This is a genomic window from Buttiauxella sp. JUb87 (assembly GCF_004361975.1).
Taxonomy (GTDB): domain Bacteria; phylum Pseudomonadota; class Gammaproteobacteria; order Enterobacterales; family Enterobacteriaceae; genus Buttiauxella; species Buttiauxella ferragutiae.
Window position 1 is genome coordinate 57,672 of sequence record NZ_SNVY01000011.1, and the last position, 57,671, is coordinate 115,342.

Sequence of the window (57,671 nt, forward strand, 5' to 3'; positions counted from 1 at the left end):
CTGCAATTGATATTAATGGCTGCAATACTTCGTGAAGCAGACGTGCAGAGTTATAAGTCAGTAAACAAACTGATATTTTAAACATAGCCATTATGCCATAACAAAAAATCAATTATATCATGGTGAATAATTGTAGCTGCGAATTCGAAATCCGGATTCGAATTTTTATATTATTAATTCCTCCCGTAAAAGAGTCATCAAAAGCGTTAGTTATCACTCAATACTGCCTTTATAATGCCGCGTTGAATAATGCTACAGGAGCTGGTCGACGATGACGCAACAGCGGCATAAGATTCTCTTACTGGATAACGGTAAAGAGTGGGGAGGCGGTACCAATAGTATGTTGGAACTGCTCAAACGTATTGACCGCCAACGGTTTGATATCACGTGCTGCTTTTACTACAACTATGCGCGTGGTGAAGGTGAAACCATTGAGAGCGTGCTGAGCAGCATTCAGATTCCTGTCATTTTCATTCCTCAACGCAAACAACCTGGCTGGGCAAAAATCAGCAAAGAAGTCGCGCGAGCATTTTTGTTTTTCAGCAAGTCTGGGCGTAAAAAGATCACGGCATATATTGATAAACAATGGCGAATCAAACCGAATGCCACGGCTTTGCGCCAGCGATTGCAAAAAGATGGCTACGAAATTCTGTACATGAATAACCAGCCTGGTTCCAATTTGGAAGGTTATTTGGCAGCGGAGCCTCTTGATGTTGCAGTCGTTCAACACTGTCGCATTGAGCCGGTGATGAGTCAGTCGATAACCAGAGTGGTAAACCGTGTCAGCGATGCCGTGATTGCTGTTTCTCATGGCGTGGAGAGTGTGCTGCTCAATCATGGCGTGAAGAAATCACTCTGTGTTACGGTCCCAAACGCCATTGATATTCACCAGCCACTCCCATCAGGTATAGCAATACGTCGGTCACTAGGCATTGAAGATGGCACATTTTTATTTGGTAGTATTGGGTCGTTGATTCCAAGAAAATCCTGCCACCATACGCTTGAAGCATTGCATCGTTTTCAACTGCAACATCCCGAAGCAAAATGGAAATTTGTCCTGGTGGGTGAAGGGAGCGATCGCGAAAAGTTAAAGCGCCAGGCCGCTGACTACGGATTTGCCGATCGCATCATCTTTACTGGCTTTCGTAATAACCCGCTGGATTATTTGGCCGCATTTGATGCCTTTATTCTTGCATCAAAAAGCGAAGGGTTACCGCGCGTTATTCTCGAATCCATGTTGCTTAAAACGGTAGTTATCGGTTCAAATGTGACGGGGACTGCGGAGTTAATCGACTCAGGCCGCACTGGCCTGCTCTACCCTTATGGCGATACCATTAAGCTCGCTTCACAACTTCAGCAAGTGTGGCAAGATAGCGCGTTACGTGATGCCTTAACTCAGCAGGCCTGGCGGCGCGTGATTAATAATTATGCGATCGAGCACTATGTTGCCGGTGTCGAAGCCGTACTTGGCGCAGTAAAACCAACCCGGAATGAAAATGTTTAAATTTCTGAATCCAAAATATCGCCATATTACGGCGCGACATAATATTCCTTTGGCTCAGGCGGTTAGCGGGGCTAAAACCGTCCCAGTAACCTCCGTTGTGATCCCATGCGTTGGCAAAGATTATATTGAAGAAGGTACGCTTTCTGCGGTTTTTGCTGACCGTTTCGCGCCGCAACTTGAAGAAATTGTCATCGTCTCCGATCAACCAGCCAGTGCCTTTACCGATTTGCCAGGTAAAGCCCGGGTTGTTACGTTGAACGTTCCAGAAAGAGATGACAGCTATCGCTTCAAACAAATTTATCGTAGCCGCCTGATAAAGATTCAGGCTCCGCTATATGCCAGCACAGAAGGCTCGTTGATCATTGATTCCGATCTTAATCTTTTGCAGATGCCGAAGCTTGAAGTCGAAGAAAACACGCTGTATTCCAGTTTTCGCCAGGGGAAAATGATCGCTAAACTGGCAAATGCTCCAGCAGGAAAAGCACCAGCCTATTATCAAGGAACGATTCGCCCCACTCTCCAGGATCACGTAAATAGCGCCTTTCTTGCTGCAACACACAGCACCTGGCACCGGTTATGCCCACTTTGGTTGGCTCTGTTCCAGGATACCTGGGAACTGATGGATGATTCGCAACCCCCAACAGATCAGTTGCCTTTAGCTGCACTTCTCGACTTGCTGGATTTCAAAACCGTAAATTTAGGTGACTGGGTGAACTGGCCTGTCTCAAAACGCATCGGTGGTACCCCGGCGGTGATCCCAAAAGAAGTCATCGGTGCACATGGCGGCTTCCCACTTTCAGAATGGCAAAAGTATCTTGTCTCACCAGAGAGTGAATTGCTGTTTAAAGGGCAAGATTACACGCGAAAAGTGCGTTACCTGACGGATGCTGAAAAGCAGACCGCAAGCGAATAAAGATGTGAAAAAGGCCGGTTTCCCGGCCTTTTCTAACTTATCGTCGCGCGATTAATCCCAGCTAAGAATGACTTTGCCAGACTGCCCGGAACGCATGGCATCAAACCCTTTCTGGAAATCATCGATTCCAAAACGATGAGTGATGATCGGTGACAAATCCAGGCCAGACTGGATCAGTGCCGCCATTTTGTACCAGGTTTCGAACATCTCACGCCCGTAAATACCTTTGATGAACAAACCTTTGAAGATGACTTTCGTCCAGTCGATAGACATATCTGATGGCGGAATACCCAGCATCGCAATACGGCCACCGTGGTTCATAGTATCGAGCATGGTACGGAACGCCGGTGGAGCACCGGACATCTCAAGACCAACATCAAAACCTTCGGTCATGCCCAACTCTTTCATTACGTCGGTCAGATTTTCTTTGCTGACGTTGACCGCACGGGTCACGCCCATTTCACGCGCCAACTCCAGACGGTATTCGTTCACATCGGTGATCACGACATTACGCGCACCAACATGTTTAGCGACAGCCGCCGCCATAATACCAATCGGGCCGGCACCAGAAACCAGAACATCTTCACCAACCAGATCGAATGACAGCGCGGTGTGAACAGCGTTACCGAACGGGTCAAAGATAGAAGCCAGATCGTCAGAAATGTTGTCCGGGATTTTGAAAGCATTAAAAGCAGGCAGCACTAAATATTCTGCAAAACATCCAGGGCGGTTTACACCGATGCCAGTCGTATTACGGCACAGGTGCGTACGGCCCGCACGGCAATTACGACAGTGACCACAGGTAATATGGCCTTCACCGGAAACACGATCGCCAATTTTAAAACCTTTAACTTCCTGGCCGATGCCGACCACTTCACCAACATATTCATGACCGACAACCATTGGAACCGGAATAGTCTTTTGTGACCATTCATCCCAGTTATAGATATGCACATCGGTGCCGCAAATCGCAGTTTTACGGATTTTGATCAGCAGATCGTTATGACCCATTTCTGGCTTAGGCGCATCTGTCATCCAGATGCCTTCTTCTGCTTTCAGTTTCGCTAATGCTTTCATGACCGCTCCCTCAGGCGATAACGCCCAACTGTTTACCGATACGCGTAAATGCGTCAACCGCACGTTCAATTTGCTCTGTGGTATGAGCCGCAGACATCTGAGTACGGATACGCGCCTGACCTTTTGGTACTACCGGGTAGAAGAACCCAGTGACATAAATGCCTTCTTTTTGCAGCTCACGAGCAAAATTCTGTGCCACAACCGCTTCGCCTAACATCACCGGGATGATGGCGTGATCGGCACCGGCCAAAATAAAACCAGCCGCGGACATTTTCTCGCGGAACAGGCTGGCATTCGCCCATAAGCGATTGCGCATCTCAGCACCAGTATCCAGCATTTCCAACACTTTGATGGATGCAGAAACAATAGCTGGAGCCAGAGAGTTGGAGAAAAGATAAGGACGAGAACGCTGACGCAGCCACTCAATCACTTCTTTACGACCCGCAGTGTAACCACCGGAAGCGCCGCCCAGAGCCTTGCCCAACGTGCCGGTGATAATGTCTACACGATCCATCACATCGCAATATTCATGCGTACCACGACCGTTTTCACCCACGAAACCGACCGCATGAGAATCATCAACCATGACCAGCGCGTCATATTTATCGGCTAAATCGCAAACCCCATTCAGGTTAGCAATCACACCATCCATAGAGAACACACCATCGGTGGCGATCATGATATGGCGAGCACCTGCCGCACGCGCTTCTTTCAGGCGAGTTTCAAGTTCCTGCATGTCGTTGTTGGCATAACGATAACGCTGAGCCTTACACAGACGCACACCATCAATAATAGAAGCGTGGTTCAGCGCATCAGAAATAATCGCATCTTCTGGGCCGAGGAGAGTTTCAAACAGACCGCCGTTGGCATCAAAGCAGGAAGAATAAAGAATCGCATCTTCCATTCCCAGGAAGCTGGCAAGCTTGCCTTCTAGCTCTTTGTGGCTGTCTTGTGTTCCACAAATGAAACGAACGGAAGCCATCCCAAAACCATGTTTATCCATGCCCTGCTTCGCGGCATCAATCAGTTGCGGGTGGTTAGCAAGCCCCAGGTAGTTATTGGCGCAGAAGTTAATAACGTGGCTGCCATCAGCAACAGTGATATCAGCCTGCTGGGCTGAAGTAATGATACGTTCTTCTTTAAACAACCCTTCCGCGCGTGCGGTTTCAAGTTGGGATGTTAACTGTTGGTAAAAATCTCCGCGCATTGTGATTCTCCAGGCATGGCTAATTTCGGAACATATTACCCAAACCTATACCAGGAGACGAGATGACGTTTCAATGAAATTGGAATTTTCAGCATAAATCACGAGGTGCTTTCCAGATTCGGGTTATTAGGAAAGACAATTCGGGTGATGGTATGATAGGAGTCATTAACGCGTGAGGTATTGGGCCTCATTGCCCCCTAATTTGTTAAGGTTACGCTTATGATCATTGTCACCGGTGGTGCCGGATTTATCGGCAGCAACATCATCAAATCACTGAATGATATCGGTCTTACGGATATCCTGGTTGTAGACAATCTGAAGGATGGCACTAAGTTCGCTAACCTTGTGGATTTAAATATTGCCGATTACATGGATAAAGAAGACTTCTTAATCCAGATTATGGCCGGCGAAGAATTAGGCGAGATTGAAGCCATCTTCCATGAAGGTGCATGCTCTTCCACCACCGAGTGGGACGGTAAGTACATGATGGATAATAACTATCAGTACTCAAAAGAAGTTCTGCATTACTGCCTGGAGCGCGAAATTCCGTTCCTGTATGCCTCATCCGCTGCAACCTACGGTGGCCGCAACAGCGATTTTATCGAGTCACGTGAATTCGAGCAGCCTCTGAATGTTTACGGTTATTCAAAATTCCTGTTCGATGAATATGTACGTCAAATCTTGCCTGAAGCAAGCTCACAGATTACTGGTTTCCGTTACTTCAACGTCTACGGGCCGCGCGAAGGGCACAAAGGCAGTATGGCAAGCGTTGCGTTCCATCTGAATACCCAGTTGAACAACGGCGAAAATCCAAAACTGTTCGAAGGTAGCGATAGCTTTAAACGCGACTTCATCTATGTAGGCGATGTCGCCGCAGTGAACCTGTGGTTCTGGCAAAACGGCGTATCCGGTATTTATAACTGCGGTACAGGTCGTGCAGAATCATTCCAGGCTATTGCTGATGCCGCTCTCGCTTTCCATAAAAAAGGCAGCATTGAGTACATTCCGTTCCCGGAAAAACTCAAAGGCCGCTATCAGGCGTTTACTCAGGCCGACTTAACCAATCTGCGTGCCGCAGGTTACGACAAGCCATTCAAAACTGTTGCCGAAGGCGTAACAGAATATATGGCCTGGCTGAACCGTGACGCATAAGCAGGTAGCCTGACGCATGAAAATACTGGTGATTGGCCCGTCATGGGTGGGCGACATGATGATGTCGCAAAGTCTCTATCGCACGCTCAAAGCGCGCTATCCCCAGGCAATCATTGATGTGATGGCACCGGCATGGTGCCGTCCATTACTATCACGTATGCCGGAAATTAACGAAGCACTATCAATGCCATTGGGGCATGGTGCTTTGGAAATTGGAGAACGTCGTCGTCTTGGGCACTCCCTGCGTGCTAAACGTTACGATCAGGCGTATGTGCTGCCAAATTCATTTAAGTCAGCACTTGTTCCATTCTTTGCCAACATCCCACACCGCACGGGCTGGCGTGGGGAAATGCGCTATGGGCTACTCAACGACGCCCGCGTTTTGGACAAACAAGCCTGGCCATTAATGGTCGAGCGCTACATTGCGCTGGCTTATGACAAAGGCAAAATGCAGTCCGCGAAAGATCTTCCCCAACCGTTACTGTGGCCTCAACTACAGGTTAACGATGGGGAAAAAATGCAGACTTGTCAGGCCTTTAATCTCGATGCACTTCGGCCGATTATCGGCTTTTGCCCTGGCGCCGAATTTGGCCCAGCTAAACGCTGGCCGCACTATCACTACGCAACCCTGGCAGCCAAACTCATTGATGACGGTTATCAGGTGGTGTTGTTTGGTTCAGCAAAAGATAAAGAAGCCGGAAATGATATCGTCGCCGCGTTAACCACACAGCAGCAGGCTCATTGCCGCAATCTGGCGGGTGACACGGCGCTTGAGCAAGCCGTTATTTTAATTGCGGCTTGTCAGGCTGTGGTGTCCAATGATTCAGGTCTGATGCACGTTGCAGCCGCGCTCAATCGCCCGCTTGTGGCATTATATGGCCCAAGTAGCCCCGACTTTACTCCACCGTTGTCGCATAAAGCGCGAGTTATTCGTCTTATTAGTGGCTATCACAAAGTCCGTAAAGGCGACGCCGCAGAAGGCTATCATCAGAGCTTGATTGATATTACGCCCGAACGCGTGATGGATGAGCTAACCGCACTGTTACTGGCGGAGAAGGAAGCGTAATGCGGGTATTGATCGTCAAAACATCATCAATGGGTGATGTCCTGCATACGTTGCCTGCACTTACGGATGCCATGCAGGCCATTCCCGGCATCCGCTTCGACTGGGTTGTAGAAGAAGGTTTCGCACAAATCCCAGGCTGGCACCCTGCTGTCGATAAAGTTCTCCCAGTCGCAGTTCGTCGCTGGCGTAAAAGCTGGTTTTCGGCCCCAGTAAAAACTGAGCGAGCAGCGTTCTACCAGGCACTGCGAACTGAAAACTACGACGCTGTCATTGATGCTCAGGGGCTGATAAAGAGTGCCGCTCTGGTTACCAGAAAAGCCAGAGGGGAAAAACACGGCATGGACTGGAACAGCGCCCGTGAACCGCTGGCCAGCTTGTTCTACAATCGTCGTCACGCCATCGCGAAGCAACAACATGCGGTTGAACGCACACGTGAGTTGTTCGCCAAAAGTCTGGGTTACCAGAAACCAGCTGCTCAGGGCGATTACGCCATCGCGAAGCACTTTCAGGCGACAGCCTCCTCCGATGTGGGGGAATATTTCATTTTCCTTCACGCAACGACTCGCGATGAAAAGCACTGGCCGGAATCACACTGGCGAAATCTTATTCAATTAATGCACAAAAAGGGCTTACGTATTAAACTCCCGTGGGGTGCGGAGCACGAGCACAAACGAGCAATCCGTTTAGCTGACGGATTTGATAATGTTGAGGTGTTGCCGCGCTTATCGCTTGAGCAAGTCGCCAAACAACTTGCCGGAGCCAGAGCTGTTGTTTCAGTTGATACAGGGCTTAGCCACCTGACAGCAGCACTAAATCGGCCGAACATAACGTTGTATGGCCCTACCGATCCGGGTTTGATTGGTGGTTACGGTGAAAATCAGAACGAAATACGAGGCGCAGACAAAAACATGGCTAACATTACCGCTGCAGATACGTTTACCGCACTCCAGAAAATTAGCCACATAGCAGCAGAATAACCATTAATGAGCTATCTATTCCTCTTCATACTCTTTCTCCCGTTCAAGTTGTTCGGGAAACTGTTTTATAAAAAAACAGGCCGAAACTTGCTGATTCAAACGGCAAAAATAGGTGACTTCGTCAATGTCACCCCTGTACTCGCCCACCTGAAACATAGCGATGTTTTAATCAGCAAAACTGTTCTTCCGTTGGCCAAATATGATGAAACTATTAATACTATTTTTCTGATCGAAGAGCATAAAAAGAGTCTGTGGCGCAAATTTCGCCTCGCTGTTAAGTTGTTAAATCGATATGAAAATATCTACTTGCTACAACCTAACAGCACTAATCTTTTCTTCGCTTCAGTCTGTAATGCCGCCAATAAGCAGTTTTTATCTACCTATACCCGCCGTTGGTATCATGCGTTGTTTTATCTGACGGCAAATGGCGTTGTAGAACATCGCAAAGACCAATTAACCGTAGATGATTACCTTAAACTTGCGGATCGTAACCTGACCTGGCGAGACTCTCCGAAGCATGCGACTTTGCCATTAAGAAAACCGCAGACCTACCCTGCATCACTTGATAAACAAAACGTGATCAAAATAGGTCTGAGCATTTCTGCAGGAAACAAATCAAAAACTATCCCTTCAGAAGTCTGGAAGAAAATTTTTGATGCATTACAGGGGCTAAATTGTATTTATTATGTTTTTGGCCCTCAAAGCGAACAAGTCTGGTTAGATGATCTACATCGTGAAGTCGGGATGCGAGAGGATATTGTTAGCCTGGTTGGCGAACTTCCTTTAGAAGATGTCCCTTTCGCTATCAGTAAAATGGATTTCTATATCGCGTCAGACTCGGGAAATGTTTACATAGCCGATGCAGTAGGAGTCCCAATTGTTCTTATTTATGGGCCATGCTGTATTGCGGAGCAACGTCCGCTGGGGAATGTGTTACTGATTGGTAGCAAAGTGTATGAAAAGTCATACATCTTCGAAGCGCCTTATTATTTCGACCGTACAAGAGAAGAGATGTTTGCATTAACTGAGGATAATTTATCTGCCATTTATCAATTTATTGCTAATCATGAAAACAATGGATAATAGGATAAGATGAGCGTCTTATGAGTACTTTGACGAAACAAATATATCGCTATACGCACCCGAGAAGTATGCGTCATAATGAAAATTTATGGCCCTATGTCAAAATCCAACGAGATAAATTTGGTTCCATATCAAAGCTAAACTATAAGAACAACGAAATTCCATTACAAAACTTATCTATACTTAAAGATAGTTTTGATGGCAGCGTACTATTAACCGCAACTGGCCCATCGATAAAAAAAATAGATTTTTCAACCATTCCAAATATAACAGCAATTGGTGTTAATGGAGCATGGCATCTTAATGAACATGTTGATTTCGGTATTTACATTATAGTCGATATGTTATTTATTGATAGCAGAATAGACCTAATTAAAAAAATTGTAAGCAAAGAAGATTTAATCTTATTTACCACCATGCATGGTGTAGTGAAGTTAATTGATAAGCTTGCATTGATAAATATAAAGTGCAAGTTAGCTATAATAGAAGATAAATGCTTCCAGGTTTACAAACCAAAAGTCTCATCCAATGCTATTCATTCAACTTTCAAGTCTCAAACTAAAATAATTTTTTCGCAAGAAAAACAAAATATTGCATTTAATTATGACATTAGGAATGGGGTTTTTGATGCCGGGACTGTAGTCTATTGGTCACTTCAAATCCTTGCTTATTTAGGATTCAATATAATTTATATTGCTGGTTTAGATATGAATAATTTTTCTAGTCCGCGATTTTATGAGAGTCCAGACGATATGTTACCATCATTTCTTGATGATAAGTTACACGACACCATCATCCCAGCATTCCAACTTGCCAGACATGCGCTGGATAATAAAAATGTTGGGGTGATCAACTTATCATTAGACAGTGCAATCCCTTCTAATATTTTCCCCAAAATGGATTACCGTGATGCTTTTAACTAATCACTTACGCATTGAAAAGACATACTCTCTTTTTTTTGTAGCGTTTATGTTCTTCAGTGCTATATTCTGTAATGTATCAAAAGTAAATCTTCTTTTTCATACATCACTAATTATTTTTATTTCTACACTTGTGTTATCCCAGGCATCTCGAGAAAAATTCCTACAAGATAAGGCATTCTTGAAGAGTTTGATTCTCCCGCTGCTATTTTTATTTTATTTCTCTCTATCTAACTTATGGTCACAAAACCCTGTAAACATCAGCTCAACCTTAAAGCAAATGCTATACTTATTAATATTCATTTGCCTTTTCCGCCAGGTGGAAATATTAGGTTATAAAAAATATGTTATGGGTGCAGTGTTTCTTGGCATGAGTTTATTGTCTGTACTAACATTAATAATGGTCGATAAAACAATTATTCTACAAAACAGGCTGGACAATAGCTTCCCATGGGCACCAGATAATGTCATTGATCTGGGTGGTTATATGGCCATTGGAATGTTTTGTGGCATAATATTTATTCGAGAAACAGGGAAGAATTGGCTCTATTTACTTTTCCCTATTTTACTTGCATCACTTCTTTTGACACAAAGTCGTGGCCCGCTAATTGCCTTTACAGCAGCATTTGTGTTGTTATTCATAGTAAATCCTAGCTATAAGATAAAGCATATCCTTTATGGGGTGGCGATTATTGTTACTATTCTGGCGCTGGTATTTCTTACCAGTTTCCATCATATTTTTATCGATCGCTTAGAAAGTACGTATCAACAAAGCTTCATTCGTTTCGGCATATGGGAAAATACTTTAGAAATAGCGAAGGAAAAGCCAATTTTTGGATGGGGCTATGATAAAAGCCTGGTCTTCGTAAACAGCATTGGCCAAAACATTTCCACAACCCATACTATTTACCTGTCTTCTTTTTTAAAAGGCGGTATCGTTGGCTTTATATTACTTATGAGTGTCATTGGCTATGGATTGTTGCAACTGCGCAAACACATACGTGTACAGCAAAAAACAGAAGCATCCATCTTTATCTTTGCTTTGATTTACTATATGACTCAAGGAATGTTTATCATAGGGAACCCTCAGGAGTTTTGGTTCCTGTTTTGGTTCCCATTGGCTGTAATTCTAAGTACACCAATAAAATCGACAACTTCATGATAATGTAAAAACAAGAGCAGTTTACTGCTCTTGTTTTTCTTTCAGCTCATAATACTCAGCCAATGTCATTCCCCTGGTTCGCTCTGCGAGCCAGGAAAATAACGTATTCAAATCCTGATATAGCCTTTCAATATCAGCTTCATCTTTGAACGTTGGACTACCACCGGGCATAAATTCTGATGAATGAAGCATAAACTCTACGTAATCGTTGCCTTGGGATAAGGTTTTTTCTGCAACAGCTATCATTTGTGCAGCATTGCCACCTGATGGGCGCAACCAATTTACTGAAGGACTACGATATTTCCCGCGCATCTGGTCATAGCCTTGCTTAAAGCTATTCATCAGATTGCTATGCTTATATTGAATACTCATCGGGACTTCGAGTAATGCGGAGTTACCAGACTGGTCAATATTTTCCAGATCCATAAAATAAGCCTGGGTCGGGAAATGTTGATAATCCGTTCCGCCATTACCAGTAGGAGCCCCCTTCGCATTTCGCCAGTTAACTCTCGGCGTCACAGAGCAATCCACCTTATAACCCAACTCCACCAGTAATTTGGCATAGCGACTATCAAATGACCAACGCCCGGCACGATGACTAATCATTTTTGTGCCAAATGTTTCTTCCAGCAACGTGGTCATATAAACCACTTTCTCCCGCATGATCTCATCACTGTACTCAATGAGATAGGGCTGCCAGCGCCAGTCATCGCCCGTTAAATCGTGATCGGGTGGGCTATTCCATGCGTGTAAGTGCATGCCAACTTCGCCCTGACCACGAGCAATGACATCTTTGGCAAACTCGATAAAAACCGGATCTACAGCCATCTCATAGTTCGTAAGCCAAACCGGCTTAAAACCATATTTTTCACATAAAGACTGAAAACGAGGTAAGAACCGAGCATTCTCAGTTTTGATTTGTCGATGGTTTTGCCAGAGATTATCGCCTTCGGTATCAATGGTGATAATGAATGCAGGTTTGGTCATTTCCGTCTCTGAAATAAAGATGTTCACATCATGTTACGCAGCCTGCCAGATAAGGGCAAACCGCATACGATCAAATTTCTAACTCCTGAGCACAAATGTAGCAACCACACTCAAGGTCTATTAGAATCACCCTTTGGTTAATCTTCTAAAGATGATAATGAGTAACGCTTTGAATGCTCTTGCAGCCATGCCACCTACCCGTATTTTACTGATAAAGTTGCGCCATCATGGTGACATGTTGCTCACCACTCCGGTGATCAATGCATTACATCAAGCCTGGCCACACGCAAAAATCGATGTTCTGCTCTATGAAGAAACGAGAGACATGCTGGCGGCCCATCCATTCATTCATCGTATTTATGGAATTGACCGTAAATGGCGCAAACTCGGTACCCGCCAGCATTTATGCAAAGAGTGGCAATTACTTAAAACATTGCGCGAGCAAAAATATAGTCTGGTTATCAATCTGGCCGATCAGTGGCGTAGCGCCGTGGTCACTCGCTTCACTGGTGCTCCTTCGCGTATCGGTTTTGATTTCAATAAGCGCCGCGGCTGGATCTGGCAACATTGTCATACTCAACTTGCTTCAGTGTCAGGTCATCAGACCCTGCACACTGTGGAGCAAAACCTCTCCATTATTGCCCCGTTGAATATTGCTCCAGTCAGGGATGTTACGATGAGCTATCAGCCTGGCGACTGGCAATCCGTGCAAAGTAAGCTGCAAAGCAATGGGGTTGAAGGTTCCTATATTGTGGTGCAGCCCACCTCCCGCTGGTTTTTCAAATGCTGGGATGAGGGCAAAATGGCTGAAACCATCACTGCTTTGCAAAAAGATGGGCATTCCCTGGTATTGACCTCCGGGCCGGATAAAAACGAAAAAGCGATGATTGAAAAAATCCGTGCGTTATGCCCATCAGAGCGAATCCATTCCCTGGCGGGTGAGCTAACTCTGCGCCAATTAGCGGCACTGATCGACCACGCCCAACTGTTTATCGGTGTGGATTCAGTACCGATGCACATGGCTGCCGCATTGAAAACACCATGCATCGCGCTATTTGGCCCTTCAAAGCTGACATTCTGGAGCCCGTGGGACGTCGTCGGTGAAGTCATTTGGGCAGGAAACTATGGTGATTTGCCAGACCCTGACAAAATTGATACCAATACGAAAGAACGTTATCTCGATGCCATCCCAGTCGACATTGTTGTCGCCGCTGCAAGGAAACAGTTGTTATGAAGCGCTGCCGTCTGGCTATTGTCCGCCAAAAATACCGCCCGGATGGAGGCGCTGAACGTTTCGTTTCACGCGCACTTGAGGCGTTAAGCGCCCACGATATGGAACTCAACGTTATCACTCGGCAATGGCAGGGTGAGCGCCAGGATAACTGGCATATTCATATTTGCGATCCGATGAAACTAGGTCGAATCAGCCGTGAAAAAGGTTTTGCCGATGCGGCAAGAACGCTATGGCAACGTGAGAATTTCGATATTGTTCAAAGTCATGAACGTATAGCGGGTTGCGATATTTATCGCGCAGGTGATGGTGTTCACCGCCGTTGGCTGATGCAGCGTGCAAGAATTTTACCCGCCTGGCGCGGAAAGTGGCTATTTCTCGATAGATACCATCGTTATGTGATGCAGGCTGAGAAGGCGATGTATCAGGCTCCCGAACTAAAAGCCGTCATCTGCAATGCCGAAATGGTTAAAAGAGAGATTATCGAAGATTTCTCTATACCTGCTAATAAGATACATGTCATCTATAATGCTATTGACTCTTACCGCTTCGTTCCGGCAAATGATGAGCTACGCACGAAACTACGAGATGAATTATCTATCCCGCAAAGCGCAGTAACATTGGTCTTTGTCGGTTCCGGATTCGAGCGTAAAGGGTTAGCCAGTGCAATTAAGGCCATTGCTAATACCGACCGCTATCTGGTGATCGTTGGGCAAGATAAAGTCGAGAAAAGTTATCGAGAACTGGCACAATCTCTGGGGTGCCTGAATCGCATACGCTTTATGGGAATGCAGAAAAATACGCTGCCTTTCTATCAGGTAGCTGATGGACTATTACTGCCAACACTATATGATCCATTTCCAAATGTGATTCTTGAAGCAATGGCATGTGGTTTACCGGTTATTACCTCGGCTACCTGTGGGGGAGCTGAATTTATAACAATCGGACAAAACGGATACGTTTGTGATGCACTCAATATCCCACAACTTTCAGAAGCGGTAATGGCAATATCTTCACGCTTTGTGGATGAGAAAATGGGGGAATATGCTCGCGAGCGAGTCAGGGATGCGACACCGGAAAAACTTTCACAGCAACTTATTTCGCTGTATCAAAATATACTGGATTAGACGATGCGTATCCTAATGATTATTGATGGTTTACCTGGCGGCGGTGCTGAAAAAACCGTGCTTACCTTATCGAAAGGTTTGGTCGCAATGGGTCATCAGGTTTCCGTTTTCTCACTGCGTCGCGTCTGTGATTATGAGATTCCGGAAGGCGTTGATTATCAAGTGATTCTGGATACTTGTAAAAAACCGTGGCGTAAGCTGACGGAATTGTCCCGCCGTGCCGCTCTGCTGGATAGCGCAGTAGAACAAGCGCAGAAAAAAGGGAATTTCGACCTCGTTTTATCTCACCTGCATAAAACCGATCGCATTGTTGCCCACACTAAATCCATTGCGCGTGAAAAGCTCTGGTACTGTGTCCACGGCATGTATTCTTATTCATATCTTCAGCATCGTCAGGGTTTCTCACGCTGGATAAAACGTAAGAAAATTCAAAGCGTTTATCAAAATAGTAATGTCGTCGCTGTTTCTCAGGCAGTTTTGCACGATATTACGACAAATTTCGATATTACGCTGTCCGGGGGCACCGTCATTCATAACCCATTCGATATCGACGGAATACATTTAAAAGCAAAAGAGTCGTGTGAAATGGCCGGGCAGGATTATTTAATCCATGTGGGTCGCTTCCATGAACATAAACGCCATGACCGGCTGATCAGCGCTTATGCTCTCAGTGAAATTCAAGCTCCGTTGGTTCTGATGGGTAACGGCAGCAATGAGCGTATTGCCGAGTTAAAAGCGATGGCCACAGCCGCTGGTGTTGCCGAGCGTGTGATTATAAAATCATTCGCACCAAACCCTTATCCATGGATTGCCAATGCACGTATGCTGCTGCTTAGCTCAGATTGTGAAGGATTTGGCAACGTTCTGGTCGAAGCACTAATTTGCCAGACACCAGCCGTCAGTACAAATTGCCCTGGCGGGCCTGCGGAAATTTTGACCGGAGAACTGTCTCGCGGTCTTTCCGGCATGAGCGCTCAGGAACTTGCTGACACTATGCTGGATATTTACAACACCCCACCGGTTATTGATATCGCAACGATTGAGTCATATAGCATTGGTGCCATCTGCCAGCAGTATTTGTCTCTGGCGACAGAAGAAAGATAACAATATTTTCGGGTAATTTTATGCCACAGAGCCTACGTCCACTCCTTAGCGTTGTTGCTGCTGTTTATAACGGCGAGCTTTTTTTAGCTAAATTCTTTGCCTGTCTTGAAGCTCAGAACATCGACAGCATGGAAGTCATTATGGTTAACGATGGTTCAACCGATGGCTCCATGGCGATTATTAACGCCTGGCGCAGCAAGTTTCCTGGTATGAAAATAATCGAACAGGAAAATCAGGGCGTTTCGATTGCGCGTAATACCGGGCTTGCTGTAGCCACAGGTCAGTACCTCTCCTTCCCGGACATTGATGATGACTTTAAGTCCGGCATGTACCAGCATCTTCTTGATTTAGCCTTAAAAAATGACCTTGATGTAGTGACGTGCAATGGTAATTACGTTTACGAAAACAACAAAAAACCTTCACGGCCAATTTTTCCGCAAGACAAGCTTCAGTCTACCGACGTACTGAGTGGTCCCCAGTGGCTTAAACGTGCGCTCAATTCGCGTAAGTTTCTGCACGTGACCTGGCTAAACCTTTATCGCCACGATTTTATTCGCGAACATGGCTTTACCTTCGAACCCGGCTTACGTCACCAGGATATTCCGTGGACAACGGAGGTGTTACTCGCCGCGCAGCGCGTTCAGTACACTGACGCTCAATACTACGATTACTACATCCATTCGGCCTCGGTATCCCATAAACCAGACACGGATGACACCCTGATCCGCTCAGCACGTCATTATATGAAAATACTGGAAATGTTAGATGCCATTAACCAGCGTTATCCGGAAGCGGTAAAGAATATTCCAGCCTGTAACTGGCAAATCGCGAAAGAAGGTCTGGGGATATTGCACACTTTCAATAACATGAAAGATCCGCACAAGAAGAAGATGATCATTCAGGAATTTTTTGATCGCGGTATCTGGCGTCTGATTTGGAAAAATGCCCGTGGATTCCGCCTGCGCTGGCGTCTGGGTCGTCGTTATCTAAAATTGAAGAAAGCGACCCGAGTTCCGGGCTGAGGTACTGCCTCTAAGCGGGTGGATGCATGCCGCCCGCGACTTCTGTCCCTCAAGCACTAACCCATCTGAATACTAAGCAATGCCTTCGTGAAGTTACCAAAACAATAGCTTTAAGCTTCCCGAATGCTTAGAATTTGCCCGCCGATAATGAAAATACGGAAAATTCGCTTGGAATCGTTGTATACCGCTCTGTTCTATCTTATTCAGCCTTTTGTGTGGCTGCGACTGTTACTCCGTAGCCGTAAAGCTCCCGCGTATCGCAAACGCTGGGCGGAACGCTACGGCTATTGCCGTGGAAAAGTGGTGCCCGATGGTATTCTTCTGCATTCAGTTTCCGTAGGTGAAACCCTGGCGGCAATTCCGTTAGTTCGCGCCCTGCGCCATCGCTACCCAACGATTCCGATTACCGTCACCACCATGACTCCAACAGGTTCGGAACGTGCGCTGTCGGCTTTTGGGCAAAATGTGCATCATGTTTATTTGCCTTACGATCTCCCTTGCGCCATGAAGCGCTTTTTCAATACCGTGCGTCCCAAACTGGTTATCGTGATGGAAACCGAGTTGTGGCCAAACATGATCAACGAATTACACCAACGCAAAATCCCTTTGGTCATTGCCAATGCCCGTCTTTCTGCCCGCTCGGCAAAAGGGTATAAAAAGCTGGGTAATTTCACGCGCCGCCTGATGAGCAAAATCACCCTGATCGCCGCACAGAATGAAGAAGATGGTGGTCGTTTCATCGAGCTTGGTCTGAAACGCTCTCAATTAACCGTTACCGGTAGCCTGAAATTTGATATTTCAGTGACTCCAGAACTTGCCGCACGCGCAATTACGCTACGCCGCCAATGGGCTCCACATCGTAAAGTGTGGATTGCCACCAGCACCCATGATGGCGAAGAAAGTATTATTCTGGATGCACACCGCCAGTTACTGGCCAAATTCCCTGATTTACTGTTAATTCTTGTCCCGCGCCACCCGGAACGCTTCAAAGATGCGCGTGATATGGCTCAGAAGGCTGGTTTCAGCTACATCATGCGCAGCAGTGGTGAAAAGCCATCCAACAGCACCCAGGTGGTGATTGGCGATACTATGGGCGAGTTGATGATGCTGTACGGAATTGCCGATCTGGCCTTTGTGGGCGGCAGCCTTGTTGAACGAGGAGGCCATAACCCGCTGGAACCTTCCGCTCATGCGATTCCGGTACTGATGGGCCCACACACCTTCAATTTCAAAGATATTTGCGCCAAATTGCAGAGTGCCGACGGGCTGATTACCGTTACGGACGCGGCTTCACTAGTTAACGAAATCACCACCCTGCTAACCGACGAAGACTATCGCCTTTATTACGGTCGCCATGCCGTGGAAGTCCTTCATCAGAATCAGGGCGCATTGCAACGCTTGCTACAATTACTGCAACCGTACCTGCCGCAACGGAGCCATTAATGCCCAATCGCTTGTCTGTGGTGATGATCGCTAAAAATGCAGCGGACGTATTGCCAGAATGTCTGGCTTCAGTGGCCTGGGCTGATGAAATTGTTTTGCTGGATTCAGGCAGTACCGATTCTACTGTCGAGATAGCTCTTCAGACTGGTGCGAAAGTTTTCATTAATGAAGAGTGGCAAGGCTTTGGCAAACAACGCCAGCTCGCACAGAGCTACGCCAGCCACGATTATGTTTTGATGATCGATACCGATGAGCGTGTCACGCCAGAACTGGCCAGTACGCTAAAAGCGGTTTTAGAAAATCCGCAGACAGATGCTGTTTACAGTATCGCGCGCCGCAATCTGTTCCTTGGGCGTTTTATGCGCCACAGCGGTTGGTATCCGGACCGCGTCACACGCCTCTACGCTCGAGCGTTCTACCATTATAATGATAATCAGGTTCATGAGTCTCTCGAAGCTCCAGGGGCGAAAGTTATCCCACTCAAAGGGGATTTGCTCCATCTTACCTGCCGTGATTTCGCCAGCTTCCAGCGTAAACAGTTAAATTATGCGACCGCCTGGGCGCAGGAGCGTCATCAACGTGGCAAGCGAGTCTCTATTGCGGGTATTTTAGGTCACACATTTGGGGCATTCTGTAAAACGCTGCTGCTACGAGCTGGTTTTCTTGATGGGAAACAAGGTTGGCTACTTGCTGTCGTCAACGCACAGTACACATTTAACAAATACGCTGAACTCTGGGCGCTGAATCAAGGCTATACGGAAAACAAAACTCTATGACCACCCGAGCGATTTATCCTGGCACGTTTGATCCCATTACCAACGGTCATCTGGACATCGTGACGCGTGCTGCGATGATGTTTGATACCCTGATACTGGCGATTGCGAATAGCCCGCACAAGAAGACCTTGTTCACGCTGGAAGAAAGAGTCCAGCTCGCGAAAGGTGTTACTGCACATTTGCCTAATGTTGAGGTTGTCGGTTTTAGTGATTTGATGGCGAATTTTGCTAAAACTCAACAAGCTAACGTTTTGGTCAGAGGACTACGCACGGCGGCAGATTTTGAGTATGAGATGCAGCTGGCTCATATGAACCGCCACTTAATGCCAGAGCTAGAAAGCGTGTTCCTGATGCCATCAAAAGAGTGGTCTTTTGTCTCTTCATCGCTAGTTAAAGAAGTCGCGCGTCATCATGGCGATGTTGCGCACTTCCTGCCTGAGCCGGTATGCAAAGCGTTACTGGAAAGACTCAAGCAGGAGACAGCTGAATAAAGAGCTAGTGCTGGCAATGGCGGCAATAAAACGTGCTGCGTTGCCCATGCTTGCTGATGAGAATAGGCGCTCCACATACCCGACACGGTTCTCCTGCACGCCCATAAACTTGTAACTCCTGAGCGAAATACCCCGGTTTACCATCCGATTGCAGGAAATCTTTTAGCGTCGTCCCACCTTGTTCAATAGAACGCAGTAGTACCGCTTTAATGGTTTTGACCAGTAATTCACACTCAGTTTGTGATAACGACTGCGCAGTACGATCCGGATGGATGCCCGCAGCAAACAGCGATTCACTGGCATAAATATTACCCACGCCCACCACCAGCTTGTTATCCATCAGCCAGGGTTTAATCGCGAGTTTCTTTTTCGCAGATTTTTCACGCAAATAGTCTGCCGAAAATGCGTCGCTCAATGGTTCCGGCCCCAGATGAGCCAGCACATTGCTGCCCTCCAACTCTTTAGCCCATAACCAGGCACCAAAACGGCGCGGATCGGTATAACGCAACACTTTACCGTTACTCATCACCAGGTCGACATGGTCATGCTTTTGGGCAGGATAATCTTCAGGAAGGATACGCAGGCTACCTGACATGCCAAGATGGATAATAATCCAGCCATCAGGGAGTTCGAGCAGCAGATACTTAGCGCGGCGTTGCACGCTTAAAACAGGTTTGTCGCTTAGAGCATGGATTTCATCGGAGACAGGCCAACGCAAGCGACCATTACGCACCACGGCGTGAAGAATAGTTTCCCCGACCAGATGTGGTTCAATACCACGGCGACTGGTTTCTACTTCCGGCAATTCAGGCATCTCTCCTCCAGACTCAAAAGCCTAAAACGAAAAAACCCCGCCGAAGCGAGGTTTTCATCAAAGACACTAAAATTATTTAATTTTAGCTTCTTTGTACAGTACGTGTTGACGGACAACTGGATCGAATTTTTTCAGTTCCAGTTTTTCCGGCTTAGTACGCTTGTTCTTCGTGGTGGTATAGAAGTGACCAGTACCAGCAGAAGAAACCAGCTTGATCTTCTCGCGAACACCTTTAGCCATGACTTAATTCCTCTTAGTACTTCTCGCCACGGGTACGCATATCGGCCAAGACCGTTTCGATACCCTTCTTATCAATTACACGCATACCTTTAGCAGATACGCGCAGTGTGACAAAACGCTTCTCGCTCTCAACCCAAAAACGGTGAGAGTGCAGGTTCGGCAGGAAACGGCGTTTGGTCGCGTTCATTGCGTGGGAACGGTTATTACCGGTCACCGGACGCTTGCCAGTAACTTGGCAGACTCGGGACATGTCTATTCTCCAAAAATCAAATTAGCTCGAGCTTCGTATAGGGTTATGGCGCCTCGTCAGGCCGCAAGCCTGGTCCCTGGCGGTTCCATGTGAACCACAGTTCCAGGCGCATAATGCCAAAACCCGAGATTCTCAAAGGTGGCGTAGTATACGCTGCCTAACGCATGTGCTCAAGTCCCGAACAGACAAAGATCCCCAAGGATCGCGCAATTCGGCCTAAATCCACCCACGTTCTGCAAAAGAAACGTACTCTCCACGGCCGATAACAAGATGATCGAGCACTCGAATTTCCATAAACAGGCAAGCTTTTACGATGCGTTCGGTAATAACGCGATCGGCTTTACTCGGTTCTGCTCGACCAGACGGGTGATTATGCGCGAGTATTAACGCCGCTGCATTTGATTTCATCGCTTCACGCACAATTTCTCTCGGATGGACCTCTACATGGTTCAATGTTCCAGAAAACATCGGACAATGTTTAATCACCCGATGCTGATTATCCAGAAAAATAACCATGAAAACCTCGCGTTCTTCAGTCGTTAGCTGGCTTTGGATAAATTCCCTGACTGAATCAGGCCCTTTTAAAGTCAATTCTTCAACGCCTCGAGAATAGTAATAACGCCGCGCTAGTTCAGCTATGGCGTTTAACTGCGTGTATTTAGCCTCACCAATACCCTTAACATCGTTGAACTGCGAATAGTCCGCTGACAACAGCCGGCTTAACGAGCCAAACTGATGCAGTAAGGTTTGCGCAAATGTCAGGACATTCATGTTTCTGCTGCCAGTGCGTAAAAAAAGCGCCAGTAACTCCACATCAGATAAAGAACTGGCCCCAAATTTCAGCAGTTTTTCGCGCGGCATACTCGCTTTATCCTGCCCCATGATCACATCCATCAGAACCTCCTTGCCCTTCATTTCCGCTATTGTGCACAACTCGAGAAGCACAAACGACAGGCAGATATTCCGCATGCGGGATGTCTCGCAAACTGCAAAAAAGTCGATACCTAATGAGTGTGGTAAAATAGCCAGATGACTGTGACTTGTGGTGGAAAAATCATGATGGGGCTTTCTGGCAAAAAAATTGTTCTGGGTGTGAGCGGTGGTATCGCTGCCTATAAAACACCAGAACTGGTGCGCCGTCTGCGTGAACGCGGGGCAGAAGTAAGAGTGGTAATGACTGAGGCCGCCAAAGCCTTTATTACGCCACTGAGTTTACAAGCCGTATCAGGTTATCCGGTTTCAGACAGCTTGTTAGATCCCGCAGCAGAAGCCGCAATGGGCCATATAGAATTAGGCAAATGGGCTGATTTAGTTATCCTTGCCCCCGCCACGGCCGACTTAATTGCCCGCATTACTGCAGGCATGGCAAATGACCTTGTGAGCACAATTTGTCTCGCCACACCGGCACCGGTTGCCGTTGTCCCTGCCATGAACCAACAGATGTACCGAGCCACTGCAACTCAACACAACCTTGAAGTTCTCTCTTCACGCGGCTTGTTGATGTGGGGGCCGGATAGCGGCAGCCAGGCCTGTGGCGATGTTGGCCCAGGTCGAATGCTTGACCCGCTAACCATAGTCGAAATGGCGGCACAGCATTTTACTGTCACCAAAGATCTGCAACATCTTAATATCATGATTACTGCTGGCCCAACCCGCGAGCGTCTGGACCCGGTGCGCTATATCACTAACGATAGTTCAGGGAAAATGGGTTATGCCATCGCGGCGGCGGCGGCATCGCGTGGCGCGAATGTGACGTTAATTTCTGGCCCTGTATCTTTGCCAACACCACCATGGGTGAAGCGTATTGATGTCACCACAGCGTTGGAAATGGAAGCTGCTGTTCAGCAACATGTTCAGGAACAGCAAATTTTTGTGGGCTGTGCCGCAGTTGCGGATTATCGTGCAGCCGCTGTAGCTGATGAGAAAATCAAAAAGCAAGGCGATGAAATTACAATAAAAATGATAAAAAACCCGGACATCGTCGCCGGTGTCGCAGCACTTTTGGCGCACCGACCTTATGTTGTTGGGTTTGCCGCCGAAACAAATAATGTGGAAGAATACGCCCGGCAAAAACGTATGAGTAAAAATCTCGATCTGATTTGTGCGAATGATGTCTCACAAGCAGGCCAGGGATTTAATAGCGACAACAATGCACTGCACCTTTTCTGGCAGGAAGGAGATAAAGTCTTACCTCTTGAGCGTAAAGAACTCCTTGGCCATCTTTTACTGAACGAGATAGTTACCCGTTATGATGAAAAAAATCGACGTTAAGATTCTGGACCCACGCGTTGGCCAACAGTTCCCCCTGCCGACTTATGCTACTTCCGGCTCTGCGGGTCTTGACCTGCGCGCCTGTCTGGATGAAGCCGTAGAGCTTGCTCCTGGTATCACCAAACTGATTCCAACCGGGCTGGCTATCCATATCGCCGACCCAACTCTTGCAGCTGTCATTCTGCCTCGTTCAGGTCTTGGTCATAAGCATGGCGTTGTTTTAGGCAACCTTGTTGGGCTGATAGACTCCGATTACCAGGGTCAGTTAATGGTTTCCGTCTGGAACCGTGGACAAGATCACTTCACTATCGAACCGGGTGAGCGCATTGCTCAAATGGTGTTTGTGCCAGTCGTTCAGGCCGAATTCAATCTGGTTGAGGATTTCGATTCTAGTGACCGTGGCGAAGGTGGTTTCGGCCATTCAGGACGCCAGTAACTTCATTTAAAAACGTAACCCCACAGCGTAAAAAATGTGAAAAAAACGCAAACTTCAAGTTTGCGAGCGCGGTGTGGTTACCTGCCTGACAAGTGCGTTATTTCAGGGGTATTTTAGAACATGGCAGAAAAGCAAGTTGCGAAACGGAATCGTCGCGAAGAAATACTTCAGTCTTTGGCCCAAATGCTTGAGTCCAGCGATGGCAGCCAACGCATTACGACTGCCAAACTCGCCGCGACTGTTGGTGTTTCCGAAGCTGCACTTTATCGACATTTTCCCAGCAAAACGAAGATGTTCGATAGCCTTATCGAGTTTATTGAAGATAGTCTGATTACCCGTATCAATCTCATCCTGAAAGATGAGAAAGACACCCACGCCCGGTTACGCTTGATTGTTTTACTGATTCTTGGGTTTGGCGAGCGCAACCCTGGCCTAACACGAATTCTCACCGGCCACGCGCTGATGTTTGAACAAGACCGTCTGCAAGGCCGTATCAATCAGCTTTTTGAGCGCATAGAAGTGCAATTGCGCCAGGTCATGCGTGAAAAGAAGATGCGTGAAGGTGAAGGCTACATTACTGATGAATCGTTACTGGCAAGCTTGCTGCTGGCATTTTGTGAAGGGACACTATCGCGTTTTGTGCGTAGCGAATTCCGCTATCTGCCTACCGGTGATTTTGATACCCGTTGGCCGCTGATTGCCGCACAACTTCGTTAAATAGAAAGGGCCTTCAAAAGGCCCTTTTTCTTACACGCCGTACTGAGTACGGTATTCCTGTACAGCCGCTAGATGCACGGCCATTTCAGGTTTTTCTTCCAGGTATTCAACCAGGTCTTTCAGCGTGATGATCGAAATCACCTGGCACTGGTAATCGCGCTCAACTTCCTGAATTGCAGAGATTTCACCACGACCACGCTCCTGGCGGTCCAGAGAAATTAACACGCCAGCCAGTGATGCATTGTTGGCAGCAATAATTTCCATTGATTCACGGATTGCGGTACCCGCAGTAATAACGTCATCCACCAACATCACTCGCCCTTGAAGGGCACTACCGACCAGGTTGCCACCTTCACCGTGATCTTTTGCTTCTTTGCGGTTGAAGCAATATGGCACATCACGTTCATGATGCTCTGCCAACGCAACCGCTGTAGTAGTCGCGATAGGAATCCCTTTGTAAGCCGGCCCAAACAGCAAATCAAACTCAATCCCGGAATCCACTAACGCGGCGGCATAAAAACGGCCTAACAGTGCCAGATCACGCCCGGTATTAAACAACCCTGCGTTGAAGAAATAAGGGCTGGTACGCCCGGATTTCAGCGTGAATTCGCCAAACTTAAGTACCTGCTTGTTAAGCGCAAACTCAATAAACTGGCGCTGATACGGTTTCATGGATTTGCTCCTCGATTATTGCGACAAAAAAAAGGCGACTCTCAGAGTCGCCTAAAATTAATTCTCTAACGCCGCCTTCTGCGCCGTTACGATAGATTCAATTCCCCCTCGTGCCAGCGCCAGTAGCGCCAACAACTCTTCATGGGTGAACGGCTCGCCTTCCGCGGTGCCCTGGACCTCAATCATGCGGCCATCTTCCATCATCACGACGTTCATGTCAGTTTCTGCGGCAGAATCTTCAACATATTCAAGATCGCACAGAGCCTCGCCTTTAACGATACCGACAGATACCGCCGCAACCATCCCTTTCATTGGATTGGTTTTCATCTTACCGGCTGCGACCAGTTTGTTCAGCGCATCCGCCAGCGCAACACATGCGCCAGTAATAGATGCGGTACGAGTGCCGCCGTCTGCCTGCAGAACATCGCAGTCCAGTGTAATGGTGTATTCGCCAAGGACTTTCAAATCAACGGCTGCACGCAGAGAACGCGCAATCAGGCGCTGAATCTCAAGAGTACGGCCACCCTGCTTACCTTTTGCTGCTTCACGAGCATTACGGCTATGGGTCGCACGCGGCAACATACCATATTCAGCGGTGATCCAACCCTGGCCCTGGCCTTTCAGAAAGCGCGGAACACCTTCTTCAACGGTGGCGGTACAAAGTACTTTAGTATCGCCGAACTCGACCAGCACGGAGCCTTCTGCGTGTTTGGTGTAATTACGGGTCAGGGTGACTGGGCGCACTTGATTGGCGCTACGACCTGATGGACGCATGGGGTTATCTCCGGCTAAAACGAATGTGGCTGCGCATTATACGGACTTCGTTCGCTTATTCCTATCCTGCCACGCCAGGCATGGCTATAATCCCCCACATCTATTACAGAATACGGTTACGAAATATGATCCGCAGTATGACCGCCTATGCCCGACGTGAAGTAAAAGGCGAATGGGGCAGCGCCACCTGGGAGTTACGTTCGGTAAACCAGCGTTATCTTGAAACCTACATCCGTATGCCAGAGCAGTTCCGTAGCCTCGAACCTGTGGCTCGCGAGCGCATTCGCACCCGCTTAACTCGCGGGAAAATCGAATGTAACCTACGTTTCGAACCTGATACTCGTGCTCAAAGTTCTTTGCTGCTCAATGAAAAACTGGCTAAACAGCTGGTTGAAGCAGCGAATTGGGTAAAAATGCAGAGCGACGAAGGCGAAATCAATCCAGTTGATATTTTACGCTGGCCTGGTGTGATGTCTGCTCAGGAACAAGACCTTGATGCCATCACAGCTGAAATTCTTGCCGCCCTTGATGGTGCGCTGGACGACTTTATTGTTGCCCGTGAAACCGAAGGCCAGGCATTGAAATTACTGCTCGAACAGCGCCTTGAAGGTGTCAGCGCCGAAGTCGTGAAAGTCCGCGCGCACATGCCGGAAGTCCTGAAATGGCAACGTGAGCGCCTGGTTGCCAAACTCGAAGATGCACAAGTTCAGCTTGAAAATAACCGCCTCGAGCAAGAACTGGTACTAATGGCACAGCGTGTTGATGTTGCCGAAGAGCTGGATCGCCTGGAAGCTCACGTTAAAGAGACATACAACATTCTGAAGAAAAAAGAAGCGGTTGGCCGTCGCCTCGACTTCATGATGCAGGAGTTCAACCGCGAATCGAATACCCTGGCATCAAAATCTATTAACTCAGATGTCACCAATTCAGCTATCGAATTGAAAGTGCTGATTGAGCAAATGCGCGAACAGATTCAGAATATCGAGTAATTGTCCGTCATGTGTTCTAAGGCCCGTGTTTTGCGGGCCTTTTCGTACTGGTTGTCATTGAAAGAGGAACGATTCAGTAACTCTCCTGTATCTGGGTTAACACCGTTTGCCAGAGCCCTCAAAATCATTGAAGTACTCATCACTGTGACCCCTTTCAATTATCACCAAATAAATTAATCCTTAATAAAACAACATTGCCATTAGAATCCTTACACATCGTACTTAGAAAAAAATTAAACATTAAAAAAACTAATCCAAATCATTTTGACTTAGAAAAACTCAATCGTGACACCATTCACAAAACGTTACCCTCTCCGCGTTTCCACTGGGGGTTCCAATGCTGCTACATATTCTTTATTTGGTCGGGATTACTGCTGAAGCCATGACTGGCGCGTTAGCGGCAGGCCGCCGCCGCATGGATACTTTCGGTGTGATAATCATTGCAACAGCCACAGCGCTTGGTGGTGGTTCAGTACGCGATATCCTTCTTGGCCACTACCCATTAGGTTGGGTGAAACATCCAGAATATGTCGTGATTGTCGCCATCGCCGCTGTGCTTACCACCGTATTTGCCCCCGTAATGCCTCATCTGCGCCGCCTTTTCTTAGTGCTCGATGCCCTTGGACTTGTGGTGTTTTCTATCATCGGTGCGCAAATAGCGTTGGATATGGGCGAAGGGCCAATTATCGCTATCATTGCCGCCGTTATAACGGGCGTATTTGGCGGTGTTTTACGTGATATGTTTTGTAAGCGTATCCCGCTGGTATTCCAGAAAGAGCTCTATGCCGGCATCGCTTTCGCCTCAGCGGTGCTTTACATCGTTCTGGAACACTATGTTTCGAACCAGGATGTGGTGATTATTTCCACGCTCCTGTTCGGATTCACCACCCGCTTACTCGCGTTACGACTGCGCCTGGGATTACCTGTGTTTCATTACAAACACGCGGATCACTGACCGGTAAATCCCAGGATTCCCTGCTCTGCAAGAAAAACCACTAATGCAGAAATTTGGGGATGATTGACAAACTCCACCAACTTTTTAGCTCGGCCAGCACCAATGCCCGGCAGTTTTTGCCAACTAAGCTCATCTCGCGCAACTAACTGCGACCATTGAGAATCGGGCAGAGTGGTAAACACAGCTCGGGGGAGCGGTAAACCAAAAGCGATTAACCACTGCTTAAAGGGCTGTTGCCTGACTTGCGAGAATTGCTGCCAAAGATGGGCCGCTCTGGCTGAAGAAATCCCGCTAATTTTCAACAGTTCTTCCTGACTGACGGTTACCCAAGAAAATATATGCCTCAGATTAAGATTCTGTTGGATCTGCTGCCAGGTGCGTACGCTCACTCCATTGATGTTCAATACTTCTGGAGAGCTAATCCAGGCCAACCGCGCAATAAACTGCTCGCGACACCAAACTTCAAAAAACAGACAGCTCAATGGAGTAACCATTTTATCTGTTGGCAGCGGCGGTTTATTGCGCTGGCTTACCCGCCATACCACTTCATCGACGCGCGGAATCCCCTGCCCTGCAAGACTCACCATCACCTGATCACCCAAAGCAATATCCAGAGCTTGCCAACGTTTGACTGAACCGATGTTCACTCGTTTGACCTGTTTATCATCTATCTGCAGGGGATTGAGTCTTAGAACAACAGCAACTTTTCCTGTGCGCCCGACCGTAAATTGAATGCCCTTTACCTCTGCAATTTGCTGGGCTGGTGGAAATTTCCATGCCATCACCCACGTTGCTTTGCCTGGCAGCCAATATTGCCCCGCAGGCTCTATTGCCTCACGAACCACAATACCGTCGGTCACAAAGGGAAGAGGGGTCGTAAACAAGGACTCCCGTAACATCGCGATTGTTTCCACTGAGCTAACAGGCGTTGACCAAATTTTGGTTAGCGGAAAACCAGCCTGTGCGAGCGTGTCTAATTTCAGATTCATATCAGCAGGCCCATCTGGCCACGCCCAAATAAATATCCCCAATTCATTGAGCAAGGCTGAGTCGCTTTGGCTCATCATGGCACCAGCCACTTTTCCTCTGGCATTTATGCCACCCATCGTTTTCTGTATGTGATTATCTCTTTTCCAGAAAACCTCCCCTTGCAACACGCTATTAGCAAGCGGGCCTGAAAGGGTTACGGGGATAGCGGGAATCATTTTGGCCTTCTCTGTCCAGTCTTGCCCTTTCTCTCCGTCCCCGCGGCTAAGGAGTTTAGCCAGGCGTCCTTGCTGATAAACCAGGGTCACCGCCACACCATCGACTTTAGGTTGCACCCAGAGATCGGTTTTGCCTTTGGCCCATTGAGCAACTGCTGCACTATCTGGCAGTTTTTTTAAGCCAGTATGAGCAACCGGGTGCAACGCTTTCCCCTGTGTCGCCAACTGCGGTGGTTGTGGTTTTTCCGAGGGATGAAAGCAGCGCTGCCATTCATTGTATTGCCTGCGTAGACCATCGTATGTCGCATCACTGACCTCACTAACGCCCTGTTGGTAATAAGATTGATCCCACTGACTAAGCTTTTCATTCAATCCAGACATCTCCTGCTGGACTTGCCCCGATGACCAAGCCGGACATGTCGCCGACGCCATTGCGCTCATCAGTCCCAGAAAACCGATAAATTTTGTTATCCACTTCATAATTCCCTCCGTGTAGAAGCAAGGAGAGATATAACGCCAGGAAACAAGCCGTACTAATAGGTTCTAAAAAGGATGCGAGGAGATTTCAGACATATTTAACTTGTTTCAGTAACACGAGGTGTTTTTTGGAAAACATTACGCAAATTGGTAGAAATCTTGCCGGGGAACACGACAAATTCTACGAGACACGGAGACGGCGTGTATAATAGGCCCGTATACGCACTTCTTTTTATGCTTACCGATAAGTTAGAACTCATGGCTCAAGGCACGCTTTATATCGTTTCCGCCCCAAGTGGCGCGGGGAAATCCAGCCTCATCCAGGCTTTGTTGAAGACACAACCGCTGTACGACACGCAGGTTTCTATTTCCCATACCACTCGTGGTATTCGTCCGGGAGAGAACCACGGCGAGCACTATTTCTTTGTGGAAAAGGAAGAGTTTAAGCAGATGATTGCTGAAGACGCATTCCTGGAACACGCTGAAGTGTTTGGCAATTACTACGGCACCTCACGCCATGCCATTGAACAAGTTCTGGCAACCGGCGTGGATGTTTTTCTGGATATTGACTGGCAAGGTGCGCAGCAGATTCGTCAGAAAATGCCGCAAGCCCGCAGTATTTTTATTCTGCCGCCATCAAAAGTAGAACTGGACCGCCGCCTTCGTGGCCGTGGGCAAGACAGTGAAGAAGTTATCACTAAGCGAATGGAGCAGGCTGTTGCAGAAATGAGCCATTATGCCGAGTATGACTATTTAATCGTCAACGACGATTTCGACACTGCACTGTCAGATTTAAAAATTATCATTCGTGCCGAGCGTCTACGAATGGGTCGCCAAAAAGCGCGACATGACGCTTTAATCAGCAAACTATTGGCAGACTGAGCCCAGTTTCAGTATCATGCCCAGTCATTTCTTCATCTGTGGAGCATTTTAATTATGGCACGCGTAACTGTTCAGGACGCTGTTGAGAAAATTGGTAACCGTTTTGACCTGGTTCTGGTCGCCGCACGTCGCGCTCGTCAGATGCAAACTGGTGGTAAAGATCCACTAGTACCTGAAGAAAACGATAAAACGACTGTAATCGCACTGCGCGAAATCGAAGAAGGGTTGATCACCAACCAGATTCTCGATGTTCGTGATCGTCAGGAACAGCAAGAGCAGGAAGCCGCAGAACTGCAGGCCGTAACCGCTATTGCTGAAGGTCGTCGTTAATTAGCCTGCGGGTAGCCCTTGTATCTGTTTGAAAGCCTGAATCAACTGATTCAACAATACTTGCCCGAGGAGCAGATAAAGCGACTTCGGCAAGCATACCTTGTTGCGCGTGATGCTCACGAGGGACAAGCACGTTCAAGTGGTGAACCCTATATCACCCATCCCGTAGCGGTTGCCTGCATTCTGGCCGAGATGAAACTCGACTATGAAACACTGATGGCAGCACTACTGCATGATGTGATCGAAGACACCCCTGCCACCTACCAGGATATGGAACAACTGTTTGGCAAAAGCGTTGCCGAACTGGTGGAAGGGGTATCTAAGCTAGACAAACTGAAATTCCGCGATAAGAAAGAAGCTCAGGCTGAAAACTTCCGCAAAATGATCATGGCGATGGTGCAAGACATTCGCGTCATTCTGATCAAACTCGCCGACCGCACACATAACATGCGCACGCTCGGGTCTTTACGCCCGGATAAGCGCCGCCGCATTGCTCGCGAAACCCTCGAAATTTATAGCCCTCTGGCACACCGTCTTGGTATTCATCACCTGAAAACCGAGTTAGAAGAGCTGGGCTTTGAAGCGCTTTACCCGAACCGCTACCGCGTGATTAAAGAAGTGGTAAAAGCGGCGCGTGGTAACCGCAAAGAGATGATTCAAAAAATCCTCTCTGAAATCGACGGGCGTTTGCAAGAAGCAGGCATTCCTTGCCGTGTCAGTGGTCGCGAAAAACACCTTTACTCCATCTACTGCAAAATGACGCTCAAAGAGCAGCGTTTCCATTCGATTATGGATATCTACGCTTTCCGCGTAATCGTCCATGACATGGATACCTGTTACCGCGTTCTTGGGCAGATGCATAGCCTCTACAAGCCGCGTCCTGGGCGGGTTAAGGACTATATCGCCATTCCAAAGGCCAACGGATATCAGTCCCTGCATACTTCAATGATTGGCCCACACGGTGTGCCGGTTGAAGTGCAAATCCGTACCGAAGATATGGATCAGATGGCAGAGATGGGTGTTGCCGCTCACTGGGCTTATAAAGAGCAGGGTGAAAGTGGCACAACCGCACAAATCCGCGCTCAGCGCTGGATGCAAAGCCTGCTGGAATTACAACAAAGTGCGGGCAGCTCATTTGAATTTATTGAGAGCGTAAAATCCGATCTGTTCCCGGATGAGATTTACGTTTTCACCCCGGAAGGGCGCATTGTCGAATTGCCTGCGGGCGCGACACCTGTCGATTTCGCCTATGCCGTGCATACCGACATCGGCCATGCTTGCGTCGGTGCTCGTGTCGACAGGCAACCCTATCCGCTGTCTCAGTCGCTAAGCAGCGGCCAGACTATCGAAATCATTACGGCGCCAGGTGCACGCCCGAACGCAGCCTGGCTGAACTTTGTCGTGAGCTCTAAAGCCCGTGCCAAAATCCGCCAGATGCTGAAAAACCTCAAACGTGACGACTCCGTTAGTCTTGGTCGCCGTTTGCTAAACCACGCTTTAGGTGGCAGCCGTAAATTAGCCGAAGTCCCACCAGAAAATATTCAACGTGAGCTTGAGCGCATGAAGCTCGCTACGCTTGATGATTTGCTGGCTGAAATCGGCCTCGGTAACGCCATGAGTGTGGTTGTCGCGAAGAACCTGCAAGGTGAATCGTCAGTGGTACAGCAAGGCCACTCAACGACTCACAGCCATCTGCCGATTAAAGGCGCTGATGGTGTGCTGATTACCTTTGCTAAGTGTTGCCGTCCAATCCCTGGTGACCCAATTATTGCGCACGTAAGCCCAGGCAAAGGGCTGGTTATCCACCATGAATCTTGCCGTAACATCCGAGGCTATCAAAAAGAGCCAGAGAAATTTATGGCAGTGGAATGGGATAAAGAGACAGAACAAGAGTTTACCACCGAGATCAAGGTGGATATGTTTAACCATCAGGGTGCGCTGGCAAACCTGACGGCTGCGCTCAATAATGCAGGCTCCAATATTCAAAGCCTGAACACCGAAGAGAAAGATGGCCGCGTATACAGTGCGTTCATTCGTCTGACTGCACGCGACCGTATCCATCTGGCAAATCTCATGCGTAAAATCCGCGTGATGCCGGATGTGATTAAAGTCACCCGCAACCGAAACTAGTGTTATGAATCCTCAACGTTATGCGCGTATTTGCGAGATGCTCGCCAGGCGTCAGCCTGATCTGACCGTCTGCATGGAGCAGGTCCATAAACCTCATAACGTCTCGGCGATTATTCGCACCGCTGATGCCGTTGGTGTACATGAAGTTCACGCGGTCTGGCCGGGTAACCGCATGCGCACCATGGCCTCTTCCGCCGCGGGAAGCAACTCCTGGGTTGAAGTCAAAACGCACCGCAATATTGGCGATGCCGTTGCCCAGCTAAAAAGCAGCGGAATGCAAATCCTCGCCACCAACCTTTCTGATAAAGCCGTCGATTTCCGTGAAATTGATTACACCCGCCCAACCTGCATTTTGATGGGGCAGGAAAAAACCGGTATTACTCAGGAAGCATTAGCGTTGGCAGACCAGGACATCATTATTCCGATGACCGGAATGGTGCAATCGCTCAACGTTTCCGTGGCCTCCGCGCTCATTCTTTATGAAGCGCAGCGCCAGCGTCAGAACGCCGGAATGTATCAGCGCGAAAACAGCACGCTGCCAGAATCCGAACAACAGCGCCTGCTGTTTGAAGGCGGCTATCCTGTACTGGCGCGCGTTTCCCGCCGTAAAGGTTTGCCCTACCCGCATGTGAATCAGCAAGGTGAGATAGAAGCTGATGCCGCATGGTGGGCCACAATGCAATCTGCGGAGTAGCAGGATGAAAGGCCGTTTGCTGGATGCCATACCGTTAAGTACGCTTGCCGGAGTGGGTGCCAGCCAGAGCGGCAAACTGGCCAAAATTGGCCTGTACACCATTCAAGATCTCCTGCTCCACCTGCCGCTTCGTTACGAAGACCGCACGCATCTCTACCCCATAAATGACCTGATGCCGGGCACTCATGCCACGGTGGAAGGTGAAGTGCTGAACTGCAATATCAGTTTTGGTCGCCGCCGCATGATGACCTGCCAGATTTCTGACGGCACCGGCATCCTGACCATGCGGTTTTTCAACTTCAATGCGGCGATGAAAAACAGCCTCGCAACCGGTAAACGTGTGCTCGCTTATGGCGAAGCAAAGCGCGGGACGCACGGCGCGGAGATGATTCATCCGGAATACCGCGTTCAGGGCGATCTCAGTACCCCTGAATTGCAGGAAACTCTGACGCCGGTTTACCCCACGACGGAAGGCATTCGCCAGGCGACTCTGCGCAAACTGACCGACCAGGCACTGGAGTTGCTGGATACCTGCGCTATCACCGAATTACTCCCGGCGGATTTGAGCAAGGGGATGATGAGCCTCCCGGAAGCATTGCGTACTTTGCATCGCCCGCCACCGACCATGCAGTTAGCCGATCTGGAAACCGGGAAGCACCCTGCTCAGCAGCGCTTAATCCTTGAAGAATTACTGGCGCATAACCTCAGCATGCTCGCACTCCGGGCGGGTGCTCAGCGTTATCATGCATTGCCCCTGCATAATCATGATGAATTAAAAAACCAACTGCTGGCTGCCCTTCCGTTTAAACCAACGGGTGCGCAAGAACGAGTGGTGGCAGAAATTGAACATGATATGGCGCTGGATGTGCCGATGATGCGTCTGGTGCAAGGCGATGTGGGTTCGGGCAAAACGCTGGTTGCAGCACTTGTCGCATTGCGGGCGATTGCGCATGGCAAACAAGTTGGCTTGATGGCACCGACGGAATTGCTCGCCGAGCAGCACGCCAATAATTTCCGCCAGTGGTTTGCGCCATTGGGTATTGAGGTGGGCTGGCTTGCCGGTAAGCAAAAAGGTAAAGCGCGAATCGCCCAACAAGATGCCATCGCCAGCGGACAAGTGTCGATGGTGGTGGGAACGCATGCAATTTTCCAGGAACAGGTGCAATTCTCTCAACTCGCACTGGTCATCATTGATGAACAGCATCGCTTTGGCGTCCATCAGCGCCTGGCGCTGTGGGAAAAAGGCCAGATCCAGGGATTCCATCCGCATCAACTCATTATGACTGCGACGCCAATCCCACGAACCCTCGCGATGACAGCCTATGCCGATCTGGACACGTCGACAATCGACGAACTGCCACCAGGCCGTACGCCAGTCACCACGGTTGCCATTCCTGACTCGCGCCGCAACGATATTATCGACCGTGTACGTGGGGCATGTAGTGATGAAGGCCGACAGGCATACTGGGTTTGTACGCTGATTGAAGAGTCGGAATTACTGGAAGCACAGGCTGCAGAAGTGACATGGGACGAGCTAAAAACTGCCCTGCCGAATCTGAATATTGGCCTGGTCCATGGGCGCATGAAGCCGCAAGAAAAGCAGGCCGTTATGCAGGCTTTCAAAGAAGGGTCGATTCATCTTTTAGTCGCTACAACGGTCATTGAAGTGGGCGTTGATGTCCCAAATGCCAGCCTGATGATTATCGAAAACCCTGAGCGCCTCGGGCTTGCACAACTCCACCAACTGCGCGGCCGTGTGGGACGTGGGGCCGTTGCATCCCATTGTGTGTTGCTGTACAAATCGCCGCTGTCAAAAACTGCGCAACTGCGTTTACAGGTGCTGCGCGACAGCAACGATGGTTTTGTGATTGCACAAAAAGATTTGGAAATTCGTGGGCCGGGGGAATTACTCGGTACGCGTCAGACAGGGAATGCCGAGTTTAAAGTGGCAGATTTACTGCGCGACCAGGCGATGATTCCTGAAGTGCAGCGCCTTGCACGCCATATCCATGAACGCTATCCGCAACAGGCAACCGCGCTCATCGAACGCTGGATGCCTGAAACGGAACGCTATTCAAACGCCTGATTGCTTAGCCAAAGATTGGCAGCATCAGGTACAGCTTGATGACTATCGCGTTGACGATATCAATAAAGAACGCGCCAACCATCGGAACCACCAGAAACGCCATGTGTGACGGGCCAAAACGCTCGGTAATCGCCTGCATATTGGCGATAGCCGTTGGTGTTGCCCCAAGGCCAAAACCACAATGGCCCGCGGCAAGTACCGCTGCATCATAGTTTTTACCCATCAAGCGATACGTCACGAAAATCGCATATAGCGCCATAAAGATGGTTTGCACCGTCAGAATTGCCAACATTGGCAACGCCAGTGACGCCAGTTCCCACAGCTTCAGGCTCATCAGCGCCATAGCGAGGAACAGAGACAAACAAACGTTCCCCAGCACGGAAACCGCGCGTTCAAATACCCGATAGAAGCCGAGCAGTGAGAGTGTATTGCTTAGGATAACCCCAATAAATAGCACACAAACGAACGTCGGTAATTCAAAGCTGGTGCCTTGAATAAGATGCGCTACAAACTTGCCAGTAGTAAGGCAGATAGCAATCATCGCGATAGTTTCAATCAGCACCATAGAGGTGATCATGCGCCCAACCGCAGGTTTTTCGAAGGCCGTTGGATCTACGCTATCTTCTGGCGTGCCATCAGGTGTGGATGAGTGTTTGACCAGGTAACGCGCCACCGGCCCGCCAATCAAACCACCCAGTACCAAACCAAATGTTGCGCAAGCCATCGCAACTTCGGTGGCGTTCTGGAAACCATAACGCTCGCTAAATAATTTACTCCACGCCGCACCGGTACCGTGGCCACCAGACAGGGTAATGGAACCTGCCAGTAAGCCCATTAACGGGTCAAGACCTAACAGGCTCGCCATACCAATACCGATGGCGTTTTGCATCACCAGCAAACCTACTACCACGATCAGGAAAATACCGACAACTTTGCCGCCTGCACGCAAGCTGGAAAGGTTGGCATTCAGACCGATGGTGGCAAAGAAAGCCAGCATCAATGGGTCTTTCAGACTCATATCAAATTCAAATTCCCAGCCGACGCTTTTTTTGAGCACCAGTAAGGCCAGGGCGATTAACAACCCACCCGCTACAGGTTCAGGGATAGTGTATTTTTTTAATAGCGGTATGGTATGGACCATTTTTCGGCCCAGTAACAACACGAGAGTCGCAGCAACAAGGGTAGAAAGGGTGTCGAGATAAAACATAGAATTGCTCCTGTTTGCGCATATTTCTCACAGACGCTTTAATTTATCCTTCACTGGAATTTCAGGTTCTAGAAAAATCAGTAGCCGGATTTTAACCAAAAAAGAGTCGAAAGTTATATAAAAAGCTCGGTATATGTGATTTTTATCTTAAGAAACATTGTTAGCAAACGTTTGCTTTTACCATCCAGTCCGTTAAAATCACCGTTTTTTCGGCAAGGGATAATTTCTGATGTCTGTTAATGCTGTTGAGTCTGAAGGTGCGCAATCGGTTGCTCAGGCTCGTTCCAGTGAATTGATTTACCGCCTCGAGGACAGACCCCCTCTCCCACAGACTCTTTTTGCTGCCGGTCAGCACTTATTAGCGATGTTTGTTGCGGTGATCACACCGGCGATGTTGATTTGCCAGGCTCTGGGACTTCCAGCCGAAGATACCCAACATATTATCAGTATGTCGTTGTTCGCCTCCGGCGTGGCATCGATTATTCAGATTAAAGCCTGGGGCCCGGTGGGCTCTGGGCTTCTGTCTATTCAGGGCACCAGTTTTAACTTTGTTTCACCGTTAATTATGGGCGGTATGGCATTGAAAAATGGCGGGGCCGATGTTCCGACCATGATGGCCGCCCTGTTTGGCACATTAATGCTCGCAAGCTGCACCGAAATGCTGTTATCGCGCTTCCTGCATCTGGCTCGCCGCATCATCACCCCGCTGGTTTCAGGTGTGGTGGTGATGATTATCGGCCTTTCTCTTATTCAGGTTGGCCTGACGTCTATCGGCGGTGGCTATGCCGCGATGAGCGACCATACCTTTGGCGCACCAAAAAATCTGCTGCTGGCAGGTGCTGTGCTGCTGGTCATCATTCTGCTAAACCGCCAGCGCAACGCTTACTTGCGCGTGGCTTCTCTGGTTATCGCCATGGCAGTGGGTTATGCGCTGGCCTGGGCGATGGGCATGCTGCCGAATGTTGCCCCGTCAACCAACACCGAACTGATTATGGTGCCAACGCCGTTGTATTACGGCCTGGGCATTGACTGGAATCTGCTAATCCCGCTGATGCTGGTCTTTATGGTGACCTCACTGGAAACCATTGGCGATATTACCGCGACTTCTGACGTTTCTGAGCAGCCAGTTTCAGGTCCTCTATATATGAAGCGCCTGAAAGGTGGCGTGTTGGCTAATGGCCTGAACTCCTGTGTTTCTGCGGTATTCAATACCTTCCCTAACTCCTGCTTCGGCCAGAACAACGGCGTGATTCAGCTTACCGGCGTTGCCAGCCGCTACGTCGGTTTTGTCGTCGCACTGATGTTGATCGTTCTCGGCTTGTTCCCGGCAGTAAGCGGGTTTGTCCAGCACATTCCTGAGCCGGTATTAGGCGGCGCGACGATCGTGATGTTTGGCACTATTGCCGCTTCTGGTGTGCGTATTGTTTCCCGCGAACCACTGAATCGCCGTGCGATTATGATTATCGCGCTGTCTCTGGCGGTCGGGATGGGCGTGTCTCAACAACCGTTAATTTTACAATTTGCACCTGACTGGTTGAAAACGCTGCTCTCTTCCGGGATTGCGGCCGGTGGTATCACCGCTATCGTGTTAAACCTCATTTTCCCGCCTGAGAAAAATTGATGTACCTCACGCGCTGGTGATTTGTTGTCACCAGCGCGTGTTACCCCTCCTGACAATCCCATCCTTGAGCTATAACGGTAAATGGGGCATAACACCCATACCGAAACTTCATGGGATGGAAGACAATGAAATTTCTCGGAAAGCTGATCACTGCGTTATTGGTCGTCATATTTGTTGCGCTAATAGCTGCCTATTTTTTGCTGCAAACTCGTTGGGGAGCCACCCAGGTTAGCAGTTGGGTCAATGAAAAGAGCGATTACAATTTCTCTTTTGAAAAGATGAGTCATCGCCTGGCTTCGCCCACGCACCTCACGCTGACGAAAGTGACTTTCGGTCGCAAAGGCCAGCCTGCAACATTAGTGGCGCAAAATATTGATATCGACCTGAGCTCCCGGCAGTTTTCAGAGCCGATGCACTTCGACAAAATTCTGTTGCAAAACGGAACGCTAAATCTCAGCCCTAATGCTGCGCCGCTGCCTTTCCAGGCCGACATGCTGCAATTAAACGATATGGCGCTCAACAGCCCGAATACGGCATGGGACTTACGTGCGCAGCGCGTCAACGGTGGCGTGACCCCATGGCAGCCGCAGCCTGGCAAAGTCCTGGGTAATACGGCAGATATTCAATTTAGCGCAGGCTCCATGACGCTCAACGGCGTTCCCGCCACTAACGTCCTGTTGCAGGGCGCGATTAATAACCAACAAGTGACGCTCTCAACCATTGGCGCGGATATGGCACGCGGTTCGCTCACGGGTAATGCCCGGCGGCTTGCAGACGGTTCCTGGCAGATTGGTAGCCTGCGTTTGAACGACATTCGCCTGCAAACAGAAAAATCCATTGCCGATTTCCTGGCCCCGCTTGCCACCGTCCCTTCACTGAAAATTGATAGCCTGGAAGTCACCGATGCGCGGCTGGAAGGTAAAGACTGGGCGGTCACTGATTTAGATCTGAGTTTGCGCAATCTGACGCTGGCAGATGGCGGATGGCAAAGCGACGACGGGCGGTTGTCGATGAATGCCAGCGATTTTATCAATGGCGATCTGCATCTGAATGATCCGATTGTGAATATCGACTTCAGCCCGCAAGCCGCCACGCTACGCCAGTTCACTTCACGTTGGGAAAGAGGCATGGTCCGCGCCTCAGGCGTTTGGTTACGCAATGAGAAAAAGCTGGCGCTGGATGAGCTGGTTTTTGCCGGGCTTGAATATACGCTGCCGGAAGACTGGAAAGCCCGCTGGATGAAACCGCTGCCGGAATGGGTGCATTCGGTGACCATTAAAAAGCTGTCGGCGAACCGGAATCTGGTCATCGATATCGACCCGGCCTTCCCGTTCCAGTTCACCGCGTTAGACGGCACGGCGAACAATCTTGAAGTTGTGCGCAACAGCCAGTGGGGAATCTGGAGTGGCAACGCCACGCTGAATGCGTCGTCAGCCACTTTCAATCGTGTCGATGTCCGTCGCCCGTCGATTTCGTTGAATGCCACAGATAACCAGATTTCGATTACCGAGCTGAGTGCTTTTGCGGGTGAAGGTATGCTGGAAGCAACAGGGGCAATTTCGCAGGCTCCGCAACGTAATGCTGCGATAAATCTGCGAGGACGTTCGGTGCCGGTAAACGTGTTGCAACAATGGGGATGGCCGGCGTTGCCGCTGGAAGGGAATGGTAATTTACAGCTTTCCGTGACCGGCAGCCTTGCTGCGCAAGCCGCCCTTAAACCGACCGTGAACGGTACCTTGCAAGCCACCAGTTCCGACGGCAAACAAGTACAGCAAACTATGCAGAATGGCGATGTTCCCGGCGCATAAGCGCCGGGTTCTTATTCTTCTTCGTTCCCACCTTCTTCAAGTGGGCCAAAAGGTTTAGCGGGTAGTACCAGATACACTCCTTCAAATACCGCGCCTGGAGTATCATCGCCGTACAGCTCAACTTGCAATGCAACGCGAGCTTTGCGGCCTCGCGCCAGGCGGTCAAGATCACCGCTTAGCGACCCCAAATCGGCAATAGCACCCGGCCTTCCGGTGATCGGGCTGCTATATCGGATATGCGCATCGGCGAGAATAATCGTGCCGCCAAGATGCCGCTCGCGCAACATTAGCCAAATCAGCCCCCAACCCGTCAGCGTGGCGAGAGAAAACAAGCTGCCTGCAAATAAGGTCTGGTGCGGGTTTTGATTGCCTGCTTCCGGCATAGTGGTAATGAATTTCTGCCCGGTGTATTGCAGGATGCGCACGCCCATCTTTTCACTCAATGGAATGTGCTGATACCAGGCTTGTTGTAGCTGCCCACACCAGTCAGCGCGATGAAGAATGTCATCCAGTGAGGCAACCGGTTTAATCATCAAGTAGTGGCGAATCGGGGTGGTCGAAGGCGTAGTAATTTCACCTTGATTCTCAAACCCCAGTTTGGCAAAAAATTCGACGGCATCTTCACGCGCGCTACACACCACACGTTTGACCCCTTCCTGACGCGCGACAGACTCAAGCGTCATCGCCACCAGCGTTCCCAGCCCTTTATCTTGCACAGACGGATGAACCGCCATAAAGCGAATAGCCGCTTCGTTATCGGCATTGATATACAAGCGGCCAATGGCAACAATACTTCCTTCTTCGTCCACCACCATTTGGTGATGAGCCATGGCATCCCAGGCGTCGCGCTCGGAGCCTTTGGGTTGATGCAGCGGCTTGCGCAACATCTCCCAACGAAACTGGTAATAGAGCTCAAGCTCTTCTTCGGTTTGCGGTACGCGAAGGTGATACATACATGTACTCTCTCTTGTTACGCGGGACCGGGTTTTGTCGGATGGCGCTTGCGCTTATCCGACCTACAAGTGCTGTGAATTCAGACCTGTAACCAAAACGTCACCGGGCCATCATTGGTCAGGCTCACCTGCATGTCGGCGGCGAAGCGCCCCGTTTCAGCCACGATGCCCTGTTGTCGACAGCGTTCAACAAAGTATTCATATAACTCTTCTGCAAGCTGTGGTGCTGCACCACCCGAGAAGCTCGGACGCATGCCTCGTTCGGTATCGGCTGCGAGGGTAAACTGCGAAACCACCAGCACACTGCCACCGGCTTGCTGAACATTCAGGTTCATTTTGTCGTTTTCATCGCCAAAAATACGGTAACCCAAAACCCGCTCGCAAAGGCGATTCGCTTTCTGTTCGTTATCTTCTTTTTCGACACCCAATAACACTAAAAGTCCTGGGCCAATTTCACCCGTCACTTCACCCGCCACAGTGACGCGAGCGTGGGTGACGCGCTGAATTAATGCAATCATGGTTCTTCCAATTCTTCCCGCTGTGATTCAATGCGAAGTTTTCGGTAATCGCCGAGAGTGACAGTAATTTCGGCGCCGAGCAACACGATACACCAGGTCCAATAGACCCAGACAAATAAAATGGGGATCACGGCTAACACACCGTAAATCAACTGGTAAGAGGGAAACATGGTGATGTAGAGGGCAAAGCCTTTTTTCCCCAGCTCGAATAAAACTGCGGCGACCAGCGAGCCGATTAGTGCGTCACGCACAGGGACCCGCGTGGTTGGGACGATGCTGTAGAGCAACCAGAACGACAGCCAGGACAGCAGCAGCGGGAAGATGCGCAACATATCATCAATCACACTGTTAAAGCCCGTAACCCAACGCAGAGACAGCAAATAAGAGCTGATCGCCAGACTCGCCCCGGCCAACAGTGGCCCCAGCGTTAAAATCATCCAGTAAACCGCAAACGAATAGATTTTTGGGCGCGTACGCGTGCTGCGCCAGATGGTGTTCAGCGCACTATCCACGGCGTACATCAGTAATAGTGCGGTGACGATAAGCCCGCAGGCTCCCACCACCGTCATTTTGTTGGAGTTAGCGACAAACTGTTCGATATAGCGCTGAATAATATCGCCGGTAGCGGGCATAAAGTTTGAGAAGACGAAGTGACGCAACTGGACACTGATGTCGGCAAACATAGGGAATGCCGCAAATAACGCAAACACCACCGCAACCAAGGGCACCAGCGAGAGCAATGACACGTAGGCAAGGTTCCCTGCAAGCGTAGTCATATTGTCCTGGTCGATGCGGTGCCAGAGCAACTTTCCCCAGGCGATACACGGCCTGAGGTGTTGGCTCGTTTTACGATGAACGTTTTTTATCATAGGCCTTTTGCGAAATAGCCAGGCACCGTGTCTTTTCCGGTCACCAAAATGCTGGTGATACCCAACTGTTGAGCTCCTTTAATATTATCGGCGTTGTCGTCAAAAAAGACCGCCTGATCCGCGCAAAAACCTTCTGTTTCGAGTAATTTTTGATAAATCTCTACCTCGGGTTTTCGCATACCCATTTCCTGGGACAGATAGATTTTATCTGCCGCCTCGGCAATTTGCGGATATTCACCCGGCCAGAAATAAGTGTGTAAGCGGTTGGTATTTGAAAGCACCACGACGCGATGTCCATCTTCGCGAAGTTTGTTCATCACGGTGATAACTTCTGTGCGTAACCCGACAAAGATAGCCTGCCAACCGGCGGAAAATTGATCGAAGCTCAGTGCCATGCCCATTTCTTCACAGACCGCTTCAGCAAACTCTTCATCACTAATTTGCCCACGCTCGTGGCGTTTGAAAGCCTCCCCCATCACAAAGCTTTTTTGCAAATTCGCTAGCGGTATACGGCTGTAATCGCTCCATACCCCCATCACGCGGTTGAAGTCGATATCAACAATGACGTTGCCTAAATCAAAGATATACAGCATAAGCCTCTCCTTTGCGTATGGACAAATAACTGTAGCGGTAAAGGGAGGCTTTGACTATCGGCGGGTTTGCAATGATGCAGGTTCTGCGAGCAACAGTGCAAAAAAAAGCCCCGCCTAAACAGGCAGGGCTTCAATGCTTTGCAGGAAAGAAACTTACGCTTCTTTGCCGCCACGACCCGCGCGTTTGCGGTCGTTTTCAGTCAGGTGACGTTTACGAATACGGACAGAAGTTGGAGTCACTTCTACCAGTTCGTCGTCATCGATGAATTCCAGAGCTTGCTCCAGAGACATCTTCAGTGCTGGGACCAGAGTGGTTGCTTCGTCAGTACCAGAAGCACGCATGTTGGTCAGTTTCTTACCGGTCAGGCAGTTTACAGTCAGGTCGTTAGAACGACTGTGAATACCGATGATCTGGCCTTCGTAAACTTCTGCACCGTGGCCCAGGAACAACTTGCCGCGATCTTGCAGACCGAACAGAGCAAACGCAACCGCTTTACCCTGGCCGTTAGAGATCAGCACGCCGTTCTGACGCTGGCCGATTTCGCCTGGTTTCACGTCGTCGTAATGGCTGAATGTGGAGTACAGCAGACCCGTACCAGAAGTCATGGTCATGAACTCAGTACGGAAGCCGATCAGGCCACGTGCTGGAATCAGGTAATCCAGACGGATACGGCCTTTGCCGTCAGGGATCATGTCTTTGACATCACCCTTACGCTCGCCCATCGCCTGCATCACAGAACCCTGGTGTTGTTCTTCGATATCCAGAGTCACGTTCTCGAACGGCTCTTGCATACGACCATCGATCATACGGTTGATTACTTTCGGACGGGACACAGCCAGTTCGAAGCCTTCACGACGCATGTTTTCGATAAGAACAGACAGGTGCAGCTCACCACGACCGGATACACGGAATGCATCCGCATCTTCGGTTTCTTCAACACGCAGTGCGACGTTGTGCACCAGCTCTTTGTTCAGGCGGTCAAGGATCTGACGAGAGGTAACAAATTTACCTTCTTTGCCACAGAACGGAGAGGTGTTGACGTTGAAGAACATGGTAACAGTTGGTTCATCAACAGACAGTGCTGGCAGCGCTTCAACATTTTGCGTGTCGCAAAGGGTGTCGGAGATGTTCAGCTCGCCCAGACCGGTAATCGCGATGATGTCGCCGGCTTCCGCTTCGGTGGATTCAATACGCTCCAGGCCGAGGTGGGTCAGTACTTTACCGACTTTACCGTTACGAGTTTTACCTTCGCTGTCGATGATAGTGATTTGCTGGTTAGGCTTCACTTTACCGCGTTTGATGCGACCGATGCCGATAACACCAACGTAGTTGTTGTAATCGAGCTGGGAGATTTGCATCTGGAACGGACCATCAAGGTCAACGCTTGGTGCTTTAACGTGGTCAACAATCGCCTGGTACAGCGGGGTCATGTCTTCCGCCATATCACCGTGATCGTTACCTGCGATACCCATCAACGCTGATGCGTAGATGATTGGGAAATCGAGTTGCTCGTCAGTAGCGTCAAGGTTTACGAACAGGTCGAACACCTGATCAACAACCCAGTCAGGACGCGCGCCAGGACGGTCAACTTTGTTGATAACAACAATTGGCTTCAAACCATGAGCAAATGCCTTCTTGGTTACGAAGCGCGTCTGCGGCATTGGGCCATCCATTGCATCAACGACCAGCAGAACGGAGTCTACCATGGACATTACACGTTCAACTTCACCACCGAAGTCGGCGTGCCCAGGGGTATCAACGATGTTGATACGGTAGTCATTCCATTTGATAGCGGTGTTTTTAGCGAGGATGGTAATCCCACGCTCTTTCTCCAAATCGTTGGAGTCCATCACGCGTTCAGTGGCTTCAGCACGGTCGTTACTGAAAGTACCAGATTGCTGCAGCAGCTTATCAACCAGGGTAGTTTTACCATGGTCAACGTGCGCGATGATGGCGATATTACGCAGATTTTCGATCACAACTTTGCCTCAGGCATTAGAAATAGCGCGTTATTGTACACGTATTAATCGAAGGACATAACAGGATCACAAAGAACTTTTACAAACAATGTTGAAAGTAAGGGTTTGTGATCGCTTTCACGGAGCAAAAAAGGGAGCCACAACGAAAATTGCACCAATATGGTGCTCAAATCTCAGACTGAAGCACTACATTGGTGCAAACTATCCATCATGGTGCATCCCTTTTGCACTATGGTGCGCATGATAGCGCCTTTTTAGGGTAATTTAAAAGTTGGCACAGATTTCGCTTTAAACATTTTAGGGCGAATAGCCAAACGAAGAAAGTATTGAACACCTCGTTACCACGACGACAATGACCAATCCGGGAGAGTTAAGTATGTCCGCTGAACACGTTTTGACGATGCTGAATGAACACGAAGTGAAGTTTGTAGATTTGCGCTTCACTGACACCAAAGGTAAAGAACAGCACGTCACTATCCCTGCTCATCAGGTTACTGCTGACTTCTTCGAAGAAGGCAAAATGTTTGATGGTTCTTCAATTGGTGGCTGGAAAGGCATCAATGAATCCGACATGGTTCTGATGCCAGATGCGTCTACCGCTGTTATTGACCCATTCTTCGCTGATTCTACGCTGATCATTCGTTGCGACATTCTTGAGCCTGGCACCATGCAGGGTTATGACCGCGATCCACGCTCCATTTCCAAGCGTGCTGAAGACTACCTGCGTTCTACTGGCATCGCCGATACCGTACTGTTCGGGCCAGAACCAGAGTTCTTCTTGTTCGACGACGTTCGTTTCGGTAGCTCCATCTCCGGTTCTCACGTGGCTATCGATGATATCGAAGGTGCATGGAACAGCGGCACCAAATACGAGGGCGGCAACAAAGGCCACCGTCCTGCTGTTAAAGGCGGTTACTTCCCAGTTCCTCCGGTTGACTCCGCACAAGACCTGCGTTCTGCAATGTGTCTGACTATGGAGCAAATGGGCCTGGTTGTTGAAGCTCACCACCACGAAGTAGCAACTGCTGGTCAGAACGAAGTGGCTACCCGCTTCAACACCATGACTAAAAAAGCAGATGAGATTCAGATCTACAAATATGTGGTTCACAACGTTGCTCATGCTTACGGCAAAACAGCGACCTTTATGCCAAAACCAATGTTTGGCGATAACGGTTCTGGTATGCACTGCCATATGTCCCTGGCTAAGAACGGTGTAAACCTGTTCGCTGGTGACAAATATGCTGGCCTGTCTGAGCAAGCGCTGTACTACATCGGCGGTGTTATCAAACACGCTAAAGCCATCAACGCCCTGGCTAACCCAACCACCAACTCCTACAAGCGTCTGGTCCCGGGTTACGAAGCTCCAGTTATGCTGGCTTACTCTGCAGCTAACCGTTCCGCTTCAATCCGTATCCCAGTAGTTGCGTCTCCGAAAGCACGTCGTATCGAAGTGCGCTTCCCGGACCCAGCGGCTAACCCGTACCTGTGCTTCGCAGCACTGCTGATGGCTGGTCTTGATGGTATCAAGAACAAAATCCATCCGGGCGAAGCAATGGACAAAAACCTGTACGACTTGCCTCCAGAAGAAGCAAAAGAGATCCCACAAGTTGCAGGCTCTCTGGAAGAAGCACTGAACTGCCTGAACGAAGACCGCGAGTTCCTGACTGCGGGCGGCGTGTTCACTGATGAAGCTATCGATGCTTACATCGCGCTGCGTATCGAAGAAAACGACCGCGTGCGTATGACTCCGCACCCAGTCGAGTTTGAACTGTATTACAGCGTTTAATGACGTTGAGCAGATTGCTGACAAAATTCACTAAACAGGTGTTGTAGGGCTGCGCTTATCCGACCTACGAAGTGGTTTGTCATCAGTCTCAGAAGATTTTTAGTTGCCGTGGAAACTTTTAGCCCATCTCAGGATGGGCTTTTTTCTCCACAAATAATCTGCTGCAACAATATCTTTTGCTGCCAGGAAACTATAATGCACCATCACAGTGCAAATTATCGGAGACTGCTGTATGGCAACCGGCACGCTGCCCGATGCTGGGCAGATCCTGAATTCTTTAATCAATAGCATTTTACTGGTCGATGACGAACTGGCGGTTCATTACGCCAATCCGGCGGCACAGCAACTTTTGGCGCAAAGTTCACGCAAGCTGTACGGCACACCGTTACCAGAGCTGTTGAGTTACTTTTCACTAAATATTGGCTTGATGCAGGAAAGCCTGACCTCCGGCCAGGGTTTTACCGATAACGAAGTCACGCTGGTTATCGATAGCCGCTCCCACATTCTTTCCCTGACAGCACAACGTTTACCAGAAGGTTTCATCCTGATGGAAATGGCGCCGATGGATAACCAACGACGTTTAAGTCAGGAACAGTTACAGCAGGCGCAGCAAATTGCCGCTCGTGACTTAGTACGTGGGCTGGCTCATGAGATTAAAAATCCACTTGGTGGGTTACGTGGTGCCGCGCAATTACTGGCAAAAGCCTTACCCGATCCTTCGCTCACTGAATACACCAAGGTGATTATTGAGCAGGCTGATCGTTTACGTAATCTGGTCGACAGGCTGTTAGGCCCGCAGCAACCTGGCATGCACGTTACTGAAAGTATTCATAAAGTTACCGAAAGGGTGATGAAACTGGTGTCGATGGAATTACCTGCCAACGTGTCGCTGGTAAGAGATTACGACCCAAGTTTGCCTGAGTTAGCGCACGACCCAGACCAAATTGAACAGATTTTATTGAATATTGTGCGCAACGCGCTTCAGGCGCTCGGCAGCGATGGTGGTGAGATTGTGTTACGCACGCGTACCGCCTTTCAAATTACGCTGCACGGTACTCGTTACCGACTGGCTGCACGAATTGATGTTGAAGACAACGGTCCGGGTATTCCGGCCCATCTGCAGGACACACTATTCTACCCAATGGTGAGTGGCCGTGAAGGAGGGACAGGATTGGGTCTTTCTATTGCACGCAACTTGATCGATCAGCATTCGGGAAAAATCGAATTTAACAGTTGGCCAGGTCATACCGAGTTTTCGGTTTACCTGCCCATTCGTAAGTAGAGGTCTTTATGCAACGAGGGATAGTTTGGATCGTTGATGACGATAGCTCCATCCGTTGGGTGTTGGAACGCGCACTAACAGGGGCTGGTTTAAGCTGCACCACATTTGAAAGTGGCACTGAAGTCCTGAATGCTCTTGCAACCAAAACCCCGGACGTTTTGTTATCTGATATTCGCATGCCCGGCATGGATGGCCTGGCGCTGCTAAAGCAGATTAAACAACGCCACCCGATGTTGCCGGTCATCATAATGACCGCTCATTCAGACCTTGAGGCGGCCGTGAGTGCCTATCAGCAGGGTGCTTTTGATTACCTGCCTAAACCCTTTGATATTGATGAAGCGGTGGCTCTGGTTGAACGCGCCATCAGCCACTATCAGGAACAGCAGCAACCGCGCAATGTGCAGGTTAATGGGCCAACCACCGATATTATTGGTGAAGCGCCTGCGATGCAGGATGTGTTCAGGATCATTGGCCGCCTCTCCCGGTCATCAATAAGTGTGCTGATTAACGGTGAATCCGGTACGGGTAAAGAGTTAGTCGCCCATGCCTTGCATCGCCACAGCCCACGGGTGAAATCCCCTTTTATTGCGCTGAATATGGCTGCCATCCCAAAGGATTTGATTGAGTCTGAGCTGTTTGGCCATGAGAAAGGGGCTTTTACCGGCGCTAATCAAATTCGGCAAGGCCGTTTCGAGCAGGCTGACGGCGGCACACTGTTCCTCGATGAAATCGGCGATATGCCGCTGGACGTGCAAACTCGTTTGCTGCGCGTGTTGGCTGACGGACAGTTTTATCGTGTTGGCGGTTATGCGCCGGTAAAAGTTGATGTGCGAATTATTGCCGCAACGCACCAGAACCTTGAGTTACGCGTGCAGGAAGGGAAATTCCGTGAGGATTTATTCCATCGCCTGAACGTAATTCGCGTGCATTTGCCACCCCTGCGCGAACGCCGCGAAGATATTCCGCGTCTGACTCGTCATTTCTTGCAAGATGCTGCAAAAGAGTTAGGTGTGGAAGCCAAGCAGCTTCATCCCGAAACCGAAACAGCATTAACGCGTTTGGCCTGGCCTGGAAACGTGCGCCAACTGGAAAATACCTGTCGCTGGTTAACGGTCATGGCGGCAGGCCAGGAAGTATTGATTCAGGACTTGCCTGCCGAGTTGTTCGAGACAACCATTCCCGATAGCCCGGCACATTCTCAATCCGACAGTTGGGCAACTTTACTGGCGCAATGGGCAGATCGCGCATTACGTTCCGGTCATCAGAATTTACTCTCTGAAGCTCAGCCAGAAATGGAACGCACACTGCTAACGACGGCACTGCGGCATACGCAAGGCCACAAGCAGGAAGCGGCTCGTTTACTTGGCTGGGGGCGCAATACCCTGACGCGTAAGTTGAAAGAGTTGGGGATGGAATAACAAAAAGGCGGCTTACAAGCCGCCTTTAGTTTTATATCACGCGCGAGAACTGCTGAAGGCGTGCCTTCTGGCGCAAGTAAGTATCAAAGCACATGCAGATATTACGGATTAGCAGACGGCCTTTAGCTGTCACCTGAATGTGTTTACCATCAACATCCACCAGCCCATCTTTCGCCAATGGTGCCAGTAATTTCAGATCCTCGGCAAAGTACTCTGCAAAATCTAAATCCCAAAGCTGTTCAATTTCGGCAAATTTAAGCTGGAAATTACAAATCAATGCTTTGATAACATCACGACGGATGCAGTCATCGCGGGTGAGTGCCAGGCCGCGCCACAGCGCATCGCCCTGCTGATCAACCTGCTGATAATATGTTTTAAGCTCTTTCTGGTTCTGCGCGTAGCAGTCGCCAATCATGCTGATGGCAGAAACGCCCATTCCCAGCAGGTCGGTATCACCCTGAGTGGTGTAGCCCTGGAAGTTACGGTGCAGTTTCCCTTCGCGTTGAGCAATCGCCAGTTCGTCATCTGGCCGCGCAAAGTGGTCCATGCCAATAAACTGATATCCCGCATGGGTCAGCGAACCGATGGTTTCTTGCAGAATGTCGAGTTTTTGCTGGGCGCTCGGTAAGTCTTCGTCTTTAATTTTGCGCTGTGCTGCAAACAACGTCGGCAAGTGCGCGTAGTTAAAAACGCTTAAACGGTGAGGACTAAGTTCTGCAACACGCTTGAGCGTGAAGGCAAAGCTTTCTGGCGTCTGCTTTGGCAGGCCGTAGATCAAGTCAATATTGGTCGAGGTGAAGCCAAGTTCTCGCGCTCGCTGAATCAGCGCGAAGATAAACTCTTCGTCTTGCTCACGGTTAACCAGGCGCTGCACTTCTTTGTTGAAATCCTGCACTCCCATGCTCAGGCGGGTAAACCCTTCCTGGCGCAAATGGTCCAGCACATCGAGTTCGATTTCACGCGGATCGATTTCAATGGACAGCTCAGCATCTTCATCGAAATTGAAATGACCCCGTAGAAGCCCCATCAGACGGCTTATCTGCGCTTTACTGAGGTAAGTTGGTGTACCACCGCCCCAATGCAACTGACTGACGTGACGACCTTTAAAGAGCGGTGCACGATGGGCTATCTCTTGTTCAAGCGCATCAAGGTATTGATCAGCCTTATGCGTCTGGCGGGTCACAATTTTATTGCAGCCGCAGAAGTAGCAAAGTTTATGGCAGAACGGGATATGAACGTACAGCGAAAGCGGGCGCTCAGGATAACGAGCCACCGCTTCAAGAAATGCCGCCTCACCGAAGCCTTCTGAGAACTCCAGCGCGGTGGGATAAGAGGTATAACGTGGCCCTGAATAATTATATTTCTGGATCAGGGCCAGATCCCAATCGATTAACTGCTCAGACATGCTTACTTCCTCCGGTGATGCCGCATTCGTTGACGGCGCAACGATTTTTGCAATCGCGACAACCGCCGTAGTTTAACGAATAACCACAGCAGATAACACACCAGAGGAATAACCACGATAAGAACAGGTAATTCCATTGCGAAAGACCGTTAATCAGTGCCTTTGAGCAGGCGCATCAAATCATCGCCCTTCTCTTTTTCTTCTTCATCTTCGTCATCTTCATAGGCGATGCCGAGTTCTGCCATTAGCGCATCAATACGATCAAGCTTAGCGTTAACCCACGCCTGCTCTTCTGCATTAAGCGTTTCACCTTCTTCAAGACGTTCCAGCAGCGCGTCCAGGCGCTCATCATTTTCCAGCAAATCCAGTTCAGCCTGTGGTGTGAGCATAGGTTTCTCGATTTTAGGTTTGTGCTGTTTAGGTTTTTTGACCTGGACTTCAGTTACACCCAGGGCGATTGGTTTTTTACTGCCAATGCGCGGATCTTTAGCCTGACTGCTGCCACTTCCACTTTTCGCTTGAACACCGCCAGTTGCACGGCTACCCGCTGCATGCCCGCTGTGTTTTTTATCACGTTTACGGTCACGTGCTTCACGATCGATCTCTTCACGCGTTTTACGACGTGCTTTTGAAGGCTTGGAACCAGGTGCTGCTGAGTTTTGTTGCTTCATAATAAATTATCTTGAGCCATTTTTATTCAGTATAGAATTGCGGCGGAATCTAGCAGAAAGCAAGCAAAGAAAAAAGGCGGCAGGTTAACCTGTCGCCTTTTTCTTGTCTCTGGACCGTTATCTGGTCACACAATCCCTGTTCGCACTCGACGCCCTGTCTATCCTTTGCAAACAACTTCCGTGTAAATCCTTGTCCCTTTTAAACGTCTCCAGACGTTGCCTCCTGGCACTTCCCTGGTTCTTCGCCATCCTGACGATCCTGAACCCTCATCCTGAGTTGCTATCCTTTGTGGCTCTCCTTTGCCTGTGCCGCTTACTTTACTCTTAGCGCCTGGTTCTACAAGGTAGGTATTTGTGTTAAGGCATTGATACAATCAATCAATATCGTCTTAATATGCTGTTTTATAAAGTATTTTAATAATGTCTGCATTTATCAACGCTGCGTTGTCTGCCAGTATGAATGGTCAATGTCTTACAAACTGCAGGCGTATCTCTGTAATCCTGTAAGCCTTGCTGAGAAACACGGCGTTTTCGCCACGTTCAGGTATAATCCCCCACAATGCTCATCCTGAGGGAGACAACCGTTTTGAAAAACTGGAATTATCAACTGACCCACTTCGTGCTTAGCGCACCGGATATTCGCCATTTACCTTCTGATACTGGTATTGAGGTTGCTTTCGCAGGCCGCTCTAACGCAGGGAAATCCAGCGCATTAAATACGCTGACTAATCAGAAAGCACTGGCTCGTACCAGTAAAACACCTGGCCGTACTCAGCTCATCAACTTGTTTGAAGTGGCTGAAGGCTTACGTGTGGTGGATTTACCGGGCTATGGCTACGCCGAAGTACCGGAAGAAGTAAAACTGAAATGGCAGCGCGCGCTTGGTGAATACCTGCAAAAGCGTAATAGCCTGAAAGGACTAGTGGTGCTGATGGATATCCGTCATCCGCTTAAAGACCTTGATCAGCAAATGATTCACTGGGCCGTTGCGAGCAACATTCCAGTCATGCTGCTGTTAACCAAGGCCGACAAGCTGGCATCTGGCGCTCGTAAAGCGCAGTTAAATATGGTGCGTGAAGCGGTTGTGGACTTTAACGGTGATATTCAGGTAGAAGCGTTTTCGTCGCTGAAGAAAATTGGTGTCGATGTACTGCGTCATAAGCTTGATGGCTGGTACAACGATATTCCACCAGCAACTGAAGAAGACGACGTAGAAGAAGAAGACGACGAAGCAACTGGCGAATAAAAATAGGCATGGGTTCGCCCGTGCTTTTCCTTTCTTTCCTGACTCGCGCCCAATAAAAAACGCCCCAGTCATTACTGACTGGGGCGGCTAAAATATTCAGCCAAATCCGATTACGTGAAGTAAAAGGTCTGAAAGATAGAACATCTTACCTCTGTACCCTACGCGAATAACTCTACTCCTTTTTATTAGGATGAAAAAGTACTTTTTGTAGTTTTTTTTCACCCTTTACACTTCAATCTTGAAGCACCATCACAAAAAGCTATGACTTATGTTCTTTAGTTACATAACCAGCTGCAAATTAGTGCGCTTCATCCCAATTTGCGCCACTGCCAACTTCCACCAATAGCGGCACATCCAGTTTCATGCTGCCTTCCATCAGTTCGTGGACTTTCTTCGATACAGCTTCCAAATCATCCTGATGAACTTCAAAGACCAGTTCATCGTGTACCTGCATGATCATTTTTACGCGTGGCTTCTCTGTTTCAAGCCAGGCATCGACAGCAATCATCGCGCGTTTGATGATATCAGCCGCCGTTCCCTGCATCGGGGCATTGATAGCCGCACGTTCAGCACCAGCACGACGAGCCGCATTACTAGAATTGATGTCCGGTAAATACAGGCGGCGTCCATCCAGAGTTTCGACATAACCCTGCTCTTTCGCCTGCTTGCGGGTGCGTTCCATATATTCCAGCACACCAGGATAGCGTTCAAAGTAGAGATCCATGTATTTCTGCGACTCTTTACGCGGGATATTGAGCTGGCGTGACAAACCAAATGCGCTCATGCCGTAAATCAGACCGAAGTTAATCGCTTTAGCGCTGCGGCGTTGCTCACCAGAAACACTATCCAACGGAATACCAAATACTTCAGCGGCTGTCGCACGGTGAATATCTTTGCCTTCGGCAAATGCAGTCAGTAAGCCCTTATCACGAGACAAATGCGCCATGATGCGCAGTTCGATTTGCGAGTAGTCGGCAGAAACGATCAGATAATCTTTTGGTGCAATAAAGGCCTGGCGAATGCGACGCCCTTCTTCATTTCGTACCGGAATGTTTTGCAGATTCGGTTCGGTCGAAGACAAACGCCCGGTCGCAGCCACAGCCTGATGATAGGAAGTATGTACACGGCCCGTTTTCGGGTTAATCATTAACGGCAGCTTATCGGTATAAGTCGATTTCAGCTTCGCCAGGCCACGGTGTTCAAGGATAACTTTAGGCAGCGGGTAATCCAGAGCCAGTTCTTCCAGCACTTCTTCAGAAGTTGACGGGGCGCCGCCAGGGGTTTTCTTGAGTGGTTTAATACCCTGTTTTTCAAAAAGAATGGTTTGCAGCTGCTTCGGTGAAGAGAGATTAAACGCTTCGCCTGCAATTTCGTGAGCTGTGATTTCCAGCTCTGCGAGGCGTTTTGTCAGTTGCTCAGAATGAGTATGCAGCACAGCCGGGTCGATCTTCACACCGTTGCGTTCAATACGTGACAACACGGGTACCAGTGGCATTTCGATATTTTTAAAGATACTTAATGGCCCTTCACGCTTTTCAAGCTTCGGCCACATTTTCAAATGCAGCTGTAAAGTCACGTCAGCATCTTCTGCGGCATAACGCCCGGCCTGCTCCAGATCTATTTGGTTAAAGGTCAGTTGCTTTTTGCCCTTGCCAGCAATCTCTTCGAAGGTGATGGTGGTGTGTTTCAGCCAACGAGCGGACAGGCTGTCCATATCGTGGCGGCCTGCAACGCTATCAAGAATGTAGGATTCAAGCATGGTATCGAACGCAATTCCACGAAGTTCGATATCGTAGTTCTGCATGATGCCACGGTCATACTTCAGGTTCTGGCCAACTTTAAGCACGCTTTCATCTTCAAGTAATGGCTTCAGAAGTTCGAGCGCACGCTCACGAGGAATTTGTACCGGAGCGTCTAAATAGTCATGTGCGACAGGGATGTAGCACGCAACACCCGGTTCAGTGGCAAATGACAGACCAACCAGGTTCGCACTGATGTTATCCAGGCTATCGGTTTCGGTATCAAAGGCGACGACTGGCGCTTTTTTCAGACGGGTAATCCACTCTTCCAGCACGGTTTCGTCAAGAATAGTGACGTAGTTGTCATAAGAAAGCACATTAGCTGGCTCTTCCGGCTCAACGTCAGCTTCAATCTCGACGGTTTTTGGCGATTGTGCAGCCGGTTTCGCGCCCTTAACCTGCATCCACTTGCCTGCTTCAACATCGGTAATCCAGCGTTTGAATTCGTATTGTTTGAACAGATCCAGAAGCTCTTCATCCGCCGGTTGCTGCACTTCTAATTGCTCGCAGCCCAGCTCAAGTTCCACATCTGTTTTGATGGTGGCCAGTTTATAGGAGAGGTAAGCCAGGTCTTTGCTTTGCTCAAGCTTCGCCGCCATAGTTTTCGCACCACGGAACGTCAGTTCTGCGATTTTCTCTGGATTAGCGTACAGCGTATCCAGACCACCTAAACCCTGGAGTAGTGCCTGTGCTGTTTTCTCGCCAACGCCCGGAACACCAGGAATGTTATCCGACGAGTCGCCCATTAAGGCCAGGAAATCGATAATCAGTTCAGGAGGCACACCATATTTAGTGCGAACTTCATCTGGGCCAAGGATGGTGTTAGTCATGGTGTTGATAAGCGTCACACTCGGTGTAACCAGTTGCGCCATATCTTTATCGCCAGTACTGATAAGTACCGGACGGCCCACACGTTCCGCCTCAAGTGCAAGCGTGCCAATAACGTCGTCAGCTTCCACGCCAGAAACCGCCAGTAGTGGTAATCCCATGGCTTTTACCATTGCATGCAGAGGTTCGATTTGTGCTCGCAGATCGTCAGGCATAGGCGGACGATGAGATTTATAGTGTTCAAACAACTCGTCACGGAAGGTTTTACCTTTGGCATCAAACACTACTGCGGCATGAGTCGGCTGGTACTGCAACAGCAAACTACGCAGCATGTTCAGCACGCCGTACATTGCCCCGGTCGGTTCACCCTTGCTATTAGTCAGCGGTGGGAAGGCGTGATAGGCACGATAGAGATAAGAGGAGCCATCAACGAGGATAAGTGGATTTTGCGCGATCTGAACCATAATGTTCCGTTCCGTGACTGGTTTTAGTTTATAGCTAAAGGATGCCATAGCCTGGCTGAAAACATGAACTTTTGAGGAAGATAAGGTGAAAAGTTTTGTTGATCTTCGAGATCTGCCTCAAGATCAACATTGTGGATAAGTTTGTGCATAGTTTTTTAAGCAATTGATTGTTAAGTTCGAAAGAAATTATCTTTCGATTAAATATCATTATTTTTCAATGCACTACATTTAAGGCATTCACTGAGAAGACATTTTGTGCGTAATCGATAAATGTGGATATAAAAATAAATTATGTAATAGACCGAAATTATTCAAAGCCTATGGTATGTATGTTTTTTATTGAGCAGTTTTAGTGTCATCCATGCTGATAAACTTCTGATAAAATTCAGCCCTATTATTCTTCTTCCAGCACCAGACACTCTCTAACCAACTGAAAAACTTATTTATGTCGAGATTATTCGCCGCGATAACTTTGATTCTGAGTGTCGCTCTTACTATCGTGGTCACTGTAGCCTGCTCAGTACCTATTATTATTGCTGGCATCATCAAGCTACTCTTACCCGTTCCCATCATCTGGCGCTCAATCTCGGTATTTGCTGATTTCATGATGTACTGCTGGTGTGAAGGATTGGCTTTTTTGCTCAGGCTAAATCCACATCTAAAATGGGACGTTGAAGGGCTCGACGATCTCAGCAAAAAAAACTGGTACCTACTAATTTGTAATCACCGAAGCTGGGCGGACATCGTCATTTTGTGCGTCCTGTTTCGCAAACATATCCCAATGAATAAGTACTTTTTAAAACAACAGCTCGCCTGGGTGCCATTTATGGGTTTGGCTTGTTGGGCTTTGGATATGCCTTTCATGAAACGTTACTCGCGAGGGTATTTATTGCGTCACCCAGAGCAACGCGGCAAAGATGTGGAAACCACTCGCCGCTCTTGCGAAAAATTTCGCTCTCACCCAACGACAATAGTGAATTTTGTCGAAGGGTCGAGATTCACTAAAGAGAAGCGTTTACAGACTCGCTCGGCTTTTCAAAACCTGCTTCCACCTAAAGCAGCTGGAATTGCAATGGCTCTCAACGTGTTGGGGAAACAGTTCGATAAGCTGCTGAATGTGACGATTTGTTATCCTGAAAATGCACAAAGCCCATTTTATGACATGTTAAGCGGGAAGATGACGCGAATTGTGGTGAGGGTGTCGCTGGTGCCAATTGCAGAGGATCTGCATGGCGATTATGTGAATGACAAAGCTTTTAAACGTCGCTTCCAGCAATGGTTGAATGCGTTGTGGCATGAGAAAGATCAACTACTGACAAACATCAAACAATAGAAGAAAGCCGGTCATTGACCGGCTTTCTTTGTTATTTCTTTTCAACCAGGAACTTGGCGACTTCAGCATATTGCTGAATAAACATGTCCATATTGCTGGTGTCCATGCCTTGTGGATTCAACTGATACTTTCCGTTTACAAACATAGCGGGAACGCCTTGCAGTTGCAGATCTGCCGCAGCTTTCTCTTGCTGAGCAACCAATGATTTCACAACAAAACTGTTCCAGGCAGCATCGTACTCTTCTGGTTTAACGCCAGCAGTGATGAATACCTGGCGGATATCAGCAACATTTTGGATAGTCTGAGTTTTCTGCACAGCTTCAAACATTGGAGCGGTAATTTTGTCTTCCACGCCCAATGCCAGTGCAACAGCCCATGCCTGAGTTAAATCCTTGCCCAATGGGCCCAGGAACTCAACATGGTACTTTGTCATCTTAGTGCCTTCTGGCAGCTTTTTCTTCACATTATCAGAGACATGAAGAACCTCTTCAAACTGATAGCAGTGTGGGCAATAGAAGGAGAAAAACTCTAAAACTTGCGGCTCACCGGCGACAGGTTTTTCTAAAGTGATAAACTCTTTTCCATCTTTAAACTGTGCAGCAGACACGCTGAATGCCAGGATCATCCCCGCCAGCGCCAGCCAAATCTTTTTCATCATTGAATCTCTCCTGAATAAATACTGATTAATACATTGGCGTTAATGTTAGTGGTGGTTCACGTAGAACC

Annotated in this window: 55 protein-coding genes (2 of these 55 cut by a window edge); 32 read left to right on the forward strand and 23 right to left on the reverse strand. The window is 48.8% G+C overall.

Translation table 11 applies throughout. The features are described 5' to 3' along the window. Positions 1–85, reverse strand: the start of a protein-coding gene (locus EC843_RS22040) for a glycosyltransferase family 2 protein (protein ID WP_121814610.1). Its footprint begins 725 nt before the window's first position; only the first 85 of its 810 coding nucleotides appear in the window; its start codon is at positions 83–85; the stop codon falls past the left edge of the window. Between the two features lie 186 nt (positions 86–271). On the opposite strand from EC843_RS22040, the gene EC843_RS22045 reads away from it, so the two are divergent. Both EC843_RS22045 and EC843_RS22050 read left to right on the forward strand, forming a co-directional pair. Further along, positions 272–1,504 carry a glycosyltransferase gene (locus tag EC843_RS22045; RefSeq protein ID WP_133523063.1) on the forward strand — a complete coding sequence of 411 codons (1,233 nt, stop codon included), beginning with the start codon at positions 272–274 and terminating at the stop codon, positions 1,502–1,504. Beyond that, a complete protein-coding gene (locus EC843_RS22050; protein WP_121814612.1) occupies positions 1,497–2,417 on the forward strand; it encodes a hypothetical protein in 921 nt (306 codons plus the stop codon). Before EC843_RS22045 ends, EC843_RS22050 begins: the two co-directional genes overlap by 8 nt. Positions 2,418–2,468: 51 nt before the next feature. On the opposite strand, the gene tdh is transcribed toward EC843_RS22050, so the two are convergent. Both tdh and kbl read right to left on the reverse strand, forming a co-directional pair. Beyond that, positions 2,469–3,494 (reverse strand): L-threonine 3-dehydrogenase, encoded by a 1,026-nt coding sequence (gene tdh / locus EC843_RS22055; protein WP_064541766.1) that lies wholly within the window; start codon positions 3,492–3,494, stop codon positions 2,469–2,471. Positions 3,495–3,504: 10 nt separating this feature from the next. Beyond that, positions 3,505–4,701 carry a glycine C-acetyltransferase gene (gene kbl, locus EC843_RS22060; protein WP_121814614.1) on the reverse strand — a complete coding sequence of 399 codons (1,197 nt, stop codon included), beginning with the start codon at positions 4,699–4,701 and terminating at the stop codon, positions 3,505–3,507. Between the two features lie 219 nt (positions 4,702–4,920). On the opposite strand from kbl, the gene rfaD reads away from it, so the two are divergent. Genes rfaD through EC843_RS22090 form a run of 6 tightly spaced genes read left to right on the forward strand, consistent with a single transcriptional unit; the run spans position 4,921 to position 11,061 of the window. Beyond that, positions 4,921–5,853, forward strand: coding sequence for an ADP-glyceromanno-heptose 6-epimerase (gene rfaD / locus EC843_RS22065; RefSeq protein ID WP_121814615.1), 933 nt, complete (start codon positions 4,921–4,923; stop codon positions 5,851–5,853). 16 nt (positions 5,854–5,869) lie between these two features. Continuing rightward, positions 5,870–6,919: an ADP-heptose--LPS heptosyltransferase RfaF gene (gene rfaF, locus EC843_RS22070; protein ID WP_064541776.1), complete on the forward strand. Its 1,050-nt coding sequence runs from the start codon at positions 5,870–5,872 to the stop codon at positions 6,917–6,919. After that, positions 6,919–7,896 carry a lipopolysaccharide heptosyltransferase RfaC gene (gene rfaC / locus EC843_RS22075; protein ID WP_064541779.1) on the forward strand — a complete coding sequence of 326 codons (978 nt, stop codon included), beginning with the start codon at positions 6,919–6,921 and terminating at the stop codon, positions 7,894–7,896. Before rfaF ends, rfaC begins: the two co-directional genes overlap by 1 nt. Positions 7,897–7,902: 6 nt before the next feature. After that, the gene (locus EC843_RS22080) at positions 7,903–8,979 is read left to right on the forward strand and encodes a glycosyltransferase family 9 protein (RefSeq protein ID WP_064541782.1); all 1,077 of its coding nucleotides are present in this window, start codon (positions 7,903–7,905) and stop codon (positions 8,977–8,979) included. Between the two features lie 20 nt (positions 8,980–8,999). Beyond that, the gene (locus EC843_RS22085) at positions 9,000–9,902 is read left to right on the forward strand and encodes a hypothetical protein (protein WP_064541785.1); all 903 of its coding nucleotides are present in this window, start codon (positions 9,000–9,002) and stop codon (positions 9,900–9,902) included. Next, entirely contained in the window at positions 9,889–11,061 is a 1,173-nt protein-coding gene (locus EC843_RS22090) for an O-antigen ligase family protein (RefSeq protein WP_133523064.1), read from the forward strand. Before EC843_RS22085 ends, EC843_RS22090 begins: the two co-directional genes overlap by 14 nt. 21 nt (positions 11,062–11,082) lie before the next feature. Here the strand turns inward: EC843_RS22090 and EC843_RS22095 are convergent, their stop codons facing one another. After that, positions 11,083–12,048, reverse strand: a complete 966-nt coding sequence (locus tag EC843_RS22095) for a polysaccharide deacetylase family protein (RefSeq protein ID WP_133523065.1) — start codon at positions 12,046–12,048, stop codon at positions 11,083–11,085. Between the two features lie 151 nt (positions 12,049–12,199). Between EC843_RS22095 and rfaQ the strand changes: the two genes are divergently transcribed. From rfaQ to coaD, 7 genes are all read left to right on the forward strand, one after another. Next, positions 12,200–13,282, forward strand: a complete 1,083-nt coding sequence (gene rfaQ, locus EC843_RS22100; RefSeq protein WP_064541794.1) for a putative lipopolysaccharide heptosyltransferase III — start codon at positions 12,200–12,202, stop codon at positions 13,280–13,282. After that, positions 13,279–14,406: a glycosyltransferase family 4 protein gene (locus EC843_RS22105; RefSeq protein WP_133523066.1), complete on the forward strand. Its 1,128-nt coding sequence runs from the start codon at positions 13,279–13,281 to the stop codon at positions 14,404–14,406. Before rfaQ ends, EC843_RS22105 begins: the two co-directional genes overlap by 4 nt. 3 nt (positions 14,407–14,409) lie before the next feature. Next, positions 14,410–15,510 carry a glycosyltransferase gene (locus EC843_RS22110; RefSeq protein WP_133523067.1) on the forward strand — a complete coding sequence of 367 codons (1,101 nt, stop codon included), beginning with the start codon at positions 14,410–14,412 and terminating at the stop codon, positions 15,508–15,510. Positions 15,511–15,530: 20 nt separating this feature from the next. Continuing rightward, positions 15,531–16,532, forward strand: a complete 1,002-nt coding sequence (locus tag EC843_RS22115; protein ID WP_133523068.1) for a glycosyltransferase — start codon at positions 15,531–15,533, stop codon at positions 16,530–16,532. Between the two features lie 168 nt (positions 16,533–16,700). Then, positions 16,701–17,975, forward strand: a complete 1,275-nt coding sequence (gene waaA, locus EC843_RS22120) for a lipid IV(A) 3-deoxy-D-manno-octulosonic acid transferase (protein ID WP_133523069.1) — start codon at positions 16,701–16,703, stop codon at positions 17,973–17,975. Then, a complete protein-coding gene (locus EC843_RS22125; RefSeq protein ID WP_133523070.1) occupies positions 17,975–18,751 on the forward strand; it encodes a glycosyltransferase family 2 protein in 777 nt (258 codons plus the stop codon). Before waaA ends, EC843_RS22125 begins: the two co-directional genes overlap by 1 nt. Next, the gene (gene coaD, locus EC843_RS22130; RefSeq protein ID WP_064541812.1) at positions 18,748–19,242 is read left to right on the forward strand and encodes a pantetheine-phosphate adenylyltransferase; all 495 of its coding nucleotides are present in this window, start codon (positions 18,748–18,750) and stop codon (positions 19,240–19,242) included. The genes EC843_RS22125 and coaD overlap by 4 nt, the downstream gene beginning before the upstream one ends. 4 nt (positions 19,243–19,246) lie before the next feature. On the opposite strand, the gene mutM is transcribed toward coaD, so the two are convergent. The 4 genes from mutM to radC all read right to left on the reverse strand — a co-directional run bounded on the left by mutM (position 19,247) and on the right by radC (position 21,428). Next, on the reverse strand, positions 19,247–20,056 hold the full coding sequence (gene mutM / locus EC843_RS22135) for a bifunctional DNA-formamidopyrimidine glycosylase/DNA-(apurinic or apyrimidinic site) lyase (protein ID WP_064541815.1): 810 nt from the start codon (positions 20,054–20,056) through the stop codon (positions 19,247–19,249). Positions 20,057–20,128: 72 nt separating this feature from the next. Then, the gene (gene rpmG, locus EC843_RS22140) at positions 20,129–20,296 is read right to left on the reverse strand and encodes a 50S ribosomal protein L33 (RefSeq protein ID WP_002208990.1); all 168 of its coding nucleotides are present in this window, start codon (positions 20,294–20,296) and stop codon (positions 20,129–20,131) included. A 13-nt stretch (positions 20,297–20,309) separates the two neighbouring features. Then, positions 20,310–20,546: a 50S ribosomal protein L28 gene (gene rpmB / locus EC843_RS22145; protein ID WP_034461465.1), complete on the reverse strand. Its 237-nt coding sequence runs from the start codon at positions 20,544–20,546 to the stop codon at positions 20,310–20,312. A gap of 216 nt (positions 20,547–20,762) precedes the next feature. Further along, positions 20,763–21,428 carry a DNA repair protein RadC gene (gene radC, locus EC843_RS22150; protein ID WP_064541912.1) on the reverse strand — a complete coding sequence of 222 codons (666 nt, stop codon included), beginning with the start codon at positions 21,426–21,428 and terminating at the stop codon, positions 20,763–20,765. Between the two features lie 177 nt (positions 21,429–21,605). Here radC and coaBC point away from each other — a divergent pair, with 177 nt between their 5' ends. From coaBC to slmA, 3 genes are all read left to right on the forward strand, one after another. After that, entirely contained in the window at positions 21,606–22,817 is a 1,212-nt protein-coding gene (gene coaBC, locus EC843_RS22155; RefSeq protein WP_064541915.1) for a bifunctional phosphopantothenoylcysteine decarboxylase/phosphopantothenate--cysteine ligase CoaBC, read from the forward strand. Further along, positions 22,795–23,253, forward strand: a complete 459-nt coding sequence (dut, locus tag EC843_RS22160) for a dUTP diphosphatase (protein ID WP_064541819.1) — start codon at positions 22,795–22,797, stop codon at positions 23,251–23,253. The genes coaBC and dut overlap by 23 nt, the downstream gene beginning before the upstream one ends. Before the next feature lie 120 nt (positions 23,254–23,373). Further along, the gene (slmA, locus tag EC843_RS22165; protein ID WP_064541822.1) at positions 23,374–23,970 is read left to right on the forward strand and encodes a nucleoid occlusion factor SlmA; all 597 of its coding nucleotides are present in this window, start codon (positions 23,374–23,376) and stop codon (positions 23,968–23,970) included. Between the two features lie 30 nt (positions 23,971–24,000). Here the strand turns inward: slmA and pyrE are convergent, their stop codons facing one another. Both pyrE and rph read right to left on the reverse strand, forming a co-directional pair. Next, complete coding sequence (gene pyrE, locus EC843_RS22170; RefSeq protein ID WP_064541826.1) at positions 24,001–24,642, reverse strand: orotate phosphoribosyltransferase; 642 nt, start codon at positions 24,640–24,642, stop codon at positions 24,001–24,003. A gap of 57 nt (positions 24,643–24,699) precedes the next feature. Continuing rightward, positions 24,700–25,416, reverse strand: coding sequence for a ribonuclease PH (gene rph, locus EC843_RS22175; RefSeq protein ID WP_121814628.1), 717 nt, complete (start codon positions 25,414–25,416; stop codon positions 24,700–24,702). Between the two features lie 125 nt (positions 25,417–25,541). Between rph and EC843_RS22180 the strand changes: the two genes are divergently transcribed. Both EC843_RS22180 and EC843_RS22185 read left to right on the forward strand, forming a co-directional pair. Further along, complete coding sequence (locus EC843_RS22180; RefSeq protein ID WP_064541832.1) at positions 25,542–26,405, forward strand: YicC/YloC family endoribonuclease; 864 nt, start codon at positions 25,542–25,544, stop codon at positions 26,403–26,405. Positions 26,406–26,742: 337 nt separating this feature from the next. Beyond that, on the forward strand, positions 26,743–27,360 hold the full coding sequence (locus tag EC843_RS22185; protein WP_064541835.1) for a trimeric intracellular cation channel family protein: 618 nt from the start codon (positions 26,743–26,745) through the stop codon (positions 27,358–27,360). On the opposite strand, the gene ligB is transcribed toward EC843_RS22185, so the two are convergent. Further along, the gene (gene ligB / locus EC843_RS22190) at positions 27,354–29,045 is read right to left on the reverse strand and encodes an NAD-dependent DNA ligase LigB (RefSeq protein ID WP_064541837.1); all 1,692 of its coding nucleotides are present in this window, start codon (positions 29,043–29,045) and stop codon (positions 27,354–27,356) included. The genes EC843_RS22185 and ligB overlap by 7 nt on opposite strands. Before the next feature lie 255 nt (positions 29,046–29,300). On the opposite strand from ligB, the gene gmk reads away from it, so the two are divergent. The 5 genes from gmk to recG are packed head-to-tail and all read left to right on the forward strand — an operon-like array spanning position 29,301 to position 35,164. Continuing rightward, on the forward strand, positions 29,301–29,924 hold the full coding sequence (gene gmk / locus EC843_RS22195) for a guanylate kinase (protein WP_064541918.1): 624 nt from the start codon (positions 29,301–29,303) through the stop codon (positions 29,922–29,924). A gap of 54 nt (positions 29,925–29,978) precedes the next feature. Next, positions 29,979–30,254, forward strand: a complete 276-nt coding sequence (rpoZ, locus tag EC843_RS22200; protein WP_034461476.1) for a DNA-directed RNA polymerase subunit omega — start codon at positions 29,979–29,981, stop codon at positions 30,252–30,254. Between the two features lie 18 nt (positions 30,255–30,272). Then, the gene (gene spoT, locus EC843_RS22205; RefSeq protein ID WP_121814631.1) at positions 30,273–32,384 is read left to right on the forward strand and encodes a bifunctional GTP diphosphokinase/guanosine-3',5'-bis pyrophosphate 3'-pyrophosphohydrolase; all 2,112 of its coding nucleotides are present in this window, start codon (positions 30,273–30,275) and stop codon (positions 32,382–32,384) included. Positions 32,385–32,388: 4 nt separating this feature from the next. After that, positions 32,389–33,078, forward strand: a complete 690-nt coding sequence (trmH, locus tag EC843_RS22210; protein ID WP_064541839.1) for a tRNA (guanosine(18)-2'-O)-methyltransferase TrmH — start codon at positions 32,389–32,391, stop codon at positions 33,076–33,078. A gap of 4 nt (positions 33,079–33,082) precedes the next feature. After that, a complete protein-coding gene (gene recG / locus EC843_RS22215; protein ID WP_064541844.1) occupies positions 33,083–35,164 on the forward strand; it encodes an ATP-dependent DNA helicase RecG in 2,082 nt (693 codons plus the stop codon). 4 nt (positions 35,165–35,168) lie between these two features. Here recG and gltS read toward each other — a convergent pair whose 3' ends face one another. Next, on the reverse strand, positions 35,169–36,371 hold the full coding sequence (gene gltS, locus EC843_RS22220) for a sodium/glutamate symporter (RefSeq protein ID WP_064541849.1): 1,203 nt from the start codon (positions 36,369–36,371) through the stop codon (positions 35,169–35,171). Between the two features lie 229 nt (positions 36,372–36,600). Here gltS and EC843_RS22225 point away from each other — a divergent pair, with 229 nt between their 5' ends. Together EC843_RS22225 and EC843_RS22230 are read left to right on the forward strand one after the other, a co-directional pair. Next, the gene (locus tag EC843_RS22225) at positions 36,601–37,992 is read left to right on the forward strand and encodes a uracil-xanthine permease family protein (RefSeq protein WP_133523071.1); all 1,392 of its coding nucleotides are present in this window, start codon (positions 36,601–36,603) and stop codon (positions 37,990–37,992) included. A gap of 125 nt (positions 37,993–38,117) precedes the next feature. Further along, positions 38,118–39,800, forward strand: a complete 1,683-nt coding sequence (locus EC843_RS22230) for an AsmA family protein (protein WP_064541855.1) — start codon at positions 38,118–38,120, stop codon at positions 39,798–39,800. Positions 39,801–39,811: 11 nt separating this feature from the next. Here the strand turns inward: EC843_RS22230 and fabY are convergent, their stop codons facing one another. From fabY to typA, 5 genes are all read right to left on the reverse strand, one after another. Then, positions 39,812–40,753, reverse strand: coding sequence for a fatty acid biosynthesis protein FabY (gene fabY / locus EC843_RS22235; protein ID WP_064541857.1), 942 nt, complete (start codon positions 40,751–40,753; stop codon positions 39,812–39,814). Between the two features lie 80 nt (positions 40,754–40,833). Beyond that, the gene (dtd, locus tag EC843_RS22240; RefSeq protein ID WP_064541860.1) at positions 40,834–41,271 is read right to left on the reverse strand and encodes a D-aminoacyl-tRNA deacylase; all 438 of its coding nucleotides are present in this window, start codon (positions 41,269–41,271) and stop codon (positions 40,834–40,836) included. Then, positions 41,268–42,140, reverse strand: a complete 873-nt coding sequence (locus EC843_RS22245; RefSeq protein WP_064541863.1) for a virulence factor BrkB family protein — start codon at positions 42,138–42,140, stop codon at positions 41,268–41,270. Before EC843_RS22245 ends, dtd begins: the two co-directional genes overlap by 4 nt. Next, positions 42,137–42,733 carry a glucose-1-phosphatase gene (gene yihX, locus EC843_RS22250; RefSeq protein WP_064541864.1) on the reverse strand — a complete coding sequence of 199 codons (597 nt, stop codon included), beginning with the start codon at positions 42,731–42,733 and terminating at the stop codon, positions 42,137–42,139. The genes EC843_RS22245 and yihX overlap by 4 nt, the downstream gene beginning before the upstream one ends. Positions 42,734–42,886: 153 nt before the next feature. Further along, positions 42,887–44,713 carry a ribosome-dependent GTPase TypA gene (typA, locus tag EC843_RS22255; RefSeq protein WP_064541867.1) on the reverse strand — a complete coding sequence of 609 codons (1,827 nt, stop codon included), beginning with the start codon at positions 44,711–44,713 and terminating at the stop codon, positions 42,887–42,889. A 376-nt stretch (positions 44,714–45,089) separates the two neighbouring features. Between typA and glnA the strand changes: the two genes are divergently transcribed. The 3 genes from glnA (at position 45,090) to glnG (ending at position 49,199) form a co-directional block, all read left to right on the forward strand. Further along, on the forward strand, positions 45,090–46,499 hold the full coding sequence (gene glnA / locus EC843_RS22260) for a glutamate--ammonia ligase (RefSeq protein ID WP_064541871.1): 1,410 nt from the start codon (positions 45,090–45,092) through the stop codon (positions 46,497–46,499). Between the two features lie 232 nt (positions 46,500–46,731). After that, complete coding sequence (glnL, locus tag EC843_RS22265) at positions 46,732–47,781, forward strand: nitrogen regulation protein NR(II) (protein WP_064541874.1); 1,050 nt, start codon at positions 46,732–46,734, stop codon at positions 47,779–47,781. 8 nt (positions 47,782–47,789) lie between these two features. Beyond that, entirely contained in the window at positions 47,790–49,199 is a 1,410-nt protein-coding gene (gene glnG, locus EC843_RS22270; protein WP_064541876.1) for a nitrogen regulation protein NR(I), read from the forward strand. Positions 49,200–49,230: 31 nt separating this feature from the next. Here the strand turns inward: glnG and hemN are convergent, their stop codons facing one another. After that, the gene (gene hemN, locus EC843_RS22275; RefSeq protein WP_064541879.1) at positions 49,231–50,604 is read right to left on the reverse strand and encodes an oxygen-independent coproporphyrinogen III oxidase; all 1,374 of its coding nucleotides are present in this window, start codon (positions 50,602–50,604) and stop codon (positions 49,231–49,233) included. Positions 50,605–50,753: 149 nt separating this feature from the next. After that, on the reverse strand, positions 50,754–51,275 hold the full coding sequence (gene yihI / locus EC843_RS22280) for a Der GTPase-activating protein YihI (RefSeq protein ID WP_064541882.1): 522 nt from the start codon (positions 51,273–51,275) through the stop codon (positions 50,754–50,756). 586 nt (positions 51,276–51,861) lie between these two features. On the opposite strand from yihI, the gene yihA reads away from it, so the two are divergent. After that, positions 51,862–52,521, forward strand: a complete 660-nt coding sequence (yihA, locus tag EC843_RS22285; RefSeq protein WP_064541921.1) for a ribosome biogenesis GTP-binding protein YihA/YsxC — start codon at positions 51,862–51,864, stop codon at positions 52,519–52,521. Positions 52,522–52,819: 298 nt separating this feature from the next. Here the strand turns inward: yihA and polA are convergent, their stop codons facing one another. Continuing rightward, entirely contained in the window at positions 52,820–55,612 is a 2,793-nt protein-coding gene (gene polA / locus EC843_RS22290) for a DNA polymerase I (protein WP_133523072.1), read from the reverse strand. Positions 55,613–55,948: 336 nt separating this feature from the next. After that, positions 55,949–56,218 carry a hypothetical protein gene (locus EC843_RS24915; protein WP_232887166.1) on the reverse strand — a complete coding sequence of 90 codons (270 nt, stop codon included), beginning with the start codon at positions 56,216–56,218 and terminating at the stop codon, positions 55,949–55,951. Here EC843_RS24915 and EC843_RS22295 point away from each other — a divergent pair. After that, positions 56,112–56,945 carry an acyltransferase gene (locus tag EC843_RS22295; RefSeq protein WP_232887165.1) on the forward strand — a complete coding sequence of 278 codons (834 nt, stop codon included), beginning with the start codon at positions 56,112–56,114 and terminating at the stop codon, positions 56,943–56,945. The genes EC843_RS24915 and EC843_RS22295 overlap by 107 nt on opposite strands. A gap of 31 nt (positions 56,946–56,976) precedes the next feature. Here EC843_RS22295 and dsbA read toward each other — a convergent pair whose 3' ends face one another. Together dsbA and EC843_RS22305 are read right to left on the reverse strand one after the other, a co-directional pair. Continuing rightward, complete coding sequence (gene dsbA / locus EC843_RS22300) at positions 56,977–57,600, reverse strand: thiol:disulfide interchange protein DsbA (protein WP_064541924.1); 624 nt, start codon at positions 57,598–57,600, stop codon at positions 56,977–56,979. A 28-nt stretch (positions 57,601–57,628) separates the two neighbouring features. After that, a protein-coding gene (locus EC843_RS22305) for a serine/threonine protein kinase (RefSeq protein ID WP_064541891.1) crosses the window boundary here: on the reverse strand, positions 57,629–57,671 show its end. Its footprint extends 947 nt past the window's final position; the window shows 43 of its 990 coding nt (coding positions 948–990); its start codon lies off the right edge, out of view — the gene reads right to left on this strand; it ends in the stop codon at positions 57,629–57,631.

Excerpts from the sequence above, each read along its gene's own strand:
- EC843_RS22045 (WP_133523063.1), top strand. The coding sequence starts at position 272 with ATGACGCAACAGCGGCATAAGATTCTCTTACTGGATAACGGTAAAGAG.
- EC843_RS22050 (WP_121814612.1), top strand. The coding sequence starts at position 1,497 with ATGTTTAAATTTCTGAATCCAAAATATCGCCATATTACGGCGCGACAT.
- tdh (WP_064541766.1), bottom strand. The coding sequence starts at position 3,494 with ATGAAAGCATTAGCGAAACTGAAAGCAGAAGAAGGCATCTGGATGACA.
- kbl (WP_121814614.1), bottom strand. The coding sequence starts at position 4,701 with ATGCGCGGAGATTTTTACCAACAGTTAACATCCCAACTTGAAACCGCA.
- rfaD (WP_121814615.1), top strand. The coding sequence starts at position 4,921 with ATGATCATTGTCACCGGTGGTGCCGGATTTATCGGCAGCAACATCATC.
- rfaF (WP_064541776.1), top strand. The coding sequence starts at position 5,870 with ATGAAAATACTGGTGATTGGCCCGTCATGGGTGGGCGACATGATGATG.
- rfaC (WP_064541779.1), top strand. The coding sequence starts at position 6,919 with ATGCGGGTATTGATCGTCAAAACATCATCAATGGGTGATGTCCTGCAT.
- EC843_RS22080 (WP_064541782.1), top strand. The coding sequence starts at position 7,903 with ATGAGCTATCTATTCCTCTTCATACTCTTTCTCCCGTTCAAGTTGTTC.
- EC843_RS22085 (WP_064541785.1), top strand. The coding sequence starts at position 9,000 with ATGAGTACTTTGACGAAACAAATATATCGCTATACGCACCCGAGAAGT.
- EC843_RS22090 (WP_133523064.1), top strand. The coding sequence starts at position 9,889 with ATGCTTTTAACTAATCACTTACGCATTGAAAAGACATACTCTCTTTTT.
- EC843_RS22095 (WP_133523065.1), bottom strand. The coding sequence starts at position 12,048 with ATGACCAAACCTGCATTCATTATCACCATTGATACCGAAGGCGATAAT.
- rfaQ (WP_064541794.1), top strand. The coding sequence starts at position 12,200 with ATGATAATGAGTAACGCTTTGAATGCTCTTGCAGCCATGCCACCTACC.
- EC843_RS22105 (WP_133523066.1), top strand. The coding sequence starts at position 13,279 with ATGAAGCGCTGCCGTCTGGCTATTGTCCGCCAAAAATACCGCCCGGAT.
- EC843_RS22110 (WP_133523067.1), top strand. The coding sequence starts at position 14,410 with ATGCGTATCCTAATGATTATTGATGGTTTACCTGGCGGCGGTGCTGAA.
- EC843_RS22115 (WP_133523068.1), top strand. The coding sequence starts at position 15,531 with ATGCCACAGAGCCTACGTCCACTCCTTAGCGTTGTTGCTGCTGTTTAT.
- EC843_RS22125 (WP_133523070.1), top strand. The coding sequence starts at position 17,975 with ATGCCCAATCGCTTGTCTGTGGTGATGATCGCTAAAAATGCAGCGGAC.
- coaD (WP_064541812.1), top strand. The coding sequence starts at position 18,748 with ATGACCACCCGAGCGATTTATCCTGGCACGTTTGATCCCATTACCAAC.
- mutM (WP_064541815.1), bottom strand. The coding sequence starts at position 20,056 with ATGCCTGAATTGCCGGAAGTAGAAACCAGTCGCCGTGGTATTGAACCA.
- rpmG (WP_002208990.1), bottom strand. The coding sequence starts at position 20,296 with ATGGCTAAAGGTGTTCGCGAGAAGATCAAGCTGGTTTCTTCTGCTGGT.
- rpmB (WP_034461465.1), bottom strand. The coding sequence starts at position 20,546 with ATGTCCCGAGTCTGCCAAGTTACTGGCAAGCGTCCGGTGACCGGTAAT.
- radC (WP_064541912.1), bottom strand. The coding sequence starts at position 21,428 with ATGGGGCAGGATAAAGCGAGTATGCCGCGCGAAAAACTGCTGAAATTT.
- coaBC (WP_064541915.1), top strand. The coding sequence starts at position 21,606 with ATGGGGCTTTCTGGCAAAAAAATTGTTCTGGGTGTGAGCGGTGGTATC.
- dut (WP_064541819.1), top strand. The coding sequence starts at position 22,795 with ATGATGAAAAAAATCGACGTTAAGATTCTGGACCCACGCGTTGGCCAA.
- slmA (WP_064541822.1), top strand. The coding sequence starts at position 23,374 with ATGGCAGAAAAGCAAGTTGCGAAACGGAATCGTCGCGAAGAAATACTT.
- pyrE (WP_064541826.1), bottom strand. The coding sequence starts at position 24,642 with ATGAAACCGTATCAGCGCCAGTTTATTGAGTTTGCGCTTAACAAGCAG.
- rph (WP_121814628.1), bottom strand. The coding sequence starts at position 25,416 with ATGCGTCCATCAGGTCGTAGCGCCAATCAAGTGCGCCCAGTCACCCTG.
- EC843_RS22180 (WP_064541832.1), top strand. The coding sequence starts at position 25,542 with ATGATCCGCAGTATGACCGCCTATGCCCGACGTGAAGTAAAAGGCGAA.
- EC843_RS22185 (WP_064541835.1), top strand. The coding sequence starts at position 26,743 with ATGCTGCTACATATTCTTTATTTGGTCGGGATTACTGCTGAAGCCATG.
- ligB (WP_064541837.1), bottom strand. The coding sequence starts at position 29,045 with ATGAAGTGGATAACAAAATTTATCGGTTTTCTGGGACTGATGAGCGCA.
- gmk (WP_064541918.1), top strand. The coding sequence starts at position 29,301 with ATGGCTCAAGGCACGCTTTATATCGTTTCCGCCCCAAGTGGCGCGGGG.
- rpoZ (WP_034461476.1), top strand. The coding sequence starts at position 29,979 with ATGGCACGCGTAACTGTTCAGGACGCTGTTGAGAAAATTGGTAACCGT.
- trmH (WP_064541839.1), top strand. The coding sequence starts at position 32,389 with ATGAATCCTCAACGTTATGCGCGTATTTGCGAGATGCTCGCCAGGCGT.
- recG (WP_064541844.1), top strand. The coding sequence starts at position 33,083 with ATGAAAGGCCGTTTGCTGGATGCCATACCGTTAAGTACGCTTGCCGGA.
- gltS (WP_064541849.1), bottom strand. The coding sequence starts at position 36,371 with ATGTTTTATCTCGACACCCTTTCTACCCTTGTTGCTGCGACTCTCGTG.
- EC843_RS22225 (WP_133523071.1), top strand. The coding sequence starts at position 36,601 with ATGTCTGTTAATGCTGTTGAGTCTGAAGGTGCGCAATCGGTTGCTCAG.
- EC843_RS22230 (WP_064541855.1), top strand. The coding sequence starts at position 38,118 with ATGAAATTTCTCGGAAAGCTGATCACTGCGTTATTGGTCGTCATATTT.
- fabY (WP_064541857.1), bottom strand. The coding sequence starts at position 40,753 with ATGTATCACCTTCGCGTACCGCAAACCGAAGAAGAGCTTGAGCTCTAT.
- dtd (WP_064541860.1), bottom strand. The coding sequence starts at position 41,271 with ATGATTGCATTAATTCAGCGCGTCACCCACGCTCGCGTCACTGTGGCG.
- EC843_RS22245 (WP_064541863.1), bottom strand. The coding sequence starts at position 42,140 with ATGATAAAAAACGTTCATCGTAAAACGAGCCAACACCTCAGGCCGTGT.
- yihX (WP_064541864.1), bottom strand. The coding sequence starts at position 42,733 with ATGCTGTATATCTTTGATTTAGGCAACGTCATTGTTGATATCGACTTC.
- glnA (WP_064541871.1), top strand. The coding sequence starts at position 45,090 with ATGTCCGCTGAACACGTTTTGACGATGCTGAATGAACACGAAGTGAAG.
- glnL (WP_064541874.1), top strand. The coding sequence starts at position 46,732 with ATGGCAACCGGCACGCTGCCCGATGCTGGGCAGATCCTGAATTCTTTA.
- glnG (WP_064541876.1), top strand. The coding sequence starts at position 47,790 with ATGCAACGAGGGATAGTTTGGATCGTTGATGACGATAGCTCCATCCGT.
- hemN (WP_064541879.1), bottom strand. The coding sequence starts at position 50,604 with ATGTCTGAGCAGTTAATCGATTGGGATCTGGCCCTGATCCAGAAATAT.
- yihI (WP_064541882.1), bottom strand. The coding sequence starts at position 51,275 with ATGAAGCAACAAAACTCAGCAGCACCTGGTTCCAAGCCTTCAAAAGCA.
- polA (WP_133523072.1), bottom strand. The coding sequence starts at position 55,612 with ATGGTTCAGATCGCGCAAAATCCACTTATCCTCGTTGATGGCTCCTCT.
- EC843_RS24915 (WP_232887166.1), bottom strand. The coding sequence starts at position 56,218 with ATGAAATCAGCAAATACCGAGATTGAGCGCCAGATGATGGGAACGGGT.
- dsbA (WP_064541924.1), bottom strand. The coding sequence starts at position 57,600 with ATGAAAAAGATTTGGCTGGCGCTGGCGGGGATGATCCTGGCATTCAGC.